This window comes from Streptomyces sp. NPDC107522, from assembly GCF_055657525.1.
In genome coordinates this window covers 1-56,231 of record NZ_JBVKAU010000008.1, presented here as the reverse complement: position 1 = coordinate 56,231, position 56,231 = coordinate 1, and the positions used below count along the sequence as shown (strand labels likewise).

The 56,231-nt window shown below is 70.3% G+C and carries 52 protein-coding genes and 1 pseudogene (1 of these 53 running past the window's edge); 36 read left to right on the top strand and 17 right to left on the bottom strand.

Annotation, left to right across the window (positions count from 1 at the left end; all coding sequences use genetic code 11):
- The 3 genes from ACZ7L6_RS25495 to ACZ7L6_RS25485 all read right to left on the bottom strand — a co-directional run.
- On the bottom strand, window positions 1–671 hold the start of the coding sequence (locus ACZ7L6_RS25495) for an ABC transporter permease (RefSeq protein ID WP_471927626.1). The gene continues 1,861 nt to the left of window position 1, outside the view; 671 of the gene's 2,532 nt are visible here — the first part of the coding sequence; its start codon is at window positions 669–671; its stop codon lies off the left edge, out of view.
- A 63-nt stretch (window positions 672–734) separates the two neighbouring features.
- On the bottom strand, window positions 735–1,517 hold the full coding sequence (locus tag ACZ7L6_RS25490; RefSeq protein ID WP_471928107.1) for an ABC transporter ATP-binding protein: 783 nt from the start codon (window positions 1,515–1,517) through the stop codon (window positions 735–737).
- 17 nt (window positions 1,518–1,534) lie between these two features.
- Window positions 1,535–2,050 (bottom strand): PadR family transcriptional regulator, encoded by a 516-nt coding sequence (locus ACZ7L6_RS25485; RefSeq protein ID WP_471927624.1) that lies wholly within the window; start codon window positions 2,048–2,050, stop codon window positions 1,535–1,537.
- Window positions 2,051–2,294: 244 nt separating this feature from the next.
- Between ACZ7L6_RS25485 and ACZ7L6_RS25480 the strand changes: the two genes are divergently transcribed.
- The 5 genes from ACZ7L6_RS25480 (at window position 2,295) to ACZ7L6_RS25460 (ending at window position 8,940) form a co-directional block, all read left to right on the top strand.
- Window positions 2,295–3,566 carry an ABC transporter substrate-binding protein gene (locus tag ACZ7L6_RS25480; protein WP_471927622.1) on the top strand — a complete coding sequence of 424 codons (1,272 nt, stop codon included), beginning with the start codon at window positions 2,295–2,297 and terminating at the stop codon, window positions 3,564–3,566.
- 134 nt (window positions 3,567–3,700) lie between these two features.
- On the top strand, window positions 3,701–5,344 hold the full coding sequence (locus ACZ7L6_RS25475) for a glycoside hydrolase family 13 protein (protein WP_471927620.1): 1,644 nt from the start codon (window positions 3,701–3,703) through the stop codon (window positions 5,342–5,344).
- A gap of 39 nt (window positions 5,345–5,383) precedes the next feature.
- A complete protein-coding gene (locus ACZ7L6_RS25470) occupies window positions 5,384–6,721 on the top strand; it encodes an ABC transporter substrate-binding protein (protein WP_471927618.1) in 1,338 nt (445 codons plus the stop codon).
- 6 nt (window positions 6,722–6,727) lie between these two features.
- Entirely contained in the window at window positions 6,728–8,092 is a 1,365-nt protein-coding gene (locus tag ACZ7L6_RS25465) for an ABC transporter permease (protein ID WP_471927616.1), read from the top strand.
- An 8-nt stretch (window positions 8,093–8,100) separates the two neighbouring features.
- Window positions 8,101–8,940, top strand: coding sequence for a carbohydrate ABC transporter permease (locus tag ACZ7L6_RS25460; protein WP_398821741.1), 840 nt, complete (start codon window positions 8,101–8,103; stop codon window positions 8,938–8,940).
- 246 nt (window positions 8,941–9,186) lie between these two features.
- Here ACZ7L6_RS25460 and pgl read toward each other — a convergent pair whose 3' ends face one another.
- The 5 genes from pgl to tkt are packed head-to-tail and all read right to left on the bottom strand — an operon-like array spanning window position 9,187 to window position 15,954.
- The gene (gene pgl / locus ACZ7L6_RS25455) at window positions 9,187–9,972 is read right to left on the bottom strand and encodes a 6-phosphogluconolactonase (protein ID WP_471927614.1); all 786 of its coding nucleotides are present in this window, start codon (window positions 9,970–9,972) and stop codon (window positions 9,187–9,189) included.
- Window positions 9,969–11,174: a glucose-6-phosphate dehydrogenase assembly protein OpcA gene (gene opcA, locus ACZ7L6_RS25450; protein ID WP_471927612.1), complete on the bottom strand. Its 1,206-nt coding sequence runs from the start codon at window positions 11,172–11,174 to the stop codon at window positions 9,969–9,971. Before opcA ends, pgl begins: the two co-directional genes overlap by 4 nt.
- On the bottom strand, window positions 11,171–12,709 hold the full coding sequence (gene zwf / locus ACZ7L6_RS25445; protein WP_471927610.1) for a glucose-6-phosphate dehydrogenase: 1,539 nt from the start codon (window positions 12,707–12,709) through the stop codon (window positions 11,171–11,173). The genes opcA and zwf overlap by 4 nt, the downstream gene beginning before the upstream one ends.
- Before the next feature lie 4 nt (window positions 12,710–12,713).
- Window positions 12,714–13,832: a transaldolase gene (gene tal / locus ACZ7L6_RS25440; protein ID WP_471927608.1), complete on the bottom strand. Its 1,119-nt coding sequence runs from the start codon at window positions 13,830–13,832 to the stop codon at window positions 12,714–12,716.
- A 34-nt stretch (window positions 13,833–13,866) separates the two neighbouring features.
- A complete protein-coding gene (gene tkt / locus ACZ7L6_RS25435) occupies window positions 13,867–15,954 on the bottom strand; it encodes a transketolase (RefSeq protein ID WP_471927606.1) in 2,088 nt (695 codons plus the stop codon).
- Between the two features lie 339 nt (window positions 15,955–16,293).
- Between tkt and ACZ7L6_RS25430 the strand changes: the two genes are divergently transcribed.
- The 3 genes from ACZ7L6_RS25430 to ACZ7L6_RS25420 all read left to right on the top strand — a co-directional run bounded on the left by ACZ7L6_RS25430 (window position 16,294) and on the right by ACZ7L6_RS25420 (window position 18,897).
- Window positions 16,294–17,262 (top strand): heme o synthase, encoded by a 969-nt coding sequence (locus ACZ7L6_RS25430; protein ID WP_433038717.1) that lies wholly within the window; start codon window positions 16,294–16,296, stop codon window positions 17,260–17,262.
- A 69-nt stretch (window positions 17,263–17,331) separates the two neighbouring features.
- Window positions 17,332–17,622 (top strand): hypothetical protein, encoded by a 291-nt coding sequence (locus ACZ7L6_RS25425; protein WP_471927604.1) that lies wholly within the window; start codon window positions 17,332–17,334, stop codon window positions 17,620–17,622.
- A 168-nt stretch (window positions 17,623–17,790) separates the two neighbouring features.
- Window positions 17,791–18,897, top strand: coding sequence for an amidohydrolase family protein (locus tag ACZ7L6_RS25420; protein ID WP_471927602.1), 1,107 nt, complete (start codon window positions 17,791–17,793; stop codon window positions 18,895–18,897).
- Window positions 18,898–18,985: 88 nt separating this feature from the next.
- Here the strand turns inward: ACZ7L6_RS25420 and ACZ7L6_RS25415 are convergent, their stop codons facing one another.
- Window positions 18,986–20,518: a hypothetical protein gene (locus ACZ7L6_RS25415; protein ID WP_471927600.1), complete on the bottom strand. Its 1,533-nt coding sequence runs from the start codon at window positions 20,516–20,518 to the stop codon at window positions 18,986–18,988.
- Between the two features lie 234 nt (window positions 20,519–20,752).
- On the opposite strand from ACZ7L6_RS25415, the gene ACZ7L6_RS25410 reads away from it, so the two are divergent.
- Window positions 20,753–22,282: an ROK family protein gene (locus ACZ7L6_RS25410; RefSeq protein ID WP_471927598.1), complete on the top strand. Its 1,530-nt coding sequence runs from the start codon at window positions 20,753–20,755 to the stop codon at window positions 22,280–22,282.
- A 9-nt stretch (window positions 22,283–22,291) separates the two neighbouring features.
- Window positions 22,292–22,945 carry a hypothetical protein gene (locus tag ACZ7L6_RS25405; RefSeq protein ID WP_471927596.1) on the top strand — a complete coding sequence of 218 codons (654 nt, stop codon included), beginning with the start codon at window positions 22,292–22,294 and terminating at the stop codon, window positions 22,943–22,945.
- Here ACZ7L6_RS25405 and ACZ7L6_RS25400 read toward each other — a convergent pair.
- The 3 genes from ACZ7L6_RS25400 to ACZ7L6_RS25390 all read right to left on the bottom strand — a co-directional run bounded on the left by ACZ7L6_RS25400 (window position 22,922) and on the right by ACZ7L6_RS25390 (window position 25,690).
- On the bottom strand, window positions 22,922–23,926 hold the full coding sequence (locus tag ACZ7L6_RS25400; protein WP_471927594.1) for a COX15/CtaA family protein: 1,005 nt from the start codon (window positions 23,924–23,926) through the stop codon (window positions 22,922–22,924). The two genes, ACZ7L6_RS25405 and ACZ7L6_RS25400, sit on opposite strands and share 24 nt — an antisense overlap.
- Window positions 23,927–23,993: 67 nt before the next feature.
- A complete protein-coding gene (locus ACZ7L6_RS25395) occupies window positions 23,994–24,710 on the bottom strand; it encodes an ABC transporter permease (protein ID WP_471928105.1) in 717 nt (238 codons plus the stop codon).
- 56 nt (window positions 24,711–24,766) lie between these two features.
- Entirely contained in the window at window positions 24,767–25,690 is a 924-nt protein-coding gene (locus ACZ7L6_RS25390) for an ABC transporter ATP-binding protein (RefSeq protein WP_471927592.1), read from the bottom strand.
- A gap of 422 nt (window positions 25,691–26,112) precedes the next feature.
- Between ACZ7L6_RS25390 and ACZ7L6_RS25385 the strand changes: the two genes are divergently transcribed.
- From ACZ7L6_RS25385 to ACZ7L6_RS25350, 8 genes are all read left to right on the top strand, one after another.
- Window positions 26,113–26,865, top strand: coding sequence for a helix-turn-helix transcriptional regulator (locus tag ACZ7L6_RS25385; RefSeq protein WP_471927590.1), 753 nt, complete (start codon window positions 26,113–26,115; stop codon window positions 26,863–26,865).
- On the top strand, window positions 26,862–28,286 hold the full coding sequence (gene sufB, locus ACZ7L6_RS25380) for a Fe-S cluster assembly protein SufB (protein ID WP_471927588.1): 1,425 nt from the start codon (window positions 26,862–26,864) through the stop codon (window positions 28,284–28,286). Before ACZ7L6_RS25385 ends, sufB begins: the two co-directional genes overlap by 4 nt.
- Window positions 28,287–28,373: 87 nt before the next feature.
- On the top strand, window positions 28,374–29,555 hold the full coding sequence (gene sufD, locus ACZ7L6_RS25375; RefSeq protein WP_471927586.1) for a Fe-S cluster assembly protein SufD: 1,182 nt from the start codon (window positions 28,374–28,376) through the stop codon (window positions 29,553–29,555).
- Window positions 29,552–29,872 (top strand): bifunctional 3-phenylpropionate/cinnamic acid dioxygenase ferredoxin subunit, encoded by a 321-nt coding sequence (locus ACZ7L6_RS25370; protein WP_053762338.1) that lies wholly within the window; start codon window positions 29,552–29,554, stop codon window positions 29,870–29,872. Before sufD ends, ACZ7L6_RS25370 begins: the two co-directional genes overlap by 4 nt.
- 7 nt (window positions 29,873–29,879) lie before the next feature.
- Window positions 29,880–30,644 (top strand): Fe-S cluster assembly ATPase SufC, encoded by a 765-nt coding sequence (sufC, locus tag ACZ7L6_RS25365; RefSeq protein ID WP_004002165.1) that lies wholly within the window; start codon window positions 29,880–29,882, stop codon window positions 30,642–30,644.
- A complete protein-coding gene (locus ACZ7L6_RS25360) occupies window positions 30,641–31,897 on the top strand; it encodes a cysteine desulfurase (protein WP_471927583.1) in 1,257 nt (418 codons plus the stop codon). Before sufC ends, ACZ7L6_RS25360 begins: the two co-directional genes overlap by 4 nt.
- A gap of 21 nt (window positions 31,898–31,918) precedes the next feature.
- Window positions 31,919–32,386, top strand: a complete 468-nt coding sequence (sufU, locus tag ACZ7L6_RS25355; RefSeq protein ID WP_471927581.1) for a Fe-S cluster assembly sulfur transfer protein SufU — start codon at window positions 31,919–31,921, stop codon at window positions 32,384–32,386.
- Window positions 32,383–32,715, top strand: coding sequence for a metal-sulfur cluster assembly factor (locus ACZ7L6_RS25350; RefSeq protein ID WP_062142589.1), 333 nt, complete (start codon window positions 32,383–32,385; stop codon window positions 32,713–32,715). Before sufU ends, ACZ7L6_RS25350 begins: the two co-directional genes overlap by 4 nt.
- Window positions 32,716–32,776: 61 nt before the next feature.
- Here the strand turns inward: ACZ7L6_RS25350 and ACZ7L6_RS25345 are convergent, their stop codons facing one another.
- Complete coding sequence (locus ACZ7L6_RS25345; RefSeq protein WP_471927579.1) at window positions 32,777–33,610, bottom strand: AbfB domain-containing protein; 834 nt, start codon at window positions 33,608–33,610, stop codon at window positions 32,777–32,779.
- A 197-nt stretch (window positions 33,611–33,807) separates the two neighbouring features.
- On the opposite strand from ACZ7L6_RS25345, the gene ACZ7L6_RS25340 reads away from it, so the two are divergent.
- From ACZ7L6_RS25340 to ACZ7L6_RS25310, 7 genes and pseudogenes are all read left to right on the top strand, one after another.
- The gene (locus tag ACZ7L6_RS25340) at window positions 33,808–34,737 is read left to right on the top strand and encodes an endo alpha-1,4 polygalactosaminidase (RefSeq protein ID WP_471927577.1); all 930 of its coding nucleotides are present in this window, start codon (window positions 33,808–33,810) and stop codon (window positions 34,735–34,737) included.
- Window positions 34,738–34,812: 75 nt separating this feature from the next.
- Window positions 34,813–35,133: a DMT family transporter gene (locus ACZ7L6_RS25335; protein ID WP_471927575.1), complete on the top strand. Its 321-nt coding sequence runs from the start codon at window positions 34,813–34,815 to the stop codon at window positions 35,131–35,133.
- Window positions 35,133–35,669, top strand: coding sequence for a TetR/AcrR family transcriptional regulator (locus ACZ7L6_RS25330; RefSeq protein ID WP_471927573.1), 537 nt, complete (start codon window positions 35,133–35,135; stop codon window positions 35,667–35,669). The genes ACZ7L6_RS25335 and ACZ7L6_RS25330 overlap by 1 nt, the downstream gene beginning before the upstream one ends.
- 323 nt (window positions 35,670–35,992) lie before the next feature.
- On the top strand, window positions 35,993–36,982 hold the full coding sequence (gene dapD, locus ACZ7L6_RS25325; protein WP_471927571.1) for a 2,3,4,5-tetrahydropyridine-2,6-dicarboxylate N-succinyltransferase: 990 nt from the start codon (window positions 35,993–35,995) through the stop codon (window positions 36,980–36,982).
- A 182-nt stretch (window positions 36,983–37,164) separates the two neighbouring features.
- On the top strand, window positions 37,165–38,031 hold the full coding sequence (locus ACZ7L6_RS25320) for a hypothetical protein (RefSeq protein WP_471927569.1): 867 nt from the start codon (window positions 37,165–37,167) through the stop codon (window positions 38,029–38,031).
- Window positions 38,032–38,170: 139 nt separating this feature from the next.
- Window positions 38,171–38,398 (top strand): hypothetical protein, encoded by a 228-nt coding sequence (locus tag ACZ7L6_RS25315; protein WP_471927567.1) that lies wholly within the window; start codon window positions 38,171–38,173, stop codon window positions 38,396–38,398.
- 182 nt (window positions 38,399–38,580) lie between these two features.
- Window positions 38,581–39,181: pseudogene (locus ACZ7L6_RS25310) on the top strand (SigE family RNA polymerase sigma factor).
- Window positions 39,182–40,403: 1,222 nt separating this feature from the next.
- On the opposite strand, the gene dapA reads toward ACZ7L6_RS25310, so the two are convergent.
- Window positions 40,404–41,306 carry a 4-hydroxy-tetrahydrodipicolinate synthase gene (gene dapA / locus ACZ7L6_RS25305; protein ID WP_471927565.1) on the bottom strand — a complete coding sequence of 301 codons (903 nt, stop codon included), beginning with the start codon at window positions 41,304–41,306 and terminating at the stop codon, window positions 40,404–40,406.
- Between the two features lie 185 nt (window positions 41,307–41,491).
- Between dapA and ACZ7L6_RS25300 the strand changes: the two genes are divergently transcribed.
- From ACZ7L6_RS25300 to ACZ7L6_RS25270, 7 genes are all read left to right on the top strand, one after another.
- Window positions 41,492–41,635, top strand: coding sequence for a hypothetical protein (locus tag ACZ7L6_RS25300; protein ID WP_471927563.1), 144 nt, complete (start codon window positions 41,492–41,494; stop codon window positions 41,633–41,635).
- Window positions 41,632–42,315, top strand: coding sequence for a hypothetical protein (locus ACZ7L6_RS25295; RefSeq protein ID WP_471927561.1), 684 nt, complete (start codon window positions 41,632–41,634; stop codon window positions 42,313–42,315). The genes ACZ7L6_RS25300 and ACZ7L6_RS25295 overlap by 4 nt, the downstream gene beginning before the upstream one ends.
- A gap of 182 nt (window positions 42,316–42,497) precedes the next feature.
- Window positions 42,498–42,920: a phage holin family protein gene (locus tag ACZ7L6_RS25290; RefSeq protein WP_471927559.1), complete on the top strand. Its 423-nt coding sequence runs from the start codon at window positions 42,498–42,500 to the stop codon at window positions 42,918–42,920.
- The gene (locus ACZ7L6_RS25285; protein ID WP_471927557.1) at window positions 42,917–43,486 is read left to right on the top strand and encodes a DUF3618 domain-containing protein; all 570 of its coding nucleotides are present in this window, start codon (window positions 42,917–42,919) and stop codon (window positions 43,484–43,486) included. Before ACZ7L6_RS25290 ends, ACZ7L6_RS25285 begins: the two co-directional genes overlap by 4 nt.
- Window positions 43,487–43,680: 194 nt before the next feature.
- The gene (locus ACZ7L6_RS25280) at window positions 43,681–44,385 is read left to right on the top strand and encodes an antibiotic biosynthesis monooxygenase (RefSeq protein ID WP_471927555.1); all 705 of its coding nucleotides are present in this window, start codon (window positions 43,681–43,683) and stop codon (window positions 44,383–44,385) included.
- Between the two features lie 70 nt (window positions 44,386–44,455).
- The gene (locus ACZ7L6_RS25275; RefSeq protein WP_471927553.1) at window positions 44,456–45,091 is read left to right on the top strand and encodes an ArsR/SmtB family transcription factor; all 636 of its coding nucleotides are present in this window, start codon (window positions 44,456–44,458) and stop codon (window positions 45,089–45,091) included.
- Between the two features lie 16 nt (window positions 45,092–45,107).
- Window positions 45,108–45,848: an SRPBCC family protein gene (locus tag ACZ7L6_RS25270; RefSeq protein WP_471927551.1), complete on the top strand. Its 741-nt coding sequence runs from the start codon at window positions 45,108–45,110 to the stop codon at window positions 45,846–45,848.
- A gap of 13 nt (window positions 45,849–45,861) precedes the next feature.
- Here the strand turns inward: ACZ7L6_RS25270 and ACZ7L6_RS25265 are convergent, their stop codons facing one another.
- Window positions 45,862–47,688 (bottom strand): endonuclease/exonuclease/phosphatase family protein, encoded by a 1,827-nt coding sequence (locus ACZ7L6_RS25265; RefSeq protein ID WP_471928103.1) that lies wholly within the window; start codon window positions 47,686–47,688, stop codon window positions 45,862–45,864.
- A 343-nt stretch (window positions 47,689–48,031) separates the two neighbouring features.
- Between ACZ7L6_RS25265 and ACZ7L6_RS25260 the strand changes: the two genes are divergently transcribed.
- The 4 genes from ACZ7L6_RS25260 (at window position 48,032) to ACZ7L6_RS25245 (ending at window position 54,329) form a co-directional block, all read left to right on the top strand.
- Window positions 48,032–49,474 (top strand): hypothetical protein, encoded by a 1,443-nt coding sequence (locus tag ACZ7L6_RS25260; protein ID WP_471927549.1) that lies wholly within the window; start codon window positions 48,032–48,034, stop codon window positions 49,472–49,474.
- A 230-nt stretch (window positions 49,475–49,704) separates the two neighbouring features.
- Window positions 49,705–51,156: an alkaline phosphatase PhoX gene (locus ACZ7L6_RS25255; protein WP_471927547.1), complete on the top strand. Its 1,452-nt coding sequence runs from the start codon at window positions 49,705–49,707 to the stop codon at window positions 51,154–51,156.
- A 355-nt stretch (window positions 51,157–51,511) separates the two neighbouring features.
- Complete coding sequence (locus tag ACZ7L6_RS25250; protein WP_471927545.1) at window positions 51,512–53,095, top strand: TROVE domain-containing protein; 1,584 nt, start codon at window positions 51,512–51,514, stop codon at window positions 53,093–53,095.
- A gap of 196 nt (window positions 53,096–53,291) precedes the next feature.
- Window positions 53,292–54,329: a LacI family DNA-binding transcriptional regulator gene (locus ACZ7L6_RS25245; RefSeq protein WP_471927543.1), complete on the top strand. Its 1,038-nt coding sequence runs from the start codon at window positions 53,292–53,294 to the stop codon at window positions 54,327–54,329.
- 159 nt (window positions 54,330–54,488) lie between these two features.
- Here ACZ7L6_RS25245 and ACZ7L6_RS25240 read toward each other — a convergent pair whose 3' ends face one another.
- Window positions 54,489–55,715 carry a TerD family protein gene (locus ACZ7L6_RS25240; protein ID WP_471928101.1) on the bottom strand — a complete coding sequence of 409 codons (1,227 nt, stop codon included), beginning with the start codon at window positions 55,713–55,715 and terminating at the stop codon, window positions 54,489–54,491.
- Between the two features lie 81 nt (window positions 55,716–55,796).
- Window positions 55,797–56,018, bottom strand: a complete 222-nt coding sequence (locus ACZ7L6_RS25235) for a hypothetical protein (RefSeq protein WP_471927541.1) — start codon at window positions 56,016–56,018, stop codon at window positions 55,797–55,799.
- Window positions 56,019–56,231: the final 213 nt, after the last annotated feature.

Sequence of the window (56,231 nt, the reverse complement as noted above, 5' to 3'; positions counted from 1 at the left end):
TCGCTGACCGCGCCGGCGCCCAGCACGGTCACGGCACGCTGGACGGCGTAGTCGGTGTCCTCGGGATCCGTCAGGCGCAGCCCGATCACCTGGCCGCCCGGGTTGCGTACGGCGGACGGCGGCGCCCAGACGAGTCCCGGCTGTTCGCCGGGCCGGTAGCGCGGCTCGGCGCTGTCGGCGATGCCGAGGACGGTCAGGGTCCGGCCGGTGCCGGGCAGGGTGAGGGTGTCGCCGGGGGCGGCCAGGAGGGCGCGGGCCAGGCGGCTCTCCAGGACGACGCCGTCGGGGTTCGCGGCGTCCAGCCAGTGGCCGGAGGTGAGGAGCGGGCGGTCGACGGAGGGGCGCTCGGGCGTGCCCCGCAGTTCGACGGAGGCGCGGGTGCCGCGGGAGGAGAGGGTCGTGGAGGCGGTGGGGTAGGGGCCCGCGACGGACTCGACGACGTCGTCGAGCTCGGTCAGCTTTCCGGTGTCGGCCGCCGAGCCGGTGTGCAGCCACACGTGCGCGCCGTGCGCCTGGGTGAAGACGCGCTGCCAGGGGTTGGTGGCGTAGCCGAAGAGCGCCGTGGCCAGCAGCAGCGACAGGACGATCCCGGCCGTGGCCAGCACGAGGAACAGGGCTTCGTCGCGGTGCGTGCGCAGATCGGAGTGCGCCCAGCGCAGGGTGGCTCGCATGGGCCTCACCCCCTGGGCCCGCATGCCCGACAGTGGTCGTACACCCGTATGTCCACGCGCATCTCAGTCCTTGAGCTCCAGCACACCGGATATCCCGGACCGGCGCGGCGGCGTGCCGCCGTCGAGCTCCGCGTCGTCCGCGATCCGGCCGTCGAAGAAGCTGATCACCCGGTCCGCGGCGCTCGCCAGCCGGGCGTCATGGGTGACCAGGACGATCGTCTGGCCCCGCTGGTGGAAGCGGGACAGCAGCCGCATCACCTCACGGGTGCCCTTGCTGTCCAGGCTGCCCGCGGGCTCGTCGGCCAGCAGCAGCGGCGGACGGTTGACCAGGGCCCGGGCCAGCGCGACCCGCTGCTGCTCGCCGCCGGACAGCTCGCCCGGCATGCTCCGCTCCTTGCCCGCGAGGCCCAGCTCGGCCAGCAGCTCCGCCCGCTCGGCGCGGGCCCGCTTCGGCGGGACGCCGGCCAGCAGGGCGGGCAGCTCGACGTTGTCGGCGACGGAGAGGTCGGAGACCAGGTTGAAGAACTGGAAGACGATCCCGATGCGCTTCCTGCGCTCCACCGCCCAGCGGGCCTCGCTCCACGCGTCCGCGCACTCGCCGTCCAGCCAGATGCTGCCGGTGTCGGGCCGCTGCAGCCCGCCCAGCAGATGCAGCAAGGTCGACTTACCGGCACCCGACGGGCCGGTGATCGCCAAGAACTCGCCCTGCCGCACGGAAAGATCGACCCCGCGCACGGCATGCGCCGGAGCGCCCTCGCCGTAATGCGTCTTGACCAGGCCCTCGGCGCGCAGCACAGGGGTCCCGGAACCTGCCTCAGGCGCCGCAGCGCCGTCAGCGCCCGGCACAGGAGTGGAATCGTTGCTCACTCCAGCTCCTCCAGCTCTTCCTGGCACCGTTCCAGCCAGTCGAGGTCGGCCTGCAGATGCAGCATCGCGCCCTCTATCAGCAGATGGGCGATGCGGTTGTCCCGGTCCTCGACGGCGGCCAGCTTCGACAGTTGACGCATGGTGTTCAGGTACTGGCGCCGCTGTTTGTTGATGAGGGCGATCTGGTCGGCGAGACCGGTCTGCGAGGCGAGGGCCAGCTTCATGAAGAACTCGTCCCGTACCCGTGGCTCGTCCTCGGGCTCCTCGAACCAGGCGCGCAGCGCCTCACGCCCGGCATCGGTGAGGTGGTAGACCTTTTTGTTGGGTCGGCTGGACTGCTCGACGTCCTCGCCCTCGATCAGTCCCTGCTTCTCGAGGCGGCCGAGGGTCACATAGATCTGGCCGACGTTCGGCTGAGGGTACGCGGAGCCCAGCATCTGCTCAAGGTCCTGCTTGAGCTCGTACCCGTGGGCCGGTCCGCGCGCCAGCAGGGCCAGGAGGGGCAGCCGCACTCGTGCTCTCCTCCTCGCATCTGGGTAATGTGCCCTGAGGCCCTAGGGCCTGGCGCCGATCTCCCGCCTGCCCGGCGACGCCTGGCACGCACGCTCGCCGCACGCACCAGACGCCGCCGGGCCCGCCCTACGGGCGGACGGCGGGAGATTGCCACCAGGCCCTAGTATCGCGCATACCTAACAGGTATACATGGCCTCTGGATCCGAGCGAAGATGCCCGGTGCCGGTGTGCAAGGAGGAACCTATGCGGTGGATACACGCCGCCGGTAGGGGCCTCCTCGTCCTCGTCGTGATCTTGGCGGGTTACGTCGCCTCAGGTGCGCGGGTTGACGAGAACACCGCGAGCGGCAGAGGGCCCCTGACTCTCGCCACCGCCGGCGATCTCACCGGCTATCTGGGCTCCGTCCTGGAGGGCTGGAACCGCACCCACCCCGGCGAGAAGGTCACCCTCGTCGAGTTGCCGGACTCCGCCGACGAGACCCGCGCGCAGATGATCACCGATCTGCGCGACAGCGACGGCGGCCGCTTCGACGTCCTCAACATCGACGTCAGCTGGACGTCGGAGTTCGCCGCGGCGGGATGGATCCGGCCACTGCCCCGAGACCGTTTCCCACTCGACAGCTTCCTGTCGCCGGTCGTCGACACGGCGACCTACGACGACCGGCTCTACGCCGTCCCGTACGTCACCAACGCCGGGCTGCTCCTCTACCGCAAGGACATCCTGGCCAAGGAGGGCGTCGACCCGCCGCGCACCTGGGCCGAACTGGAGAGGGCCGCGAAGACCATTGCGCCCGAGTACGGGCTCGACGGCTATGCGGGCCAGTTCCTGCCGTACGAAGGGCTCACCGTCAACGCCGCCGAAGCCGTCTACTCGGCGGGCGGCTCGATCCTCGGCGACGAGGGCGAGCGCGTCACCGTGAACTCGAAGGCGGCCCGCGAGGGCATCGGCTTCCTCGCGCGCGGCGTCCGGGAGGGCTGGATCCCGAAACGGGCACTGACGTACAAGGAGGAGGAGTCCAAGCAGGCCTTCCAGGACGGGCGCCTGCTGTTCCTCCGTAACTGGCCGTACGCCTATGCCGTCGCGTCGGCCAAGGGCTCGCCGGTCGCCGGGAAGATCGGCGCCGTACCGCTGCCGGGTCCCGACGGGCCGGGCAAGAGCGTCCTCGGCGGCTCCAATCTGGCCGTCAGCGCCCATGCCCGGCACCCCGACTCGGCCGCCCGTCTGATCGCGTACCTGACCAGCGAGCGTGTCCAGCGCCAGGTCCTCAAGCGCGGCGCGCTGCCACCCGTACGCGCCGACCTGTACCAGGACCCGGAGCTGGTGCGGGCGTTCCCGTACCTGCCGACCCTGCGCGAGAGCGTGCGCACGGCCCAGCCGCGCCCCAAGAGCCCGCGCTACGACCAGGTGAGCCTGGTGGTGCAGGCGATCGTGCACGACGCGCTGAGCGGGCGTGACACGCCCGAGGCGGCGGTGCGGCGGCTGGCGCGGGAGCTGGCGACCGTCTCCAGTCGCTAGTTACTTGTTAGGTAACGGCAGCGTCTCATCTGCCGCTCTGATGCCCTGGTAAGTCCATATTTGGCGGCCCAACTCGCCAGTACCTTTGTTTCTTTCATTGACACCCTCGCGATACGCCTACCTAACATGCATACATGTTGAGTAAGTACCACTGGTGGCGCGACGCGGTGATCTACCAGGTGTATGTCCGCAGCTTTCTGGACAGCACCGGTGACGGCGTCGGTGACCTGGCCGGGGTCCGGGCCGGACTGCCGTATCTGAAGAAGCTCGGGGTGGACGGGATCTGGCTGAGCCCCTTCTATCCCTCGCCGCAGCACGACCACGGCTACGACGTGGCCGACTACTGCGACGTCGACCCGCTCTTCGGCGACCTCGCCGAGTTCGATCTGCTGGTGGCGGGGGCCCGGCGGCTGGGCATCAAGGTGCTGCTGGACATCGTCCCGAACCACTGCTCAAGCGAGCACCCGTGGTTCGAGGAGGCGCTGGCCGCCGGGCCCGGCAGCGCGGCCCGTGCCCGCTTCCACTTCGCCGACGGGCGCGGCCCGGACGGCTCCGAGCCGCCCAACAACTGGCACGCGATGTTCGGCGGTCCGGCCTGGACCCGGGTCACGGAGACGGACGGCCGCCCCGGCCAGTGGTACCTGCACATGTTCACGCCGGAGCAGCCCGACTGGAACTGGCGCAACCCCGCGGTCGCCGCCGAGTTCGACCGCATCCTGCGCTTCTGGCTCGACCGCGGCGTGGACGGCTTCCGCATCGACGTCGCCGCCGGACTGTTCAAGCACCCCGAGCTGCCCGACTCGGACGACCCCGAGGCCGACGCCCGCACCCGCGACTCGGTCAACCCGCTCGCCTGGAACCAGCCCGAGGTGCACGAGGTGTGGCGTGGCTGGCGCTCCATATGCGAGGAGTACACCGCCCGCGACGGCCGCGAGCGGCTCCTGGTCGGCGAGGTGTCCGTCCCGACCGCGCGCGAGCACGCCCTGTACGTCCGCCACGACGAGCTCCACCAGGCCTTCTTCTTCGACCTGCTCAGCGCCCCCTGGGAAGCCGACGCCTTCCGCAAGGTCATCTCCGAGGCCATGCAGGACATAGCCGGCACGGGATCGACGGTCACCTGGGTGCTCAACAACCACGACCAGGTCCGCACCGTCACCCGCTACGGCGAACCGGCCACCGAGGGCAGCGGCCTCGGTGCCGCCCGCGCCCGCGCCGCCGCGCTGCTGATGCTGGCGCTGCCCGGAGCCGCGTACATCTACCAGGGCGAGGAGCTGGGCCTGCCCGAGGTCGTCGACCTGCCCGACGACGTGCTCACCGACCCGATCTTCCGCCGCACCGGCAGCCGGGCCCGCATCCGCGACGGCTGCCGGGTGCCGCTGCCCTGGTCGGGGCAGGCGTCGCCGTTCGGCTTCACCTCCGGCGTGGAGAGCGCCAAGCCCTGGCTGCCGCAGCCGGACTACTTCGCCGAGTACGCCACCGACCGGGCCCTCGCCGACACCCGCTCCTTCTGGCACCTGTACCGCGACGGCCTCCAACTGCGTGCCGCGCTGCCCCAGTTGGGCGAGGGCACGCTGCGCTGGCTGGACAGCCCGCCCGGCGTCCTGGCCTTCGTCCGCGGCGACGGCCTCGTCTGCGCCGTCAACTTCGGTACGGCGCCCACGTCGGCGCCCGTCTCCGGCACCCCGCTGCTGTCGAGCGGCCCCTGCCCGGCCGGCGTCCTGCCCGGCTCCACGGCGGCCTGGTGGATGAGCGACGGGACCGAGTCCACCACCGCCTGATTTTCCGTCAGTTCCCCCATCCCCGAAGGGACATCAACGATGATGCGACGACGTACCACCCTGCTCACCGGCTGCACCGCCCTCGTCCTGGCGCTCGGCGCGACCGCCTGCGGCGGCGGACCGGTCTCCGCGGGCGGCGGCGACAAGGCCCTCAGCGGTCAGACGGTCACCGTGGCCGGAGTCTGGACCGGCACCGAGCAGAAGAACTTCCAGAAGGTGCTGGACGCGTTCACCGAGAAGACCGGCGCCAAGACCGAGTTCGTGTCCACCGGGGACAACGTCTCCACCGTCGTCGGCAGCAAGATCGAGGGCGGCAACGCCCCCGACGTCGTGATGGTCCCGCAGCTCGGTGTGCTCCAGCAGTTCGCGAAGCAGGGCTGGCTCAAGCCGCTGTCCGGCGCGGCCCAGAAGTCGGTGGACACCAACTTCGCGCCCGTCTGGAAGAACTACGGCAGCGTCGACGGCACCCTCTACGGCCTCTACTTCAAGGCGGCCCACAAGTCGACCGTCTGGTACAGCCCCGACGCCCTCGCCCAGGCGGGAGTCGAGGCCCCGAAGACGTACGACGAGATGCTGAAGGCCGGACAGACCGTCTCCGACTCGGGCCTCGCCGCCTTCTCGGTCGCCGGGCAGGACGGCTGGACGCTGACCGACTGGTTCGAGAACGTCTACCTCTCCCAGGCCGGACCCGAGAAGTACGACGCCCTCGCCGCGCACAAGCTGAAGTGGACCGACGCGTCCGTGGTCGAGGCGCTCAGCACGCTCGGCAAGCTGTTCAAGGACAAGGAGCTGATAGCCGGCGGCCAGAAGGGGGCCCTCAACACCGACTTCCCGGGCTCGGTGGAGAAGGTGTTCGGGCCGAAGCCCGAGGCGGGCATGGTCTACGAGGGCGACTTCGTCGCGGGCGTCGCCAAGGACCAGTTCGGCAAGTCGATCGGCGAGGACGCGAACTTCTTCCCGTTCCCGGCGGTCGGCGGTGGCGAGGCGCCGGTGGTCAGCGGTGGTGACGCGGCCGTCGTCCTGAAGGACGGCAAGAACCAGAAGGCCGGCATGGCACTCCTGGAGTACCTGGCGACGCCGGAGGCCGCGGCCGTCTGGGCGGAGGCGGGCGGCTTCCTGTCCCCGAACAAGAACGTCGACCTCGCGTCGTACGGCGACGACGTCACTCGCGCGACCGCCAAGTCCCTTGTCGCGGCCGGGGATTCGGACTCGGTCCGCTTCGACATGTCCGACCAGGCCCCGGCGGCGTTCGGCGGCACCAAGGGTGCGGGTGAGTGGAAGCTGCTGCAGGACTTCCTGCGCGACCCGTCGGACCCGAAGGGGACCGCGGCGAAGCTGGAGGCCGCGGCGGCCAAGGCGTACCAGGGCCAGGGCTGACCGGTCATGACCGCCACACTCGTGCAAGAGACGAACCCGGCGCCCTCCGCGGGCGCCGGCAAGTCGCGTAAGCGGCACACCCGGCGGCGCGGACGGGTCATCGCCCTGCTCTTCGTCTTCCCCGCGCTGCTCCTGCTGGGCGCCCTGGTCGTCTACCCCGTCCTGTTCTCCGTCGGGCGCAGCTTCTTCGACGCCTCCGGCACCCGTTTCGTGGGCGGCGAGAACTACGCCGAGATGTTCCGGGACCCGGCCACCCTCAAGGCCATCCGCAACACCACGATCTGGGTCGTCGTGGCCCCGGCCCTGCTGACCGGCCTCGGTCTGATCCTGGCCGTGCTGGTGGAGAAGGTCCGCTGGGCGACCGCCTTCAAGCTGCTGCTGTTCATGCCGATGGCGGTGTCCTTCCTCGCGGCCGGCATCATCTTCCGGCTCGCGTACGACGAGGATCCCGACAAGGGTGTGCTGAACGCCGCCGCCGTGTCCGTGCACGACGCCTTCCAGGGCACGTCGACCTATCCGACGGCCCGGGCACGCGACGGGCAGGGGCTGACCAAGGAGGCGGACGGCTCGTACCGCACGAGCGCGAGCGCGTCTCCGGGTGAGGCCGTGACGCTGGGCCTGGTCGGCGTGCTGCCCGCCGACCTGCCCGGGGACGCTCGGCCGGCGTATGCGGCGGCCGAGCGGAAGGCGAGCCCCGGTGAGCTGCGAGGGGTCGTGTACCTCGACTTCACTCCCGGTGGGGGAGGGGAGCAGGGCAAGGTCGACCGGCGGGAGAGCGGGCTGCCGGAGATGAAGGTCGAGGCGGTGCGGGCCGGGGAGACGGTCGCTTCGACGACCACCGCGGCCGACGGTTCCTTCCGCTTCGAAGGGCTGGACGACGGGTCGTACACGGTCGAACTCCCGGCCTCGAACTTCGCCGCGCCCTACGAGGGCATCTCCTGGCTCGGGCCCACGCTCGTCACGCCGGCGATCATCGGGGCGTACCTGTGGATCTGGACGGGCTTCGCCATGGTCCTGATCGGCGCGGGTCTCGCGGCCCTTCCCCGGGACGCGCTGGAGGCGGCGCGGATGGACGGCGCGAACGAGTGGCAGATCTTCCGGCGGATCACGGTTCCGCTGCTGGCGCCCGTGCTCACGGTCGTGTTCGTCACCCTCGTCATCAACGTGATGAAGGTCTTCGACCTCGTCTACATCATCGCGCCCGGGCCGGTGCAGGAGGACGCGACGGTGCTCGCGACGCAGATGTGGCTGGTGTCGTTCGGCGGCGGCAACAACCAGGGCCTGGGCAGCGCGCTCGGCGTACTGCTTCTGCTGCTGGTCATCCCGGCCATGGTCTTCAACGTCCGTCGTTTCCGAGGGAGTCAGCGATGAACGCGGCCATGAACACGGTCAGGCGCGGCCTGGGCAACGGGCTGGTGCAGGCCTTTCTGGTGGTGATCGGTCTGGTGTGGCTGACGCCGCTGGCCGGACTGTTCCTGTCGTCCCTGCGGTCCGCCGAGGACACGGCGAACGGCGGCTGGTGGACGGTGTTCGCCAGCCCCGGCCAGCTGTCCTTCGACAACTACTCGGCGCTGCTGGGCAACGCCGGGATCACCCAGGCCTTCTGGAACACCGTGCTGATCTCCGTGCCGGCGACCCTGCTGGTGGTGGTCATCGCGGCGCTCGCCGGGTACGCCTTCGCGTGGCTGGACTTCCCCGGGCGGGAGGCGATCTTCCTGGTCGTGGTGGCGCTGCTCGTGGTGCCCGTGCAGATAGGTCTTCTCCCGGTCGCCAAACTCTTCGGCCAGCTGGGGCTGTTCGGCACGATTCCCGGTGTCGTCCTGTTCCATGTGGCGTACGGGCTGCCGTTCGCCGTGTTCCTGCTGCGGAACTACTTCGCCGAGATGCCGAAGGAGATGCTGGAGGCGGCGCGGATGGACGGGGGCAGCGAGTGGCGGATCTTCACGCGGCTGGTGCTTCCGGTGGGGCGGCCGGCGATCGCCTCACTGGCCATCTTCCAGTTCCTGTGGGTGTGGAACGACATGCTGGTGGCGCTGCTGTTCGCCGACAGTGCCTCCCAGCCGCTGACCGTGGAACTCCAGTCGCAGATACGGCAGTTCGGCAGCAACATCGATGTGCTGGCGCCGGGGGCGTTCGTGTCGCTGGTGGTGCCGGTGGTCGTGTTCTTCGCGTTTCAGCGGCACTTTGTGCAGGGGGTGATGGCGGGGTCGGTGAAGTAGGTTTTCTCGCCCCCGCCGCCCCTACCCGTCCCATCCCCCAGGGGCTCCGCCCCTTCGACCCCGCCAGGGGGCTCCGCCCCCTGGACCCCGCTCCTCAAACGCCGGAGGGGCTGACTTACCAGCCCGTCCGGCGTTTGAGGACGAGGCCCCTTCAGGGCCGAAGCGGGGGTCTGGGGGCGGCAGCCCCCAGGGACGGGAAGGGTAGGGGCGGCGGGGGCGAAATCCATCCCTCGCCGCACCCCCCTCTCACGGCGACGCAGGCGGATACAGCGACCGTGGCAACTGGGAAGCCGCCGCCGAGTCCAGCAGCCACAAGGTTCTCGAACGGCCGCGCGCTCCCGCCGCCGGTGCCTGGATCTCGCCCGCGCCCGACAGTGCGATCGCCGCGGCCTGCGCCTTGTCCTCGCCGGCCGCCAGGAGCCATACCTCGCGGGCCGAGCGGATCGCCGGGAGCGTGAGGGTCACCCGGGTCGGCGGCGGCTTCGGGGCGCCGTGGACGCCGACGACCGTGCGTTCCGTCTCGTAGAGCGCCGGGTGCTCCGGGAAAAGCGACGCCACGTGGGTGTCCGGCCCCACGCCGAGCATCAGGACGTCGAACGTCGGGACCGAGCCATGGTTCTCCGGGCCCGCCGCTCTCGCCAGTTCCTCCGCGTACGCGGCCGCCGCCGCATCCGCGTCCGTGCCGAACGGGCCGTCCGACGCCGGCATGGCATGCACCCGCTTCGGGTCCAGCGGCGCCGCGTCCAGCAGCGCCTCGCGCGCCTGCGTGACGTTGCGCTCCGGGTCGCCCTCGGGGAGGAAGCGCTCGTCGCCCCACCAGAGGTCGAGGCGGCCCCAGTCGATCGCGTCCCGGGCGGGGGCGGCCGCCAGCGCGGCCAGCAGGCCGTTGCCGTTGCGGCCGCCCGTGAGGACGACGGACGCGGAGCCCCGGGAGGCCTGCGCGTCCACGATCTTCGTGATCAGCCGGGCCGCCGCGGCCTGTGCCATCAGCTCCTTGTCGTGGTGCACGACGAGCTGCGGTGCCGTACTCACTTCGCCGCCGCCTTCTTCACCGGTTCCAACGCCGCCGCTTCCTTCGCGGGTGCTTTCGCAGCGGCTTCGACGGGAGTCTCGACCGCTGCTCCTTTGGCCGGCGATCCCCCTTTGTCCTGCGACTCCTCGGCCCGTGCGTCGTCGGTTCGTGACTCCTCGGCCCCTGAGTCCTCGGCCGGCGACTCCTCCGCCCTCGCCACCGCGGCCTCGGCCGGCGCCACGGCCTGCGCGGCCTTCGCCACGGCGGCCTCGGCGCCCCGAACCGCCGGAACCGGAGCGGAGTTCAGCCGCTCCACGCCGAACCGCAGCGCCGACGCGTACGTGTCGTCCGGGTCGAGCCGCCGCAGCTCCTCCGCGATCAGCTCGGCCGTCTCCCGCCGCTTCAGCGCCACGGCACGGTCCGGCTGGCCCTGGATGGAGAGGGTCGCCAGGGAGCCGTCCGCACGGTCGAGGGTGATCGGGCCGCAGTCGGTGGCCATACGGACCGCCGTCAGACCGGGGCCCGACGACAGCGACCGCTTCACGGGGACGTCCAGCCGGTCCGCGAGCCACATCGCCAGCAGCTCACAGCTCGGGTTGAACTCCTCGCCCTCCACCTCGACGGCCCGCACCTCGCAGACCACCTGGTCGAGAGCCGCCGCCAGCATCGAGCGCCACGGCGTGATCCGGGTCCAGGACAGATCCGTGTCGCCCGGAGTGTAGGCGTCGGCGCGGGCCGACAGCTCCCGCACCGGCTGCTCCGAGGCGTACGTGTCCGTCACCCGGCGCTGGGCCAGCGCACCCAGCGGGTCGTTCGCCGGGTCGAGCGGTGCGTTCACCGGCCACCAGACCACGACCGGGGCATCCGGCAGCAGCAGGGGAAGGACGACGGACTGCGCGTGTTCGGACACCTCGCCGTACAGCCGCAGGACCACCGTCTCGCCGGTGCCCGCGTCCGCGCCCACCCGCACCTCGGCGTCCAGCCGGGACTGCGTACGGTCGCGAGGGGAGCGTGAGACACGCTTGATGACGACCAACGTGCGCGACGGGTGCTCGTGCGAGGCGTCGTTCGCGGCCTTCAGGGCGTCGTACGCGTTCTCCTCGTCCGTCACGATGACCAGCGTGAGCACCATGCCGACGGCCGGCGTACCGATGGCCCGGCGGCCCTGCACCAGCGCCTTGTTGATCTTGCTGGCCGTGGTGTCGGTCAGGTCTATCTTCATGGGCGGCGCCAGCTCCGTCCGTCTCGCTCGAGCATTTCGTCCGCCTCGACGGGACCCCACGTACCGGCCGGGTACTGGGCCGGCCTGCCGTGCTTGTCCCAGTACTCCTCGATCGGGTCGAGGATCTTCCAGGACAGCTCGACCTCCTCGGTGCGCGGGAAGAGGTTGGCGTCGCCGAGCAGGACGTCCAGGATCAGACGCTCGTACGCCTCCGGACTGGTCTCGGTGAAGGACTCGCCGTAGGCGAAGTCCATCGACACGTCCCGGATCTCCATCGACGTGCCGGGCACCTTCGAACCGAAGCGGACCGTGACGCCCTCGTCGGGCTGGACGCGGATCACGATCGCGTTCTGGCCGAGTTCCTCGGTGGCCGTCGTGTCGAAGGGGGAGTGCGGCGCACGCTGGAAGACGACCGCGATCTCGGTGACCCGGCGGCCGAGCCGCTTGCCGGTGCGCAGATAGAAGGGGACGCCCGCCCAGCGGCGGTTGTCGATGCCCAGCTTGATCGCGGCGTACGTGTCGGTCTTCGACTTGGCGTCGATGCCCTCCTCCTGGAGGTACCCGACCGCCTTCTCGCCGCCCTGCCAGCCGGCCGCGTACTGCGCGAACACCGTGTCGCGGCCCAGGTCCTTCGGCAGTCGTACGGCACCGAGCACCTTGGTCTTCTCGGCGGCCAGCGCGTCCGCGTCGAAGGAGGCGGGCTCCTCCATGGCCGTCAGGGCCATGAGCTGGAGGAGGTGGTTCTGGATGACGTCACGGGCGGCGCCGATGCCGTCGTAGTAGCCGGCGCGGCCGCCGATGCCGATGTCCTCGGCCATGGTGATCTGCACATGGTCCACGAAGGACCGGTTCCAGATCGGCTCGAACATCGTGTTGGCGAAGCGCAGCGCCAGGATGTTCTGGACGGTCTCCTTGCCCAGATAGTGGTCGATGCGGAAGACCTGGTCCGGGGCGAAGACCTCGTGGACGACCTTGTTGAGCTCCTCGGCGGAGGCCAGGTCGTGGCCGAACGGCTTCTCGATCACCGCGCGCCGCCAGGAGCCGCCGGTCTGGTCGGCCAGCCCGTGCTTCTTCAGCTGCTGGATGACCACCGGGAAGGAGCGCGGCGGCACCGAGAGGTAGAAGGCGAAGTTGCCGCCCGTGCCCTGGGCCTTGTCCAGCTCCTCGATGGTGCCGCGCAGCCGCTCGAAGGCGTCGTCGTCGTCGAAGGTGCCCTGGACGAAGCGCATGCCCTGGATGAGCTGGTGCCAGACTTCCTCGCGGAAAGGGGTCCGGGCATGCTCCTTGACCGCGTCGTGGACCTCCTGCGCGAAGTCCTCGTTGGCCCACTCGCGGCGGGCGAAGCCGACCAGCGAGAAGCCCGGCGGCAGCAGACCCCGGTTGGCCAGGTCGTACACGGCGGGCATCAGCTTTTTACGTGACAAATCGCCCGTAACGCCGAAGATCACCAGGCCCGACGGCCCCGCGATACGCGGGAGCCGTCGGTCGGCGGCGTCACGAAGCGGGTTCGCTTCCGTGACGGTGAAGGGTGGCAAGGGATCAGCCCTCCGAGGGGGCGAGGCGCTCGAGCTCCGCCTCGGTCGACTTCAGCAGGTCGTTCCAGGACGCCTCGAACTTCTCGACGCCCTCGTCCTCGAGCAGCTGCACCACGTCCTCGTACGAGATCCCGAGCTTCTCGACGGCGTCCAGCTCGGCACGCGCCTGCTCGTAGGTGCCGGCGATGGTGTTGCCGGTGATCTCGCCCTTCTCCTCCGTGGCCTGAAGGGTGGCCTCGGGCATGGTGTTGACCGTGTTCGGCGCCACCAGCTCGTCGACGTACAGGGTCGGCTTGTACGCCGGGTCCTTCACGCCGGTCGAGGCCCACAGCGGACGCTGCTTGTTGGCGCCCGCGTTCTCCAGCGCGCTCCAGCGGTCGGAGGAGAAGACCTCCTCGTACGCCTGGTAGGCGAGGCGCGCGTTGGCCACGCCCGCCTTGCCGCGCGCGGCCTTGGCCTCGTCGGTGCCCAGCGCGTCGATCCGCTTGTCGATCTCGGTGTCCACACGGGACACGAAGAAGGAGGCGACCGAGTGGATCTTGGACAGGTCCAGGCCCTTGGCCTTGGCCTTCTCCAGGCCCGCCAGGTAGGCGTCCATGACCTCGCGGTAGCGGTCCAGCGAGAAGATCAGCGTGACGTTGACGCTGATGCCGTTGCCGATCGTGTCGGTGATCGCCGGCAGGCCCGCCTTGGTCGCCGGGATCTTGATCAGGGTGTTCGGGCGGTCGACCAGCCAGGCCAGCTGCCTGGCCTCGGCGACGGTCGCGCGCGTGTTGTGCGCGAGGCGCGGGTCGACCTCGATGGAGACCCGGCCGTCCTGGCCGCCGGTGGCGTCGAAGACCGGGCGCAGGATGTCGGCGGCGTCCCGGACGTCCGCCGTGGTGATCATGCGGATCGCCTCTTCGACCGTCACCTTGCGGGCGGCGAGGTCGGCGAGCTGCTGGTCGTAGCCGTCACCGCTGCTGATCGCCTTCTGGAAGATCGTCGGGTTGGTGGTGACACCGACGACGTGCTGCTGGTCGATCAGCTCGGAGAGGTTGCCGGACGTGATGCGCTGGCGCGACAGGTCGTCCAGCCAGATCGCGACGCCTTCCTCGGAGAGGCGCTTCAGTGCGTCTGTCATGGAAAATCAAACTCCTACGTCTCGTATATGAGCGTCAGCGCTGGGCCGCGGCGAGGGATTCCCGCGCGACGGCAGCCACGTTCTCGGCAGTGAAGCCGTACTCCCGGAAAAGGACCTTGCCGTCGGCCGAAGCACCGAAGTGCTCCAGGGAAACGATGCGACCCGCGTCCCCGACGTACTTGTGCCAGGTGAGACCCACTCCGGCCTCCACCGCGACACGCGCCCTGACGGACGGCGGCAGGACGCTGTCCCGGTACCCCTGGTCCTGCTCCTCGAACCACTCCACGGACGGCATGGACACGACCCGCGTCGGCACCCCGTCGGCCTGCAGCTGCTCGCGCGCCTCGACGGCGACGTGCACCTCGGAACCGGTCGCGATGAGGATGACCTGCGGCTCGCCACCGTCGGCCTCGAACATCACGTAACCACCGCGCGCGGCGTCCTCGTTGGCCTCGTAGGTCGGCACACCCTGACGGGTCAGCGCGAGCCCGTGCGGGGCGCCCTTGCCGAACTCCTTGGTGTAGCGCGAGAGGATCTCGCGCCAGGCGATCGCGGTCTCGTTGGCGTCGGCCGGGCGGACGATGTTCAGCCCCGGGATCGCACGCAGCGAGGCCAGGTGCTCGATCGGCTGGTGCGTCGGGCCGTCCTCGCCGAGGCCGATGGAGTCGTGCGTCCACACGTACGTCACCGGCAGGTGCATGAGCGCCGACAGACGCACGGCGTTGCGCATGTAGTCGGAGAACACCAGGAAGGTGCCGCCGTAGATGCGGGTGTTGCCGTGCAGCGCGATGCCGTTCATCTCCGCGGCCATGGAGTGCTCGCGGATACCGAAGTGGATCGTGCGGCCGTACGGCTGCGCCTCCGGGAGCGGGTTGTCCGCGGGGAGGAAGGAGCTGGTCTTGTCGATCGTCGTGTTGTTGGAGCCGGCCAGGTCGGCCGAGCCGCCCCACAGCTCCGGGATGACCGCGCCGAGCGCCTGGAGGATCTTGCCGGACGCGGCACGCGTCGCGACACCCTTGCCGGGCTCGAAGACCGGGACCTTCTCCTCCCAGCCGGTGGGCAGCTCGCCCTTGCTGATGCGGTCGAACTCGGCGGCGCGCTCCGGGTTGTTGTTGCGCCACTCCTGGAGCTGCTTCTCCCACTCGGCCTTGGCCTGACGGCCGCGCTCCAGCGCCTTGCGGGTGTGGCCGATGACCTCGTCGGAGACCTCGAAGGACTGCTCCGGGTCGAAGCCGAGGACGCGCTTGGTGGCCGCGACCTCCTCGTCGCCGAGCGCCGAGCCGTGGGCGGCCTCGGTGTTCTGCGCGTTCGGGGCGGGCCAGGCGATGATCGAGCGCATCGCGATGAAGGACGGCCTGTCGGTGACCGCCTTGGCCTTCTGGATCGCGTCGTAGATGGCGGCCGGGTCGAGGTCGCCGTTCTCCTGCGGCTCGACGCGCTGTACGTGCCAGCCGTAGGCCTCGTACCGCTTGGCCGTGTCCTCGGAGACGGCCGTCTCGGTGTCGCCCTCGATCGAGATGTGGTTGTCGTCCCACAGCAGGATCAGGTTGCCGAGCTTCTGGTGGCCGGCCAGCGAGGACGCCTCGGCGGAGATGCCCTCCTGGAGGCAGCCGTCACCGGCGATGCAGTAGATGTAGTGGTCGAAGGGGGAGGTGCCCTCGGGGGCCTCCGGGTCGAACAGACCACGCTCGTAGCGGGCGGCCATCGCCATGCCGACGGCGTTGGCGACACCCTGGCCCAGCGGACCGGTCGTCGTTTCGACGCCCACGGTGTGGCCGTACTCCGGGTGACCGGGGGTCTTCGAACCCCACGTCCGGAACGCCTTCAGATCGTCCAGCTCCAGGCCGAAGCCGGCCAGGTACAGCTGGGTGTAAAGGGTCAGGGACGAGTGGCCGGCGGACAGCACGAAGCGGTCGCGCCCGACCCAGTCGGCGTCCGCCGGGTCGTGCCGCATCACCTTCTGGAAGAGGGTGTAGGCGGCAGGCGCCAGGCTCATCGCCGTACCCGGATGGCCGTTGCCGACCTTCTGTACGGCATCGGCGGCCAGGACGCGGGCGGTGTCCACGGCCCGCTGGTCCAACTCGGTCCACTCGAGGTCTGTGGTGGTCGGCTTGGTGCTCACCCTGGGTCAGGGCTCCTCTCCACATGTCACGCATGTCGAATGCCGGTGCACGGGGCGCCCCGGCCGTGGTCGAGCCTACCCCCGTAAGTACGTGCGTCTTTTCGAGTCATTCCAGACTGCCGGGACTCTCGGGGATCCGCCTCCCCACTGGGCTGGATCGCATTCGGCAACTGAATACGCAGCCGCTCGTCCGAGTGCTCAACAGAGTGCCGCTCCGCTCTCCCGGCGGCACCGTTCAACACGACCCGACCCCCGCGAATGTCCGGGTCTGGGCAACGTCTACAGTGGCGTGGTACGCGCGAGCCTTTACCGGGACTTCACACGGGGAGGCTTGCTGGGATGTCTCTGTCAGGGGTGTGCGTGACGGCCGTTGAATCCCGTCCAGCGGGGATTATCGGGACGAGCCAGAGCCCGAGCCGGCGGCCGATCGGGGCCCGGGTCAAGGCGTTCGTGGCGCTGACCAAGCCGCGGATCATCGAGCTGCTGCTCATCACCACCGTTCCGGTGATGTTCCTCGCCGAGCAGGGCGTGCCCGACCTCGGTCTGGTGCTCCTGACCTGCATCGGCGGCTACCTCTCGGCCGGCGGTGCCAACGCGCTGAACATGTACATCGACCGTGACATCGACGCGCTCATGGACCGCACCTCGCAGCGTCCGCTGGTCACCGGAATGGTCAGCCCGCGCGAGTGCCTGGCCTTCGGCATCACCCTCGCGGTCGTCTCGACCCTCCTGTTCGGCCTCACCGTCAACTGGCTGTCGGCCTGGCTTTCCCTCGGCGCGCTCCTCTTCTACGTCGTCGTCTACACGATGATCCTCAAGCGCCGTACGTCGCAGAACATCGTGTGGGGCGGCATCGCGGGCTGCATGCCGGTACTGATCGGCTGGACGGCCGTCACGAACTCCCTCACCTGGGCGCCGCTCATCCTCTTCATGGTGATCTTCTTCTGGACGCCGCCGCACTACTGGCCGCTGTCCATGAAGGTGAAGGAGGACTACGCGCGCGTGGGCGTGCCGATGCTCCCGGTCATCGCCTCCAACAAGGTCGTCGCCAAGCAGATCGTCATCTACAGCTGGGTGATGGTGGCGGTGTCGCTTCTGCTCACGCCGCTGGGCTACACGGGCTGGTTCTACACCGCGGTCGCGCTGGGCGCGGGCGGCTGGTGGCTGTGGGAGGCGCACGCGCTGCAGAACCGCGCGAAGGCGGAGGTGACGGGCGCGAAGCTGAAGGAGATGCGCCTGTTCCACTGGTCGATCACGTACGTGTCGCTGCTGTTCGTGGCGGTCGCGGTGGACCCGTTCCTGCGGTAGGAGCTCTGAGGCGCGGGTCACTCACCCCGCCCGTCGCCATTCGATCTACTCGTCGGTAGCATCCTGGTCATGGCAGACAAGGTGGCCAAGCTGGCCAAGCAGATCAACACCTTCGCGAAGTCCCACGGCGGCGCCGAGGCCCAGGTCGCCTACATCGGACAGCGCGGCGCCCGCATCGTGCTCGTCGGCGAGGACGGCGGCTGGGGCGACCTGGTGGCACCGTCGTACGAGATCGCCGAGAAGGCGGTGGAGAAGGCCGGTGTGACGCGCCATGAGTCCTTCGACGGCGAGTTCGCGGCGAAGGTGACGACGGGCAAGTACGAGTGGAAGCGGATGGCGGGCATTCAGGTAGGCGGTTGAGCAACGCCCTGAAGGGGCGCGGGGAACTGCGCGATCAACCACACACGACCCGCAGTCGCCGACTTACCTGTATCACCCGAGCTCTCCTGCGCCACTTACTCACCGGTTCACCCGTTAGGACCTGTAGCGCAAGCCCAGCGCCCAGCGTCCAGCCACGGGGAGAACCGGATGATCGACACGCCATCCCTCGTGGACCAGTACTGCCACGGCGTACTGCGCACGGAACTGGGCCTCGGCACCTTCGAGGCCCAGCTGGCCCACACCGAAGGCCCACCCGCTCCCGGCACCACCCTCTTCGACACGCAGACGGGCTTCGCCGTACGGCGCTGGTGCCCCCCGTTACTCGGCCTGGAACCGCACTGCCCGCCCGCCCGCTATCTCGCCCGCCGACGTGAGCTGGGCGTACTGGAAGCGGGCCGCAGGCTGCTGCGCGGCAGCGGCATCACGACCTACCTGATCGACACCGGCGTACCCGGCGACCTGACCAGCCCTTCCGAGATGGCCTCCACGGGCGAGGCCGAAGCCCACGAAATCGTGCGGCTCGAGCTGCTCGCAGAGCAGGTCGCCGACACCTCCGGAACCGTCGAGTCCTTCCTCGCCAACCTCGCCGAGTCGGTGCACGGCGCGGCGGCGAACGCGGTGGCCTTCACGTCGGTCGCAGGCGTACGGCACGGACTCGCGCTCGCCCCGGAGCCCCCCGGGCCGGGAGAGGTACGGGGCGCGGCGGGCCGCTGGCTGGCGGGGCGCCGGGTGGGAGGGGAGCTGACCGACCCGGTGCTGCTACGGCACCTGCTGTGGATCGCGGTGGCGTCGGGACTGCCGCTGCAGCTGCACGCCGGGCTGGGGGAGCCGGGGCTGCGCATCGACCGTACGGACCCGGTGCTGCTCACGGACTTCGTCCGCGCCACGGCCGGCCTCGGCACCGATCTGATCCTGCTGCACGGCTATCCGTACCACCGTCACGCCGCCCACCTGGCGGGCGTCTTCCCGCATGTCTACGCCGACTCGGGCGCCGCACTCATCCGCACGGGCGCCCGCGCGGCCACGATCCTCGCCGAGATCCTGGAACTGGCCCCCTTCGGCAAGATCCTCTTCTCCAGCGGGGCCCAGGGCCTGCCCGAACTGCACGTGGTGGGCGCGGGGCTCTTCCGCGAGGCCCTCGCCAGGGTGCTCGGCGGCTGGGTCGCCGAGGGGGCGTGGTCGCCGGCGGACGCGCAGCGCGTGGCGGGGATGGTGGCGGCGGGGAACGCCCGGCGGGTGTACGGGCTGGAGTGAGGCGTACGCCGCCCCGGCCGCCGACGTACGCCGGCCGGCCGCCGACGACGGAGGCGGTACGGGACGTGCCCGCACCGCCTCAGGACTCTCACTCAGGTCGGCCGGCCCATATGACGGGCAGCGGCGGCAGGGCGCCCGGCGTGGGCTCGGGCGGGTTGCCGTCCTCGTCGCAGACGACCCGGGCGAGCTCCGTACCGCTCGACGAGCGGCAGAACTGCGTGGGGTACTTGCTGTACTTCGTCGGCGGGGCAGGCGCCGGACCGACGACGGCGCAGTTGAAGCAGTCCTCTGGATCAAGGGGCGGAGTGGTCCGCATCTCCTTTCCGACAGCCAGGCTGTTGGCGAGGACCACCCAGCTGCCCAGCTGCTCGACGCAGTGTTCGGCCGCGTCGCGCTCCCAGCGCTTGTGCTGCTTGCTGATCGGAGAGGCGAACAGCGGGAGGAAGATGTGGGAGACGCCGAAGGCCTGGCACTTGCCCAGCCAGGTGGCCGACTGCTTGATGTCCTCGCAGATGAGGATGGCGACGCGGCCCAGCGCCGTCTCCAGTACGGCCACCTTCTCGCCGTGGGTGATGTCCTCGGCGGCCGGTTCGTGCTTGGGCCGGCCCGGCAGCCGCCACTCGGCAGCTTGTCCCTCGCCCAGCGTGAAGCCGGCCATCTTGTCCTGCCACCACAGGACCCGGGCGGTCTGGCGATCGACCATCATGGCCCGGTTCGGCGGCGGATCGGAGCAGCCGAGCGGGCCGGTGCCGAGCGGGCCGGAGCCGACCGGGCCGGCGGCGACCGGACCCGTGCCGATGAGGATCCACTGCAGCTTGCTGTTCGGGGCGGGGGCGTTGTGCAGCAGCGTGTCCCAGTGCTTGATCAGGTCCTCGGACAGGGTGTACTCGGGCAGCACACCGATCTCGGCTCCCGAATCCTCCAGGTTCCGGAGCACGACGTCGATCCGAGGCAGCAGTTCGTCGTCGGCGGGCGAGATCCGGTAGAGACCGATATCCGCATCCTCCGGGAATTCGAACTTCAGATCGGTGTGCCTTTCCAATAGGGGCGCCGATCCTACGGCAATCGCTTTCCCCGGGAATCCTGGTTCATTCTCCAAGATCCCGCCGTGCCAGATTCCTTCGCGGTCCGCGGGAGTCACTCGATGCACGCAGAAGAAGTCGGCTTTCCTGGTCCATGCGGCGACCACCCGACTCGGGCGCGTGTAGCGGGGCAGTAGCAGTCCCATGTGCTTTGTGTTGGTGTTGAGACTGCTGGTCGACACGTACCGCCAGCCGATTTCTGCCATCGCCGGCGCCGCCGTCTCGCCGGCGTAGAGTCCGGCGACCTCGAAGGAGCGGTCGAGGCCCATGAGCACGGAGAAGACTCCCTCGTCGCCGTGTTCGGCGATGATGTCGCGGACCAGCCGGCCGCTCGCGAACCCGTCACTCAGCACGTCTTCGCACACCAGTTCCGCCCGCTTCCTCACCTTCTGGTCCTTGAACCACTTCCGCGCCGTGTGGTTGCTGAAGTGCTGGACCGGAAGCGCGTCGTAGAGCACGACGAAGAGATCGGCCGGATCGGCCGGTAATTCGATCTCGTCGGTCGAGCGGGCAGGGTCACGCGGCTCTTTGCTGTTCATGGTCCCCCCGGTGCGTGAGTGCGTAGCCCGGATGTTAACGGCGCGTCTCGCATATGCGTATTGGAATTGTCGAAAAATACGCAACGAAAACGATTCAGGTGATCGACTGGGGCATGGGAGGCCTCTTCTGTAAAGCCATCGTACGGATCATGGAATGTCACTTGACAGTCACTTGACACGCCTCCATGGTGGGATGGCACCCCCATGACCGAGGGCCAGGAAAGAGAGGGTGACATGAGTGAAGCAAAGGGACCCAAGCGTGACCGGTTAACCGCAGTTCAGGCGGTGCTGGAGGAAATGGCGGCGGAACAGCAGATTCCGCCCGCGGTGTTCAGCTCGCTGGCCATGCTCGTCACCGATGCGTCGCTGACCGCCGACGAACCGGCGATACGGGCGGCCCACGACGGGCTGCGGAGGCTGTACGGGCACCATGTCCGGGCCGACCGCGACCAGGACGCGCACGCCGAGCTGCGCGGACATCTGCTCGGGCTGATCGACATGACGACCTGGGCGCTGCGCAGGCTGCCCTCAGGACTCCAGCTGAGCCTCGATCCGCAGGGGCACGCCGCCCGTTTCCTGGTGGCCATCACCCAGCGACCCGGCCTGAGCAACGAACAGCTGGCCGAACTGCTGGACGTCGACATCACCGAAGTCAGTCGCATCGGCCGGAAGATGGTTGCGGCGGGCGTGGCCTGTAAGAGCCGTCAGTGGCGCCGCAACTCCTGGGGCATCACGCCCCGGGGCGCGCAGTACCTGGAGGAGTCGGGGCTCATATCCGGGGAGCCGGACGCGCTCGACCACTGCGTGGGTGTGAAGGTGCGCCCGTCCGGCCTGACCGGCGTGGTGACCGACGCCAACGGGGATGTCCAGGTCAGCATGGGCGTCGAGGTGCGACTGGGCAGCAGCCACGAGGAGCTGACCGAGGCCCTCGCCCACTTCGTGCACGACCTGCTCGACAAGGTGCCGCCCGCCGCCGAGGGCGCGAAGGCCGGGCGGACAGGGCTGGGCGTGGAGCTGGGCGGCCATGTGGCGACGGGCCGTGGTGACATCGTCACCGCGCCCAACTACGCGGGAGCGGAGTGGTCGGGTCTCTCGCTGGCGGGACCCCTCCAGGAGGCGACCGGTCTGCCGACGGTCCTGGAGAACGACGCCAACGCCCTGGCCCAGCTGACGCTGAACCTGGGGGACGCCGGCGACAGCGGCGACTTCGCCGTCGTCCTGCTCGACCGGGGTGTGGGCGCCGGACTGATGGTCGGTGGCCGGATCCTGCACGGGGCGGCGGGGGCCGCGGGCGAGATCGGCCATGTGGTGGTCGACGGTTATCGCGAACACCGGTGCAGTTGCGGCAACATCGGCTGTCTGGAGAGCGTCGCGGGTACCGGCGCCATCGCCCGCCGCGTCCATGAGCTGACCGGGCACGAAGTACCGGATCTCGGCGCGGCGCTGGCCCTGTTCGGAGGCGAACGCAAGAGCGTCGACGACTCCCTGGGAATGGCCGGCCGGGCCCTGGGCCTCGGCATCGCCGATCTGCTCAACCTCACGAACCCGGCACGCGTCGTGGTGTACGGCCCGGAGGCGCTGGTGACGGAGGGACGGGACGAGTTCCCCGCCGCGCAGGTCTTCATGGCGGCCGTGCGCAGGACGTACACGGAGCATGCGTTCTCCACGGCGCGCGACGTGGAGCTGGTGACCAGGGCCTACGACGACGAACTCGGCGCCCGGGCGGCGGCCGCGGTCGCCCTGGACAGGCTCGGCCGACGTTAGGAGCGTGCGGTGGGGGAACGGGGGACGGCGCAGGGCATGACCACCGGCTCCGAGTATGCGACGACGCGCGATGTAGTCCTGCTCATCGCCGTCCTGCTCGTCCTCACCGCCACGCTGGCCACTGTGCTGGTCCAGTCCTGGCCACCGCCCCCGGCACCGGGCGGCGGCACGGCGGCGTCCGACCGCGCACAGATCCTGTTCTGGACGCCCGACGTGTCGCTGGACACCCGGCTCTTCCTGGTGGTCATGGCGGCGGGCGGCCTGGGCGCCCTGATCCACGTGCTCCGCTCGGCGTACGAGTACGTCGGCAACCGGCGGCTGCGGCGCAGCTGGCTGTCGATGTACCTGCTCGAGCCGTTCGTCGGGGCGGCCTTGGCGCTCGTCGCGTACTGCGTTCTGCGCGGCGGGCTCACGACCAGCGTCGCCTCGTCCGGCGACATCAACCCCTATGGGACGGCCGCGGTGGCCGCGCTGGTCGGGATGTTCTCCCGGCAGACCGTGGACAAGCTGCGCGCCGTGTTCAACACGCTGCTGGCACCACCGCAGGACAGCCCCGGGGAAGGGCTCCCCAGGTCGTCGTCCCCCGGGAGCCCGGCTGCGAGTGGTTCAGCCGAACCCCAGGCAGGCCCTACCGGTCCGTCAGACCCTGGCCCCCACCGCTGACCCCGACTGCGCCGGCCCCGGCACCTGCACGTCCAGTGCAGGCCGTTCCCGCAGCGCCAGCAGCACGCGCAGCACCGCGATCCACACCACGGCCGAGCCCAGCATGTGCAGGCCGACCAGGAGTTCCGGGAGGTCCGTGAAGTACTGGACGTAGCCGATGACGCCCTGGGCGAGCAGGATCAGGAAGAGGTCGCGGGTGCGGTTCAGGGGGCCCTTCGGGGCGTCCACCGCCTTGAGGACGAACCACAGGGCGAACGTCAGCGTGACCACGATCCAGGCCAGCACGGCGTGCAGCTTGGTGACGTTCTCCCAGTCCAGCGGCATCCGCTCGACCTCGCTGGAGTCGCCCGCGTGCGGACCGGCACCGGTGACCACGGTGCCGACCAGGATCAGCAGCACCGAGGCCCCGACCAGGAACCACACCAGCTGCTGCACAGCCTTGCCGACCAGAGGGCGCGGCGCGGCGTCGCCCTCGCGGGTGCGCTGCCACATCACCGTGGCGACCGCGATCAGGGCGGACGTCGCCACGAAGTGCGCAGCGACCGTGTACGGGTTGAGGCCGACCAGGACGACGATGCCGCCGAGGACCGCGTTGCTCATCACGATCCAGAACTGCGCCCAACCCAGCCGGGTCAGGCCGCGCCGGTACGGCTTCTCGGAGCGCGCCGCGATGATCGCCCAGCCGACGGCGGCGCACAGCACGTAGGTGAGCATGCGGTTGCCGAACTCGATGGCACCGTGGAAGCCCATCTCACGCGTCGCGGTCAGCGAGTCGTCCGTGCACTTGGGCCAGGTCGGGCAGCCGAGCCCGGAACCGGTCAGTCGCACCGCACCGCCGGTGACCACGATGACCACCGACATCACGAGCGCGGCGAGAGCCGCCCGCTGGACCGTCCTCGGGGTCGGGGTCCAGCGTGCGGCGATGAAGGCAAGGGGGTTGCGCACGGCCGCTACGGCGTCGGCGCGGGTCAGCTTTGGCACGCGCCCTATCGTAGGCGGCCGCTTGTGCACGCTTTCACGAGGGTCCGCGCCGGTGCCGTGACAGTCCTCACTCCCAGCGGAAGAACTTCCCGGCCGCCGCCAGCCCCACGACCGCCCACACGGCCAGAATCCCCAGGTCGCCCCAAGGCATCCCGGCCCCGTGCTGGAGCACGTCCCGCAGTCCGTCCGACAGCGCCGAGATGGGCAGCAGCCCGAGGACGTCCTGGGCGGCGTCCGGGAACTTGTCCAGCGGCACGATCACCCCGCCGCCGACGAGCAGCAGCAGGAAGACCAGGTTGGCGGCCGCCAGGGTGGCTTCGGCCTTGAGGGTGCCGGCCATCAGCAGGCCCAGACCCGAGAAGGCCGCCGTCCCGAGGATCACCAGGAGGACGACCGCTGCGGGGTTTCCGTGCGGGGACCAGCCCAGCGCGAAGGCGATCACCGTGAGCAGCGCGATCTGGAGGACCTCCGTGACCAGCACCGACGCCGTCTTCGCCGTCATCAGGGCCCACCGTGGCAGCGGCGAGGACGCCAGCCGCTTCAGCACGCCGTACCGGCGCTCGAAGCCCGTGGCGATCGCCTGCCCGGTGAACGCCGTCGACATCACGGCGAGCGCGAGGATGCCGGGGGTGAGGAAGTCGACGGCCTCGCCCGCGCCGGTGTCGACGATGTCCACCGAGCTGAACAGGACCAGCAGGAGGGTGGGGATCACCACGGTCAGCAGCAGCTGCTCGCCGTTGCGCAGCAGCATCTTCGTCTCGAGTGCCGCCTGGGCCGCGATCATGCGGGGGAGGGGGGCGGCGCCCGGCTTCGGGGTGTACGTACCCGGACCGACGGTGGTCACGAACGCAGCTCCTTGCCAGTGAGTTCCAGGAAGACGTCCTCCAGGGTGTGCCGCTCGACCGAGATCTTCTCCGGCATCACCCCGTGCTGCGCGCACCAGGACGTCACCGTCGCGAGCAGCTGGGGGTCGACCTTGCCGACGACACGGTACGAGCCCGGCGTCAGCTCCGCGGCCGTGCAGTCGGCGGGCAGGGCCTTGAGCAGCGAGCCCACGTCCAGGCCGGGGCGGCCGGTGAAGCGGAGGGTGTTCTCGGCGCCGCCGCGGCACAGCTCCTCGGGAGAGCCCTGGGCGATGACCCGGCCCGCGTCGATGATCGCGACGTCGTCGGCGAGCTGCTCCGCCTCGTCCATGTAGTGGGTGGTGAGGATGACCGAGACGCCGTCGGCGCGCAGGTCGCGGATGAGGTCCCAGGTGGCGCGGCGGGCCTGCGGATCGAGTCCGGCCGTCGGCTCGTCCAGGAACACCAGCTCCGGGCGGCCGACCACGGCCATGGCGAGCGCGAGCCGCTGCTGCTGGCCGCCGGACAGGCGGCGGTAGGTGGTCCTGCCACAGCTGCCGAGCCCGAGGCGCTCGATGAGGGCGCCGACGTCCAGCGGATGCGCGTGCAGCTTGGCGACATGGCGCAGCATCTCGTCGGCCCGCGCGCCCGAGTAGACGCCGCCGGACTGCAGCATCACGCCGATGCGGGGCCGTAGCTCGCCGGACTGTCTCACCGGGTCGAGGCCCAGGACGCGCACCGTGCCGGAGTCCGGCTTCCGGTAGCCCTCGCAGGTCTCGACCGTCGTGGTCTTGCCCGCGCCGTTGGGTCCGAGTACGGCGGTCACGCCCGCCCGGGCCACCAGGTCGAGGCCGTTCACCGCGGTCTTCGTGCCGTACCGCTTCACCAGGGCCTGGACCTGGACCACGGGCTCAGTTCGCATGGCTCCAGAGTCTAGGTACGGGGGCCGGGCCCGCGGCGGGCGGGTTCAGATCTCCTCCTCACGGGACCGGTGCACGGCCGGCCACCGCCCCGCGTACGCCACCGCGTCGGCCAGCGGGAACAGTCGTGCGCCGGCTCTCCCGACCTCCCCGCTGGGGGTGCCGCCCCCAGACCCCGCTTCGGCCCGGAGGATGCGCTCGGGTTGGCTCGCCGCCGAAGGCCTCTGCGCGACAAGAGGGCCGGTGGGAGGGGGTGTCGGCATGCTTCGGGAGTGTCCCGGAGAGGGGCGGCGATGCCCCCCGGTTTGATCGATCAAAGATCATTTCCGCAGGTCAGATTAGGTATGCCTAAGTGACGCAGCGCACCGTCGAGGCGCCCGGACGCCGCTTGCCCGGTCTTGAGGAATTACGCAACAATGGCGTTGTGAAAAACGTCGGCGAGGCTCGGGAGACCCCCATGGGAACCCTTCAGGAGGAGCTCGCGACCGGGGAGCGCTCGACGCGCAACCGGGTCGCGCGATCCATCCTGGACCACGGGCCGTCGACCGTCGCCGAGCTGGCCGGCCGGCTGGGACTCACCCAGGCCGCCGTGCGCAGGCATCTGGACGCGCTGGTCGCGGACGATGTCGTGGAGGCGCGGGAGCAGCGGGTGTACGGCACGCGCACGCGTGGCCGCCCCGCCAAGGTCTTCGCGCTCACCGACTGCGGCCGCGACGCCTTCGACCAGTCGTACGACAAGCTCGCCGCGGACGCCCTGAAGTGGATCGCCGAGCGCGAGGGCGGGAGCGAGGCGGTCGCCGCCTTCGCCCGGGCCCGGATCGCCGCCCAGGCGAGCGCGTACCGCAAGGCGATCGAGGCCGTCAGCCCGGACGAGCGCACCGAAGCCCTGGCCAAGGCCCTGAGCGCCGACGGGTACGCTGCAACGGCGCGCAGCGCGCCCCTCCCTCAAAAGGGCGAGCAGCTCTGCCAGCACCACTGCCCGGTCGCCCACGTCGCGGAGCAGTTCCCGCAGCTGTGCGAGGCGGAGACGGAGATCTTCGCCGAGCTGCTCGGAACGCACGTGCAACGGCTGGCGACCATCGCGCACGGCGACGGCGTCTGCACGACGTTCATCCCGAAGATTTCCCACAGTCCACACAACGCATCTGCAAGCACGGCCGGGAGGAACCCCGCATGACTCTCCCCATCGAGGAGACTGCCCACCCTGAGCTCGAGGGCCTGGGCAAGTACGAATACGGCTGGGCGGACTCCGACGAGGCCGGTGCCGCTGCGAAGCGCGGTCTGAGCGAGGCTGTCGTCCGCGACATCTCCGGCAAGAAGTCGGAGCCGGAGTGGATGACCAAGCTGCGCCTCAAGGGCCTGAAGCTCTTCGAGAAGAAGCCCATGCCGAACTGGGGATCGGACCTGTCGGGCATCGACTTCGACAACATCAAGTACTTCGTGCGCTCCACGGAGAAGCAGGCGGAGTCCTGGGAGGACCTGCCCGAGGACATCAAGAACACCTACGACAAGCTCGGCATCCCGGAGGCGGAGAAGCAGCGCCTCGTCGCCGGTGTCGCGGCCCAGTACGAGTCGGAGGTCGTCTACCACCAGATCCGCGAGGACCTGGAGGAGCAGGGCGTCATCTTCCTCGACACCGACACCGCGCTGAAGGAGCACCCGGAGCTCTTCAAGGAGTACTTCGGGACCGTCATCCCGGCCGGTGACAACAAGTTCGCCGCGCTGAACACCGCCGTGTGGTCCGGTGGCTCCTTCATCTACGTCCCGCCGGGCGTCCACGTGGAGATCCCGCTCCAGGCCTACTTCCGTATCAACACGGAGAACATGGGCCAGTTCGAGCGGACCCTGATCATCGTCGACGAGGGTGCCTACGTGCACTACGTCGAGGGTTGTACGGCCCCGATCTACAAGTCGGACTCGCTGCACTCCGCGGTCGTCGAGATCATCGTCAAGAAGAACGCCCGCTGCCGCTACACGACCATCCAGAACTGGTCGAACAACGTCTACAACCTGGTCACCAAGCGCGCCGTCGCCTATGAGGGCGCGACCATGGAGTGGATCGACGGCAACATCGGCTCCAAGGTGACGATGAAGTACCCGGCCGTCTACCTGATGGGCGAGCACGCCAAGGGCGAGACGCTGTCCATCGCCTTCGCGGGCGAGGGCCAGCACCAGGACGCCGGCGCGAAGATGGTCCACATGGCGCCGAACACGTCGTCCAACATCGTCTCGAAGTCCGTGGCGCGTGGCGGTGGCCGTACCTCCTACCGCGGTCTGATCGAGATCGGCGAGGGCGCTCCGGGTGCGAAGTCCAACGTGCTCTGTGACGCTCTGCTCGTCGACACCATCTCGCGGTCGGACACCTACCCGTACGTCGACGTCCGCGAGGACGACGTCTCCATGGGCCACGAGGCGACCGTCTCCAAGGTCTCCGAGGACCAGCTCTTCTACCTGATGAGCCGCGGTCTGAGCGAGGACGAGGCGATGGCGATGATCGTGCGCGGCTTCGTCGAGCCGATCGCCAAGGAGCTGCCGATGGAGTACGCGCTGGAGCTCAACCGGCTGATCGAGCTGCAGATGGAAGGCGCGGTCGGCTAAGGCCCGCCATCCGGTTCAGCAGCAGGCGGCCCGCCCCGGTGGCGGGCCGAAGATCGCAAACGTAGGAAAGAGAGCAGACCGACAGCCATGGCTGAGGCTCAGAACATCCCGGTGGGCTCCACCACCGCCGGCTCGATCGCGGTGGCCGCCGAGTCGACCGTCGTCTCGCGCATGAGCGCGCCCCCTTCCTTCGACGTGGCGGACTTCCCGGTCCCGCACGGCCGTGAGGAGGAGTGGCGGTTCACCCCGCTGGAGCGCCTGCGCGGGCTGCACGACGGCACCGCCGTCGCCACCGAGGGCCTGAAGGTCGACGTCCAGGCCCCCGAGGGCGTCACCGTCGAGACCGTCGGCCGCGACGACGCGCGGCTCGGCAAGGCGGGCACCCCGGTGGACCGCGTCGCCGCCCAGGCGTACTCCGCGTTCGAGAAGGCCGGCGTGATCACCGTCCCCAAGGAGACGGTGCTCACCGAGCCGATCCGTATCGCCGTGCACGGCGAGGGCGGCACCGCCTTCGCCCACCAGGTGATCGAGCTGGGCGCCTTCGCCGAGGCCGTCGTCGTCATCGACCACACCGGTGACGCCGTGCTCGCCGCCAACGTCGACTACATCCTGGGCGACGGCGCCAAGCTCACCGTCGTCTCCGTCCAGGACTGGGACGACAAGGCCGTGCACGTGGCGCAGCACAACGCCCTCGTCGGCCGGGACGCGTCCTTGAAGTCCGTGGTCGTCACCTTCGGCGGCGACGTCGTACGGCTCCACCCGCGCGTCACCTACGCCGGCACCGGCGGTGAGGCCGAGCTGTTCGGCCTGTACTTCACCGACGCCGGGCAGCACCAGGAGCACCGCCTGCTGGTCACCCACAACACCCCGCACTGCAAGTCGAACGTCGTCTACAAGGGCGCGCTCCAGGGCGACGACGCGCACGCCGTGTGGATCGGTGACGTGCTGATCGAGGCCAAGGCCGAGGGCACGGACACGTACGAGATGAACCGCAACCTCGTCCTCACGGACGGCGCCCGGGTCGACTCGGTGCCGAACCTGGAGATCGAGACCGGCGAGATCGTCGGCGCGGGTCACGCGAGCGCGACCGGCCGCTTCGACGACGAGCAGCTCTTCTACCTGATGGCCCGCGGCATCCCGGAGCACGAGGCCCGCCGTCTCGTCGTCCGTGGCTTCTTCGCCGAGCTGGTCCAGCAGATCGGTGTCCCGGACATCGAGGAGCGCCTCATCGCCAAGATCGAAGAGGAGCTGGAGGCGTCGGTCGCATGACCACCTTCGTACGCGCCTGTGCGCTGAGCGAGCTGGAGGAGGACACCCCGAAGCGGGTGGAACTCGACGGCACGCCGGTGTCCATCGTGCACACCGAGGGCGAGGTCTTCGCGATCCACGACATCTGCTCGCACGCGAACGTCTCGCTTTCCGAGGGCGAGGTGGAGGACTGCCAGATCGAGTGCTGGCTGCACGGCTCCAGCTTCGACCTCCGCACCGGCAAGCCGTCCGGCCTTCCCGCGACGCGCCCCGTCCCCGTATACCCCGTAAAGATCGAAGGGGACGACGTTCTCGTCTCCCTCACCCAGGAGTCCTGAGGCACCCATGGCAACGCTTGAAATCCGAGACCTGCACGTCACCGTCGAGGCCGACAACGCCACGAAGGAGATCCTCAAGGGCGTCGACCTCACCGTGAAGCAGGGCGAGACGCACGCCATCATGGGCCCCAACGGCTCGGGCAAGTCGACCCTCGCCTACTCCCTCGCGGGTCACCCGAAGTACACGATCACCGGCGGCACCGTCACCCTCGACGGCGAGGACGTCCTGGAGATGTCCGTCGACGAGCGCGCCCGCGCGGGCCTCTTCCTCGCGATGCAGTACCCGGTCGAGGTCCCCGGCGTCTCGGTCTCCAACTTCCTGCGCACCTCCGCCACCGCCATCCGCGGCGAGGCCCCCAAGCTGCGCACCTGGGTGAAGGAGGTCAAGGAGGCCATGGAGCGCCTCAACATGGACCCGTCCTTCGCCGAGCGCAACGTCAACGAGGGCTTCTCCGGCGGTGAGAAGAAGCGCCACGAGATCCTCCAGCTGGAGCTGCTCAAGCCGAAGGTCGCAATCCTCGACGAGACGGACTCCGGTCTGGACGTCGACGCGCTCCGCATCGTGTCGGAGGGTGTGAACCGCGTCCGTGAGACCGGCGAGGTCGGCACCCTGCTGATCACGCACTACACGCGCATCCTGCGCTACATCAAGCCCGACCACGTCCACGTCTTCTCCGGTGGCCGCATCGTCGAGTCCGGCGGCCCCGAGCTCGCCGACAAGCTGGAGAACGAGGGCTACGAGGCCTACACGAAGGGTGGCGCATCCGCGTGACACAGCTGCCGGGCCTCCTCGACACCGAGGCGCTGCGCAAGGACTTCCCGATCCTGGACCGCGTCGTCCACGACGGCAGGAAGCTCGTGTACCTGGACAACGCGGCGACCTCGCAGACGCCGCGCCAGGTGCTCGACGTGCTCTCCGAGTACTACGAGCAGCACAACGCCAACGTCCACCGTGGCGTGCACGTCCTCGCCGAGGAGGCCACGGCGCTGTACGAGGGCGCGCGCGACAAGGTCGCGGAGTTCATCAACGCGCCTTCGCGTGACGAGGTGATCTTCACCAAGAACGCCTCCGAATCGCTCAACCTCGTGGCGAACATGCTCGGCTGGGCCGACGAGCCCTACCGGGTGGACCACGAGACCGAGATCGTCATCACGGAGATGGAGCACCACTCCAACATCGTGCCGTGGCAGCTGCTCGCGCAGCGCACGGGCGCGAAGCTGAAGTGGTTCGGCCTCACCGACGACGGCCGCCTCGACCTGTCCAACATCGACGAGATCATCACGGAGAAGACGAAGATCGTCTCCTTCGTGCTGGTGTCGAACATCCTGGGCACGCTCAACCCGGTCGAGGCGATAGTGCGCCGTGCGCAGGAGGTCGGCGCGCTGGTGTGCGTCGACGCCTCGCAGGCGGCGCCCCACATGCCGCTGGACGTGCAGTCGCTGCAGGCCGACTTCGTGGCCTTCACCGGCCACAAGATGTGCGGCCCGACCGGCATCGGCGTCCTGTGGGGCCGCCAGGAGCTGCTGGAGGACCTGCCTCCGTTCCTGGGCGGCGGCGAGATGATCGAGACGGTGTCGATGCACTCGTCGACCTACGCTCCCGCCCCGCACAAGTTCGAGGCGGGCACGCCCCCGATCTCGCAGGCGATCGGGCTGGGCGCGGCGATCGACTACCTCAACTCGATCGGCATGGACAAGATCCTCGCCCATGAGCACGCGCTCACCGAGTACGCGGTCAAGCGGCTGGCGGAGGTCCCCGACCTGCGGATCATCGGCCCGACGACGGCCGAGGACCGCGGCGCCGCGATCTCCTTCACCCTCGGCGACATCCACCCGCACGACGTGGGCCAGGTCCTCGACGAGCTGGGCATCGCGGTCCGCGTCGGCCACCACTGCGCGCGGCCCGTGTGCCTGCGGTACGGAATTCCTGCGACCACGCGAGCGTCGTTCTATCTGTACTCCACGCCGGCCGAGATCGACGCTCTGGTGGACGGCCTGGAGCACGTACGGAACTTCTTCGGCTGACGGGACGGGACGAGCGATCGCATGAAGCTGGACTCGATGTACCAGGAAGTCATCCTGGACCACTACAAGAACCCGCACGGGCGTGGTCTGAGGGATGGCGACGCCGAGGTGCACCACGTGAACCCGACGTGCGGCGACGAGATCACCCTGCGCGTGAAGTACGCCGGCACGAAGATCGAGGACGTCTCGTACGAGGGCCAGGGCTGCTCCATCAGCCAGGCGAGCGCGTCTGTACTGAACGAGCTCCTCGTCGGCAAGGACCTCTCCGACGCGCAGAAGATCCAGGAGACCTTCCTGGAGCTGATGCAGTCCAAGGGGAAGATCGAACCCGACGACGCCATGGAGGACGTCCTGGAGGACGCGGTCGCGTTCGCCGGAGTCTCCAAGTACCCGGCCCGGGTCAAGTGCGCCCTCCTCAGCTGGATGGCGTGGAAGGACGCGACGGCCCAGGCCCTGGGCGGAGCCGACGCCGAAAGGAAGACGGCATGAGTGACACCGTGGAGATGAAGCCGGCCTCGGAGGAGGAGCTCCGCGAGGCCCTGATGGACGTCGTCGACCCCGAGCTGGGCATCGACGTCGTCAACCTCGGCCTGATCTACGGCATCCACATCGACGACTCCAACGTGGCCACGGTCGACATGACCCTGACCTCGGCGGCCTGCCCGCTCACGGACGTCATCGAGGACCAGGCCAAGTCCGCCACGGACGGCCTCGTCAGCGAGCTGCGCATCAACTGGGTCTGGATGCCGCCGTGGGGCCCGGACAAGATCACCGACGATGGTCGGGAGCAGCTTCGGGCGCTGGGGTTCAACGTCTGACGCCGGCAGACCGCACGAACAGACGGCGAGGTCCGATGGACGGACCTCGCCGTCTGTCGTCTCAGGCCAGCCCTGCCACCAGCCGGAACGCGGAGTCCGACAGGTAGAGGGAGCTGTTCTGGAAGGGGTCCAGCTTCAGCTGGAAGTTCTGGTGCCGCAGGAAACGGCCGGGGTAGTTGACCGACTCCAGCATGATCGCGCCCGAGTACGCCGCCGATCGGGGGCAGAACGTGGCGTCCTGCCGGAACAGGGTGGAGCCGTCGTTGCGCTCGGAGCGCAGGACGAAGTCGCGGTGGCGGAGGTATGTGCCGTCGGCCGTGGCGACGGAGTAGCAGGAGGCGTCGGCCAAGCCCTTCACCAGCTTGAAGGTGGAGTCCTCGCGGCTCTCCGAGCCCCCGACGGAGTCCAGCTTCACGTAGCCGCCGCTCACATGCCAGTAGCGGTCGGGGTAGTTGACCGAGCGGACGGATCGCCAGGTGGTCGTGGCGGACGGGGGCTTCGGCGCGCTGGTCGGTGAACCGGCCCCGTGGGAAGGCGACTTGGACGGCTCCGGCGCCGGCTTGGGTGTGGTGGCGTGCTGTTGGCCGGGTGCCCCGGTCGTCGCCTGCGGGGTGGCCAGGCCGCTCTTGCCCTTCGCGGGAGTCGTCTGCGACGGGGTGGCGAAGGAGATCAGGCCGGGGGCCGTGGTGTCCGAGGCGGAGGACGAAGCTGCGGCTGATGTGTTGTCAGCTGCTCTGTCCGATACGACGATTGCCGTGACGCAGGCGACGATCGTCGCCACCGCCATCCCGCCCGCCAGCCAGAGGCGGCGCGTCCCCGGAGTCCGGGAGGTGTCCGGGGCCCAGCCGTTCTCCCAAGGTCGGTCCTGAGGTGGCCGGGTCTTGTCTTGTGGCATGCGCTGTTCCTCCAGCGGCGTCATGAGGCGACGGCCGCGGCTGCGAAGGCCCGGTATGTGAACGGTGAAACACTAGTGGACCCTGTGGCTCGGGAGCAGCCCTTTGCGAGAGCCGTATCCACATCGATTTCTCAGGGCCCGCCGCTGACGACCGGCCAAATGTCCTGCCCGGCGCGCGAATTGCTGAGCAGGGCATCATGAGCGGCAGCAACGGAGATCACGTACTGGAGGAGTCCCGCATCATGGTGCACCGCGTCCGCCGGGCCCTCCGCCGAGCGGCGGCGGCCGCAGTCCTGTGCGGTGCGCTCGCCATGGCCGCGGGGGGATGCACGGCGTCCGGCGGGGGCGACGCCGACGCGCCGGGCCGCCCGACCGCCTCGCCGTCCGCGGGACCGGGCGGCGGTGGGAAGGTGGTGCTGCCCGAGCCGGGGGTCGCCTTCGACTACCAGATCGGCGGTCCCTACCGGCCGCCCGCGGGCGTACGCGCCGTCTCCCGCGACCGCACCGCGAAACCGGCGCCGGGGATCTACAGCATCTGCTACGTCAATGCCTTCCAGGCCCAGCCGGACGCCGACGGCTGGTGGCAGGCCCACCATCCCGACCTGCTGCTCCGTGACGCCGACGGCACGCCGGTCGTCGACCGGGACTGGGACGAGGCCCTGCTGGACATCTCGACGGCCGCCAAGCGTGAACGGCTGGCCGGGATCGTGGGGAAGTGGATCGACGGCTGTGCCGCGGCCGGATTCCAGGCGGTCGAGGCCGACAACCTCGACTCGCACGAGCGGTCCGACGGACTGCTGACCGCCGAGGACGACATGGCCTTCGGCAAGCTGCTCGCCGCCCGGGCGCATGCCGCCGGTCTGGCGATCGGCCAGAAGAACGCCGCCGACCTGGCGCGGCAAGGGCGCGGTCTCGGCTTCGACTTCGCGGTCGCCGAGGAGTGCGGGCAGTACGACGAGTGCGGCGCCTACGCGGACGCCTACGACGACCGGGTCTTCGTCATCGAGTACCGGTCGGACGGCCTCGCCGCCGCGTGCGCGGAGTGGGGCGACAGGCTGTCGGTGGTGCTGCGGGACCTGGATGTCGTACCGGCGGGGGAAGCCGGGTATCGCCGCCGCACCTGCTGACCCGGTCCGGCGGCCGCCCACCTGTTGCCGTGTCGTTGTGTACGGTCGTACGCAACGTTGTGTACGCTCGTACACATGGGATACCTGTTGCTCGCGGCAGCCATCGCGGCCGAGGTGGGCGGTACGACCGCCTTGAAGTACAGCGACGGCTTCAGCCGGTTGTGGCCGTCCGTGCTGACGGTGCTCGGGTACGCCGTCTCCTTCGTGTTGCTCGCCCAGACCCTGAAGACGGTGTCGGTCGGCACGGCGTACGCGATCTGGTCCGGCGTCGGTACCGCGGCCATCGCCACCATCGGAATCCTCTTCCTGGGGGAGGGGATGACGGTCGCCAAGGCCACCGGAATAGCGCTGATCATCGTCGGTGTGGTGGTGCTGAATCTGGGGGGCGCGCACTGATGCCTCGGCGTTACGACCCCGAGCGGCGGCAGCGGATCATCGATGCGGCGATTCGGGTCGTCGGGGAGAAGGGGATCGGAGGGCTGAGTCATCGCACCGTCGCCGCCGAGGCGGATGTGCCGCTCGGTTCCACGACGTATCACTTCAAGACGCTTGACGATCTGCTGGTCGCCGCTCTGCGCAAGGCCAATGAGGGCTTTGCCAAGGTGATCGCCTCGCGGGGTGGGCTGGAGGATCCGGGGGCCGATCTGGCCGCCGAGCTCGCGGGGTGGATGGGAGAGTGGCTTGCGGGGGAGCGGACGGGGGTCGAGCTGGAGTACGAGCTCTATCTCGCCGCTCTGCGTCGGCCTGCGCTGCGGCCGGTTGCGGCGGAGTGGGCGCAGGAGCTTGCCGATCGGTTGGCGCGGCGTACGGACGCGGTGACGGCTCGGGCGCTGGTGGCGTTGATGGACGGGATCTGTCTGCAGGTGCTGCTTGCCGGGGGTACGTATGACGAGGAGTACGCGCGGGAGGTGCTGGCGCGGGTCATTCCGTGACCGCGGTTTGTTCTTCGCCCCCGCCGGCCCTACCCGTCCCATCCCCAGGGGCGCTGCCCCTTCGACCCCGGCTCCTGGGGGCTGCCGCCCCCAGACCCCCGCTCCGGCCCTGAACGGGCCTCGTCCTCAAACGCCGGACGGGCTGAGATATGCGGGCCGGCGTTGAGAGGTGGAGAGTGTCCTCGGTCTCGAACGCCGGACGGGCTGGAATGCCGTGACCGGCGTCGCCAGGCCCGGACCCGCGTCTTCGCCGTACCGCCCGGCACGTGAGACGCACCCCCGTCGGTTCGCCCCCGCGGTGGGGGTCACGTTAGGTTGCCCTTATGACCGACACGACTGCTCCTCGCACCACCGGCGCCGTGGCCGCCGGCCTTGCCACGATCGCTGCTGACGGCACTGTTCTCGACACCTGGTTCCCCGCGCCCGAGCTCGTCGCCGAGCCCGGTCCCGCCGGCAGTGAGCGGCTGTCCGCCGAGCGCGCCGCGGAGCTGCTCGGTGGTGGCGCCACCGCGGCGATCGGGCCGGACGCGCGCAGGGGCGTCGAGGTCGTCGCGGTCCGCACGGTCATCGCCTCGCTCGACGAGAAGCCGATCGACGCCCACGACGTGTACCTGCGCCTGCACCTGCTGTCGCACCGGCTGGTCAAGCCGCACGGCCTGAGCCTGGAGGGCCAGTTCGGCTTCCTCGCCAACGTCGCCTGGACCTCTCTCGGCCCGGTCGCCGTCGACGACATCGAGAAGGTCCGGCTCAATGCTCGGGCCGAGGGGCTGCACCTTCAGGTGACCTCCATCGACAAGTTCCCGCGCATGACGGACTACGTGACGCCCAAGGGCGTGCGCATCGCCGACGCCGACCGGGTGCGGCTCGGTGCCCACCTCGCCGCGGGTACCACCGTCATGCACGAGGGCTTCGTGAACTTCAACGCGGGCACCCTCGGTACGTCCATGGTCGAGGGCCGTATCTCCGCGGGTGTCGTGGTCGGTGACGGTTCCGACATCGGTGGCGGTGCGTCGACGATGGGCACGCTGTCCGGCGGCGGCAACGTGATCATCTCCATCGGTGAGCGCTGCCTGATCGGCGCCGAGGCGGGCGTCGGCATCGCGCTCGGCGACGAGTGCGTCGTCGAGGCCGGTCTGTACGTCACGGCCGGTACCCGGGTCACCATGCCCGACGGGCAGATCGTCAAGGCCCGCGAGCTCTCCGGCGCCTCCAACATCCTCTTCCGCCGCAACTCGGTCACCGGCACCGTCGAGGCCCGCCCGAACAACGCGGTCTGGGGCGGCCTGAACGACATCCTGCACAGCCACAACTGACGGCGATCGGCCCCTTCCGGCCGCCTTCGACCAGCGCCCTCTCACGGCCGGGCCCGGCTTGTGGGAGGGCGTCCGTCGTATGGCGGCGCACCCCCTTGCGACCCCCCTGCCACTCTTGACGCCGCCGTCCGGCCCTCAAGAACCTTGACCTTCCACGGCAACGGTCGCAAGGGGGCAAGGCGATGCCGATACGGGAGATTCTTGGTGACAGGCCGTCGACACGGCAGTACAGATGGGCACTGGGCGGTGTGGTCCTGCTGGTGCTGATCTCCGTGATCGCGTACCAGAACCTGCGGAACATCTTCAACGAGGAGAAGGACTTCGTCATCGGCACGCTCTTCTCGCTGGCCGGGTTCTGCTTCGCCAAGGCGCTGACCCGGGACCGTGGTGAGCAGGCGCTGGAGATCCTGCGGGACACGGGGGCGTTCGAGCAGATCGCGCTGATCGACCGGAACGTCAAGGCGGCGGCCGAGCGGCTCGCCGGCTACCACGACCTGCAGTGCCGGGATCCGGAGTTCTACCGGAACGTGGCGCTGCTGCGCGTCTGCCTGGACGATCTGGACAAGACCGTCACCAACATCGCCGACCTGCGCACGACCCTCGGGATCGACCCCGGACAGGTGTATCCCATCGCCCCGGACATCCGGCTCAGCCTGCTGTCGGTGCGGCGGTGCGTGCACGAGGGGCTGGTCAGGAGGGATCAGGCGTACGAGTGGCTGCTGCCGCGCCTGTCCTCCGAGGACCGGGAGGCCTGGGACCTGTTCTCGGTGATGACGGCCGACGTGCAGAAGGCCTCGCTCACCCTGGACTCGCTGCTCAGCCAGTACGTCGCCTTCCCGCCCACCGAGTACATCCGCACCGTCCTCGGCTATCTGCGGGCGGCACTGCGCCGCTGCGAGCTGTTCCGGGAGTCGACCGCGACGCCGAGGATCTTCACGGTGCTGGAGGAGGACCTCCAGCACGCCATCGAGGACCTGGAGGACGTGGAGGCACGGCTGCGCACCGACACCCTTCCGGTGCCCGCGCCCCTGCCGAGCCCGACGTCGTGACCGAGAGGCACGGCGGCGCGCTCACGTACGGGTTACTCCACGTGACCTCAGCGCGGTCCACGCAGATGAACGGGTGGACGCAGTGTCCGATCACACGCCGAACCGACGAGATGAGGACCGAGGGCCGATGAGGGGTCGAGTGAAGAGGAACGAGCGGACGAGGACCGTACTGCGCCTGGTGGTCGGCGCGTTGACCGTGGCGGGCGCGTGCTGGCTCCCGGTCGGGACCGCGTACGCCGACGAGACCAACACGGGCTCGCACAACGGTCCCCGCATCGGGCTGGTCAACGTCGGCCAGGTCGACGATCCGATGGAGGATGTGCTGGAGCACTTCCTGCTCCTCGGCGACGGGTACCGCTGGGGCTGAGGGGCTGAGCGCGCACCGGGCAGGGCGCCCGGCCGGGGCCCGTACCGCACACGGATGCGGTACGGGCCCCGCCCTGTGCCGCGAATTGTTCCGGCGCGGCGGCATAGCGGCCGCACCCCGCACGCGTCACAAGGGGTAGGAGAGGCGGGCACCGGGCCCGCCCGGGGGAAGAGAAGGTGGCGATGGATGCCGAAGCGCAGGACAGCTTCCGCCAGTTCGTGGAGAACCGGTCGTCCGCGCTGCTGAAGACCGCCGTCCTGCTGGCCGGCGGCGACCGGCACGCCGCGGAGGACCTCCTGCAGAACGCCCTGATCAAGGCGGCCGGCCGCTGGCACCGCATCGACGAACCGGAGGCGTACGTACGCCGGATCCTGTACCGGCAGCAGATCAGCCGCTGGCGGCTGAAGTGGCGGAGAGGCGAGCTGACCGTCGCCGAGCCGCCCGAGACCGGAGCGAACCCGGACACCGCGCCCGCCGCCGAGTTGCGGCTGCTGATGCGCGGCGCGCTCGCCCGGCTGACCGCACGGCAGCGCACCGTGCTGGTGCTCCTCCCCCAGCCTCTCGGCTTCGCTCGAGCCCGGGGGCACCCCCATCTTCGAGGACCTGCCGGAGGCCGACGTGGCCCGCATCCTCTGCTGTTCCGTGGGCACCGTACGGTCCACCACCCACCGCTCGCTCGCCCGGCTGCGGGTCCTCGCGCCCGAACTGGCCGCCCTCGACCCGCCGGACGGGGCTCCGCGCCGGCCGTCCCCTGACTTCTCGCCCATGGAGGTGCGTCCGTGAACGTCGAGGAACTCGTACGTGACTCCCTGCGGGAGCTGGCCGTCGAACAGCCGTCGGCGGGGCCGGGGTTCGCCGACCGGGTGCTCGCGGTGCGCCGGCGCCGCCGGACCCGCAGGCTCGCCTCCGCCGCCGCAGCCTCCGTCGCCGTGGTCGCCGTCGCGGTGGCCGTGCCGACGCTGGACACGGGCAAGGACGACGTACGTCCCGCGAGTGTCCTGGAGCAGGGTGGGGTCAGCGCCCACCCCGACCAGTCGCCGCCGCGGGACATGATCGCGGCGGGGCGGTCGGTGCTCGCCGCGTACGGCACGGGCGAGCCCGTACAGCAGACGAAGGACGAGGGAACCTTCGTACGGACGTACTGGCTGCTCGATCCCGGGACCGGCAAGTACGAGAAGGACACCCGGTGGTCCCATGTCGCCGTGGCACCCGGTCTCAGGACGGCCGCCGTGCTGGAGCGGAGCCTGCCCGCCCACCGCATCGGGCTGCTCGACCTCGCGACGGGGGAGGTCGAGCGGTGGATCCCGGTCCAGCAAGGGGTCGGCGGGCTCGCGTTCTCGAGCGACGGCAGCCGACTCGTCGCGACGACATACGCCGAGAATCCGGATGCGCTCGACAAGCTCGGGAGTCTTGTCGGCGGCGGGGACGCGTGGGCGACGCCGCCCAGGTCGAGCCGCACCGGATTCCTCCTGATCGACCTGGTCGGTGGCGGGGTCTCCTGGTCGAAGGTCTCGCACGGCCGCGAGGTCGTCGGCCGCGCGGACTTCGCCTTCAGCCGCGACGACCGACTGGTGTACGCGGCAGTCCTCGGGCCGCAGGACGGCCTGGAGCAGTTCTACGACCTCTCGGGCGACAAGGTCGCCCCGCCCGCGGACGAGAAGCACCTGCGCTGGGACGTCGGCGCGCGGCTGTCCCCGAACGGCAGGCTCGCCGCCCTCGGCCAGACGAAGAAGGCCGGCGCCACCCCCGGCAAGTCGTACTCCTCGATCCGTGATTCCCGCACGGGCAAGGAGATCACGAAGGTCCGCGGCACCACCCTGCTCGCCTGGGCCGACGACAAGCGGCTGATCGCCTGGGATCGGACCACGGGCCCGGAGGAGCCGTACCGCGACCGGCTGGTGCTGGTCACGATCGGCAGCGACAAGGTCGTACCGCTCAGTGGCACACGGGTCATGGACGACGACCTCCAGACCTGGAGTGGCAGCCCGTGTTCGCCGAGCGCTGATCAGCCGTCCGTCAGCTCCGCGTACACCGCCAGCAGCCCGTCGACCGCCTCGCGGCCGGCGGGCCGCAGCGGTGCGCGGACCGGGCCCGCGGGCAGGCCGAGCTCGTTGAGCAGGGCCTTGGCGGTGACGGTGCCGGGCAGGCCCGCCGCCATCATCGACTCGATGAGCGGCGTGGCGCGTTGCTGGAGGCGGGCGGCCGCGGGGGTGTCGCCCGCCTCGAAGGCGTCCAGCACGGAACGAAGGTGACGGGGGATCACATTGGCGACCGTGCTGACATACCCCGCGCCGCCCACCGCGTACAGCGCGAGGTTGTGTTCGTCGCAGCCCGCGTAGTACGCCAACTCCGTGCGGTCGAGCACCTTCTGGGCGGCGAGGAAGTCGTAGGAGCAGTCCTTCACCGCGACGATCCGCGGGTGCTCGGCGAGCCGGATCAGCGTCTCCGGCTCGATACGGGTGCCGGTGCGGCCCGGGATGTCGTACAGCGCGAGCGGCAGTCCGGCCGCGTCGGCGACCTCGCGGAAGTGGGCCTCGACGGCGTCCTGCGGGGGCTTGCTGTAGTACGGCGCGACCACCAGCAGGCCGTCCGCGCCCGCCTTCTCGGCCGCCAGGGCCAGCTCGACCGTGTGCCGGGTGTCGGAGGTGCCCACCCCCGCGACGACCGACGCCCGGTCGCCCACCGCCTCCCGGACGGCCCTGACCAGCTCCGACTTCTCGGCATCCGTCGTGGTCGGCGACTCGCCCGTCGTACCGGAGAGCACCAGCCCGTCGCAGCCCTCGCCCACCAGCCGGTCGGCGAGCCGCTGCGCGCCGTCGAGGTCGAGCGATCCCGCCTGCGTGAAAGGCGTGATCATGGCGCACAGGGCGCGGCCGAAGGGAGGCACGGAGGCGGTGGTCGTCGTCATGGGAGTAGTGTCGGCGGGGCGATTGATTAGCTCCACTTAATTCTTCTACGAGGTGCTGGTAAGCAATGCTGAGGAGTTGAGGCTGTCGCGGGCGCCCTTGGCCGTTGTAGGCCCTATGTCCAAAGTCGGCCGTGATGGGTCACCATGGCCGGGACGGTCAACGACCCCTGGTCATGGGAGGCGTCATGAAGCTCGGCAAGGCACTCGCCACCGGAGTCGCGCAAGAGCGGCCGCAGACCCACGACGAAGAACGCGAACTGGCTGAAGAGATCGCGGAGATCACGGCCGTCGAGGCGTCCGCGCCCGAAGAGGCCCCGGCCGCCCGATGAGGCTGCGGCTTCCGGAGGAACGCCCGACGGAGCCGCCGACCGGATACAAGATCGCCCACCCGATGCTGTCCCAGGACGGCACCCGGGCCGCCTTCACCGGTGTGTCGCTGGGCGGCGCGCTGCCGTACGGAGTCCTGGCCGAGGCGTCCTGCGTCTACGGCCTGCGGCACCGGGCGCCGAGCCGCCGCTGCGACTGCGGCTTCCACTGTGTGCACGACCGTGCGGCGGCCGAGGCGCTGCTGTGCACGGCCGAGCACCGGACGGCCGTCCTGCTCGACGTCACCGTGCTGGGCCGGTACATCCGCTTCGAGCGCGGCTTCCGCTACGCCCGCCAGCGGGTACGCACCGTCACGGTCGGCCCGTGCGCCTGCGGTACGGTCGCCGCCGCCCTGGCCGACGCCGGCTGGGGCCGCCCCGGCTGGCGGGCGCTCGCCCCTTCCTGCGCGGGCTGCCTGCGCGGCCGTACGCCCGTCTCGCTCGCGGGGTTCGCCCGGCTGGCGGGGGAGGGGCTGCGGGTGGTGGCCGGGAAGGCGGCCTCCGTGGCAGCGGCCGGCCTGGGCGACGCCGACGAGCTGGGCGTGCCCGAACTCGCCGCCGAGGCCGCCTTGTTGCAGGCCCGCCTCGACTGGTTCCAGACCCAGCTGGCCCGGCTGGGGGAGGGGAGAGCCGACGGGGCGTGAAGCGCCCCTCGAGGGGCGCGGGGCTGTATCGATGTGCGGCTCCACCGCGTGGGTGCGACTGGCCACGACGCACCCGCAGGCCGCGTACGGCAGCTGCCTGGCAGATGCGTCCCGGTGTCCGGCGTAGCGGGGGCCCCGCCGGGTACCCGGAGTGTTCCGAAACCGAGAGGAGGCGGAGCACCGTGACCGGGACCACGGACACCGCGCGGCCCCTGCGCGAGGAACACCACTCCGTGGGAGAACTCGTCAGCCAGGCCACCGAGCAGGTTTCCCAGCTCGTACGACAGGAGGTCGCCCTCGCGAAGGAGGAGCTGGCCGCCAAGGGCCGGCGCGCCGGACGTGGTGGCGGACTGCTGGGCGCGGCGGGCGCCGTCGCCTACGCCGGTCTGCTGGCCCTGGCCGGCACGGCCACCGCCGCCCTCTCGCTGACGCTGTCCGTCTGGGCCGCGGCACTGATCGTCACCGGGGCGCTGTTCCTGATCGCCGGCCTGCTGGCCGCGGCGGGCCGCGCCCAGCTGCGGCGGGCGGTACCCCCGAAGCCCGAGGAGGCACTCGGCAGCGTCAGGGCCGATGTCGAGGAGATCAGGGAAAGGGCGCATCGATGACGCACAGGAAGGCGGGAGACAAGGGCGGCAAGGCCCACTCCGCGGCGAAGGCGGCCGTCGGCAAGGCGACCGGCGGCGCCAAGGGACCCGACGAGCTGCGCCGCCAGATCGAGCGGACCAGGAAGCAACTCGGCGACACCGTCGAGGAGCTGGCGGGCAAGGCGGACGTGAAGGGCCGCGCGCGCGCACGCGCCGCCGACCTGCGCGACAAGGCCGGCGCGATGACCGTACAGCTGCGCAGCACCGCGGCCATGGCGGGCCACACGGTGCAGGACCGGGCGACGCGCGCGGGGCACACCCTGCAGGACCGGGCGAGCCATGCGGGCCACGCCGTCCAGGGCCGGGCGAGCCATGCCGGTCATGCCGTCCAGGGCCGGGCGGGCCAGGCCGGACACACCGTGCAGGACCGGGCGACCCGGGCGGGTCACACCGTGGAGAAGAACGTGCCGTATCCGCTCCGGACCGCCGTCCGGTTCGGGCTGCGGCATCGGGGTCCGGTGGTGGCCACGGTCGTCCTGGCGGTGATCGTGGTGGAGGTGATGCGCAAGCAGCGCCAGTACCCGTGAGACGGGCGGCCGCCTTCATGCGGGTCCCGTCCCCCATGGGGGTCCCGTCCCACATGCGGGTCCCATCCGAACGCGGGTCCTGTCGTCGAGTGCGGGTCTCACCTCAACGCGCTTGACCTGAAGCTAGGTTGAGGTTGAAGGGTAGTCGGTGCAGAGATCACCGATCACCCCTCACCGAGCCACGGGAGCCCGCCATGACCCGCCGTACCGACACCCGCCCCGACCTCACCCGTCCCGAGGTCGGGGCGCCCTTCTTCAGCACCTGGCGTGTCGGCACCCCCGAACGGCAGAAGCAGGCCGTCGAGGCCATAGCCGGCACCTGGGAGCGCCGCCCCTGGCCCGCCGCCGGCCTCTTGGGCTACCACGTCTACGCCGGCCACGACGGCTCCACCCTCCTGCACTACTCGCAGTGGAGGGACGAGCAGGCCTACGACGCCTTCGTCAAGATCCACCGCCAGGAGCGCAACGACGAGATCGACACCGCCGTCCCCGGAATCGAGCGGCTGAGGCTCGACCGGTACCGGCACTACCGCAGCGGCACCCGGGACGACCACGGCGCTCTGGTGCCGGGCTGCATCGTGATCGTCGACGTCGAGTTCGAGGGGCCCGACCCCGACCGGCAGCGAGCCTGGGTCGACGCCGTCTTCGAGGCCCTGGACAGCGAGCCGAACCCGCGTCCCGGCGGAATCGCGGCCCACTTCCACCTGAGCACCGACGGCACGCGCGTCCTCAACTACGCCGAGTGGGAGACCGCCCAGCACCACATCGACGCCCTGGCCGAGCCCGGTGAGGGCGTCGGCTCTGGGTCCGCCCTGTGGGAGCGCGTGCAGAACTGGCCCGGGCTGAAGGGCAGCACGGTCACCCGGTACGACCACGCCCTGGGCCTCGTCCCGGACTGAAGCCCGGCGCCACCCCACCGAACACTGCAACCGTCTGGACAAAAAAAGTTTTCGGTGAGACGGTGGACCCATGCTGGACGTCACCGTGATCGAGGACCCCGAGGCCGCAGCCGTCTCCCTGGACCCCATAAGGGCCCGGCTGCTCGCCGAGCTGGCGGCCGGACCGGCGTCGGCCGCCATGCTGGCCGGCAAGGTCGGACTGCCCCGGCAGAAGGTGAACTACCACCTCAAGGCGCTGGAGCGGCACGGCCTGGTCGAGCTGGCCGGCGAGCGCCGCAAGGGCAACGTCACCGAGCGGCTGATGCGGGCGACCGCCGCGTCGTACGTGATCTCGCCGCTCGCCCTCGCCTCGGTGCAACCGGACCCGGACCGCTTCCGCGACCAGCTCTCCGCCCGCTGGCTGCTGGCGCTCGGCGCCCGGCTCGTCCGGGACGTCGGCTCGCTGATCACCGGTGCGGCCAAGGCCCGCAAGCGGCTGGCGACGTATGCGCTGGACGGCGAGGTCCGCTTCGCCTCGGCGGCCGAACGGGCCGCGTTCATCGAGGAGTTGACGGCCGGCGTGAGCGCGCTGATCCGCAAGTACGACGCGCCCGGCGCCGAGGGCGGCCGGGACCACCGGATCGTCGTCGCCGTACATCCGACGGTCAAACCCACGGCCGATCCCACGGTCGAGGACCATCAGCCCACCCAGGAACTCGAGCAGTAGGCCCCAGGAGCCCGCCATGTCAGAGAAGAAGGAATTCGAGATCGCCCGCGAGTTCGAGGTCGACGCCACCCCCGAGGAGGTGTGGGAGGCGATCACCACCGGGACCGGTGGCTATCTGTGGCCGATGGAGCCGCCGGAGCCCAAGGTCGGCGGCAAGGGGCCCTTCGGGTCCACCGTCACCGCCTGGGACCCGCCGCATCGCTACACCAACCGCGTCGAGGACGTCGAGGGCATCGCCGAGCAGACCGCCAACCAGCTCGACTACACCATCGAACCGCGCGACGAGGGCCGGCGTGCCTGGGTGCGGTACGTGCACAGCGGGATCTTCGTCGACGACTGGGACAACCAGTACGACGGGGCCGCCAAGCACACCGACTTCTATCTGCACACCCTGCGGGAGTACCTGGCCCACTTCGCGCCCCGGCCGGCCGCCTTCGCCACCTTCGACGGCCCCGAGGCGTCGAAGGCCGCCGACGCCCTCGCCGCCGTCGGGCGGGCGCTGGGCGTCGGGGAGGACGTGGCCCCCGGGACGCGGTTGACGGTCCACGGGCCCGACGAGTTCGAGGCCGTGGTCGACTTCCGCAACCCGTACTTCATCGGGCTGCGCACGGACCGGGGCCTCACCCGCGTCTTCGGACGCAACCACTGGGGCTACCGGGTCGGCATCTCCCTGCACGACTTCACGCCGGGCGCCGACATCAAGGAGTGCGAAGCCGCCTGGCAGGGCTGGCTGAACGGCGTGTTCAGCCAGCCCTGACAGGCACCGGACGCTACGGCCGGAACCGCAGCACCTGCGGGTCGTGGTCGCTGATCTGGTCGTTGAACTCCGAGTTGATGTGCACGCTGTCGTACTCGAAGTCGCAGGCGCGCCGGATCGACGGGCTGACCAGGATCTGGTCCAGCGTCTGGGCGTTGCCCTGGTAGACGTACGAGTAACGCTCGCTCCTGGGCAGCGACTTGATCGCCGACCACAGCTCGCCGTCACCCTCGAGGATGTCCACGGTCCCGGAGAACTCGAAGTCGTTGATGTCGCCGAGGGCGATGACGTCCGCGTTCTTCTGCGTGCCGAGGATGTCCTTGACGAAGGAGTGGATCGCCGTCGCCTGCGCGTGCCGCTGGACCTCGGAGGACCGGGCCGGCGGCTGGTACTGCGAGGTCAGGCCCTGGTCGCCGCCCTTGGAGTTGAGGTGGTTGGCGATCACGAAGACCGTCTTGCCGCGGAAGAGGAACTCGCCCACCAGCGGCTTGCGGCTGTTGGCGAAGGCCGCGTTCGCCGGGTCGATCCGGCCGGGGGAGACCGTCAGGGCGGCCTTGCCGCGCTCCTTGGTCACGCCGACGGCGGTGGTGGCGTCGCCGCCCGCGCGGTCGGTGAAGGAGACCCGCTCCGGGTTGAACAGGAACACCTGACGGATGTTGCCGCCCGGCTCGCCGCCGTCGGCCTTGTCGACCGGGTCGATCGAGCGCCAGTCGTACGTCGGGCCACCCGCCGCGACGATCGCGTCGATCAGCTTCTGCATCGTCTGGTCGGCGGCCACCGTACCGTCGTTCTTGGCGCCGTTGTTGTCCTGGATCTCCTCCAGGGACACGATGTCGGGCGACTGGAGATTGTTCACGATCGCGGAGGCATGCTCGGCGAACGTGGCGTCGGACGGGTCGAGGTTCTCCACGTTGTACGTGGCGACCGCGAGCTCGCCGCGCGCCTGCTTCTGCGTGGTCTCCCGCTCCAGACCGGCGCTCTTGAGGGTGCCGAGCTGGTTGGCGACCAGGGTGTAACCACCGAACTGGTTGTAGTCCAGCGGGCCGGCCGTGGTGCCCGCCAGGACGTCACCGACGTTCGCGACGGGGAAGTCGGCGGTCTTGCCGAGCGACTGGATCTGGAGCCGGCCGGTGTTCTGGGCGTCGTAGGAGCCGTAGACCGTGCCGCCGCGGCGGTTGCGGTGCTCCCACGGCTTCACCGTGACCCACAGCTCGGTGTACGGGTCGGTGGCGCCGACCACGCGGGTGTCGGCGACCTGGACGCTCTCGCCCTCAAGGGACTCGTAGTAGTCCAGGGCGTAGTTCGCGGGCTCCAGGGGCAGGCCGTTGACCGAGCCGCCCGCGGCGGTGTCGCCCTCGGGGCTGTAGGCGGCCGGGACCGACTTCGCATCGATCACCTTGGCGGCCGGGACCGCGTTGCCGCCGGAGACGACGGTGATCGTCGGCTTGGTGATCTCGGTCAGCGACTGGTTGCCGGAGGACGCGCCGCCCGGGACGTACTCCGCGACCGTGCCGGAGACCAGGACCGAGTCGCCGACGGCGACCTTCGGGGCGGAGCTGGTGAAGACGAAGACGCCCTCGCTGGTGGCCGGGTCGGCGTCGGGGTTCGGATCCTGGATCCAGAAGCCCTTGGACGAGCCGTAGGTGCGCACGCCGGTGACGATTCCGGCCACGTCCGTGACCTGCTTGCCGGCGTACGGGGATATTCGGGTGCTGCCCTGGATGTCGTGGATGCGCACGGAGTCGGCGTGCGCCGGCACGGTCAGAACGACAGTGGACGCCGCGGAACAGACGGCGGCGACGGTGAGCGCGGCGAGACGCGCGGACTTCTTGCTCGGCAACGGGATCCCTCCGGGGACATACATGGGTGCCGGGACGAGGGTGGTGCGTGGAACGTGGGGGGGTGCGACCGGTGGGGCGGCGGCAACGCGCGTAGAAAATACAGTGAACAGATGTCCGCCAGATTTCTACGCGCGTAATCTCCTGCCTGCTCAGGCCACTTGTCAAGGTTTCGGCCATGTACGCAGCCTGACGGGTACATGAACCGGGCGGCATGGGTGGAAATCCGTCTAGGCTGAGCGGCTGAGCCGTGTTGTGCAGCGGCTGAGCCGTGATGTGCCACGGCTGAGCCGTGATGCGTCGTGATGTGTACGGCCATGCAGAGCGCCCTAGGAGAACCAGCCGATGTCAGACAGCTCCCGCTCCCCCCTGCCGCCGGTGCGGCTGCACCCCGAGGCGGAGCTGGCGCGGGACGCGCTGTCCACGCCGCTGCTCTCCCGGGCCGCCCGGCTGGCCCGCTGGGCCGGGCCCGACACCCGGGTCGACGCCGGGGGCGGGCTCGTCGACGAGCAGCTGCCCGCCGCCGCCGAGGTGCTCGGGCTGAGCGGGGACGACGCCGCCGCGTACGCGAGCGAGGCGTGGCGGGTGGCCGTGGACACCGGGCTGGTCGAGGTCGTCGACGAGGACGCGGGCACGGTCGCGGCCGGCGCCGAACTGGTGGTGCTGACCGGCGGTTCCCCGCAGGACGTCCTCGGGGTGTGGCTGGGCGCGCTGGAGACGGTCCTCGCGGACGCGAGCGTGCCCGACCTCGACGACCTGGTCGACGCCATGGACGCCGGTGGCGAGGTCGACTTCTCCTCGCTGGACTGGGATCCGGAGGCCGAGGCCGAGTTCCTCGACGGGGTGCTCGGCAACCTGTATCTGCTGACGGTCAGCGAGGACGGCCCGGACGACGGGCCCGTACCGCTGCCCGCCCTCGCCGCGTCGATGATCGTGCCCAGCGACATGGGCGAGCCCACGAACGACGTGCTGGAGCAGGTGTCCGACGCGATGATGCGCCTCGACGACCAGTTCCGGCTGCTGCAACCGGTCGGTCTCGTGGAGTACCAGCCGGTGGACGAGGCGCTGATGGCGGACGCCGAGGCCGCCGCCGAGGAGCCGCCGGCCGGACTCGACGACACCGACGTGTCGCGCTACGGCATGGTCCGGCTGACCCCGCTCGGGCGGTACGGGCTGCGGTCCCGGCTGCTGGAGGCCGGGTTCGAGGCACCGGCGGTCGGGGACCTCGCCGACAAGGGCGCCGACGCGCTCCTCGACGGCACGGCCACCTACCCGCAGGCCGCCGCGCAGGCCGAGACCGAGCAGTGGCTGGCCCGGCGTGAACCGCTCGCCGCCGCACGGGAGTTGCTGGCCGCGGCACGGGGCCTGGACGCGGGGGCGCCGCTGCGGCGGCTGCGCTGTCAGCAGGCGCTGTCCCTGGTGGGTGCGGAGGCCGAGCCGGCGCTGCGGGAGGTCCTGGACGATCCGGAGCTCGGTGGGCTGGCCCGGGTCTGGCTGAGCGAGGCCGGGTTCTCCGACGTTCCCGCGCCGTCCCAGGACCTGGTGTTCTGGCTGACCGTCGACACGGTGGCCGCGCAGCTGGCGGCCGAGGGGAACTCCGACGAGCTGAGGGCGCTGGTGCAGGGGCTTGCCGCGCAGCACAGCGGGTTCTTCGCGGCGGCCTGGCGGGTGGATCATCCGGCCACGGCGGATGTGCTGGAGGCGATGGGGCGGTTGCATCCGGACAAGAAGATCGCGAAGGAAGCGCGGAAGGCCGCGTTCAAGGCGCGGTCGCAACAGGGTGGTTGAGCTTGTTGTGCGGGTGCCGGTTGAGGGTGGCTGGTCGCGCTCACGCGGCGGAGCCGCATATGGATACAGCCCCGCGCCCCTGAGGGCGTTGCTGCGCCCGGCGTTGATTCATGGAAGCGAGTGCCCTGAGGACGTCTGGTGTTCAACCAGCGTTCAGGGGTGAGCGGGACTGTGGCGCCGATCCGAAGTCCGCCACCCTCCACGGCGCACTCACTGTCACAGGAGACACCATGTCGCTCACCCGCAGGGACTTCGCCAGAAATTCCGCGATCACCGGGGCCGGGGTCGCGCTGGCGGGCAGTGCCGGCGTTCTCGGCACCGCGCCCAACGCGCTCGCGTCCACGGAGTCCGAGACCGCGAGCGAGGAGTCCGCGGACGCCTACGGTGGCGGCGTCGGATACGGACCGCTGATCCCGGACCCGGAGGGCATCCTGGCACTGCCCGCCGGATTCAAGTACCGCGTCATCACCTACAGCGGCAGGACCAGGCTGGAGTCGGGCGAGTTCACCCCCTCCAACCACGACGGCACGGCCACCTTCGACGGCCCGCGCGGCACCACCCTCCTCGTCAACAACCACGAGCTGAAGGGCCCGCGCGCCAACTGGAAGTACCCCGTCCCGCTCACCGAGGGCCTGGTCTACGACCCCGCCGCGTCCGGCGGCTGCACGGTCGTCGAGGTCCGCCCCGACGGCCAGGTCGCGGAGTGGGTCGGCATCGCCGGCACCTCCACCAACTGCGCGGGCGGCCGCACCCCTTGGGGCACCTGGCTCACCTGCGAGGAGAACTCCGACAAGGCCGGCACCAACGGCATGACCAAGGACCACGGCTATGTCTTCGAGGTCGACCCCGTCGACCGGCGCGCCAACAAGAACCCCAAGCCCCTGAAGTTCTTCGGCCGCTACGACCACGAGGCCGTCGTCATCGACCCCAAGCGCGGCCACGCCTACCTCACCGAGGACGCCGCCTCCCCCAACGGCCTCTTCTTCCGCTGGACCCCGCCGAAGGGCTTCGAGTACGGCCGCGGCAAGTTCCGCACGCTCGCCGACGACGCGGGCGTCCTGCAGGCCCCCAAGTGCTTCGACTCCGGCGGCAAGTTCGTCGACGACCTGTCCCGCGCCACGAAGATCGGCACCGTCTACGGCGTCGACTGGGTCGACGTCCCCGACCGCGACGCCAAGACCACCCCGGTGCGCAAGCAGTTCGCCGACGGCGAGGTCACCCGCGCCCGCAAGCTGGAGGGCATGTGGTGGGGCGACGGCGGCGCCTACGTCGTCTCCTCCTACGCCCGTGCGGAGAGCCCTGTCCAGCACGACGGCCAGGTCTGGTTCTACGACCCCAAGCGCCGCACGCTGACGTTGAAGGTCCTCCTCGGCGTCAACCCCGACCCCTCGAAGGACGGCGCCTTCGACGGCCCGGACAACATCACCGTCTCCCCGTACGGCGGCCTCGTCATCGCCGAGGACGGCGAGGGCGTCCAGCACCTCTTCGGCGCCACCGACAGCGGCCGCACCTACCCCATCGCCCGCAACGAACTGAACATCGGCACCGAACAGGAGCCGGAATACAGCGAGTTCACGGGCGTGACCTTCTCGTGCGACGGCCGGACCCTGTACGCCAACATCCAGTCGCCCGGCATCATGCTGGCCATCACCGGGCCATGGAAGCGCCAGAAGCGCGGCTGAACTTAATTGGTTCGCTCCACCCGAGTTGCGCCTCCTACAGTGAGATCACTACATCGCACCTCCCGGTGCGAAGGCAGCGGCTACTTCTTTTGCAAAGAGAATCCAGTGCCGCGGCCGACTTGATCTCGGGAGGCGCAGCTCATGGTGGGTGCCCGGTGCGCAGGCAGCGGATACTTCAGGGATCTGGTCCGTAAGACCACGGGTGCGGGTTCGAATCCCGTCACCGGTTCGCGACCGGTGTGGCGGAAAGGGAAGACGCGCCAGGTGAGCAAGGCCGTCGCCGAACCTGATCTCGGGCACCCACCTTTTGCCGCGCCTCCTCCGAAAACATCCATGAATTCGGGGGGAATTCACCATGGCGCGATTCAACAGGCGTGCCGCCAAGGCGCAGCCGATATCGCGGGTCACTTCCACGGGCCGGATACTCCGCACGTTCGAGGGCGGCCGCGGTCGCGAGCGCGACGCGCGCTCCGAGCTCTTCCTGCTCGCGGTCGCCAACTTCGTCACACAGAAGACCTTCTACGAGACCGGCGCCGACCGCGACGACAGGTTCGCGCGTCTTGTCGCCGAGCTCGCCGTCACCGACTCGACCTGGACCGCCGGCCTGCTCGGCTGGCTGCGCGGCGAGGGCAATCTGCGTACGGCCTCGATCGTGGGCGCCGCCGAGTACGTGAAGGCCCGCCTCGACGCGGGCGTCACCGACGGCCCCTCGAACCGGCAGGTCGTCGCCTCCGTGCTCCAGCGGCCGGACGAGCCGGGCGAGCTGCTCGCGTACTGGACGGCGACGTACGGTCGCAACGTGCCCAAGCCGGTCAAGCGCGGCATCGCCGACGCCGTACGGCGTCTCTACAGCGGCAAGGCGCTGCTGAAGTACGACACCGCGTCCAAGGGCTACCGCTTCGGCGACGTCCTGAACCTGGTGCACGCGGCCCCGGACCCGGACAGGCCGTGGCAGGGCGAGCTGTTCCGGTACGCCCTCGACCGGCGGCACAACCCGGACACCGCGCTGCCACCGGCTTCGAGCCGGACTCTGGTCGCGCACCGCGAGCTGATGACGCTGCCCGTCGGGGAGCGGCGTGCGGTGGTGACGTCGGAAGGTGGTGCCGAGCGGCTCGCGGCGGCCGGGATGACGTGGGAGGCACTGGCCGGCTGGCTGCAGGGGCCGATGGACAAGGCGGCTTGGGAGGCCGTGATTCCGTCCATGGGCGCGATGGCGCTCGTGCGCAACCTGCGGAACTTCGACGAGGCCGGTGTCTCGGACGAGGTGGCCGCCCGGGTCGCGGCACGGATCAGCGACCCGGCCGAGGTCGCGCGCTCGCGGCAGTTCCCCTTCCGGTACCTCGCCGCGTACCAGCACGCGCCCTCGCTGCGCTGGGCGTACCCGCTGGAGCAGGCGCTCGGCCACTCGCTGGCCAACGTGCCCGGGCTGCCCGGTCGCACGCTGGTGCTCGTCGACCGCTCGGGCTCGATGTTCTGGTCGCGGCTGTCCGACCGCTCGCAGCTCAACCGGGCCGACGCGGCGGCGATCTTCGGCACGGCGCTCGCGCTGCGGGCGGCGGACGCGGACCTGGTCCAGTTCGGCACGGACAGCCGTGAGGTCGCCTTCCGGCGCGGCCAGTCGGTGCTGAAGGTGCTGGAGCGGTTCGGGGACCTCGGCGGCACGAACACCACCGAGGCGGTGCGCCGGCACTACCGCAAGCACGACCGGGTGCTGATCGTCACCGACGAGCAGTACGCGCCCAGCCACCACGGCGACCCGACCGAACAGGTCCCGGCCCACGTGCCGGTCTACACCTGGAACCTCGCCGGGTACCGGGCGGGCCACGGCCCGTCGGGGAAGGGCAACCGGCACACCTTCGGCGGCCTGTCGGACGCGGCCTTCAGGATGGTGCCCCTGCTCGAGGCCGCTCGGGATGCCGACTGGCCCTGGGTTGCCTGAGCCGAGCCGTGGTACGGCGCGCTGTTCCGAAGAGGGGGATCAGGCGCGAAGCGCCGATCCCCAGGGGCGCGGGGCTGTGTCGATATGCGGCTCCGCCGCGTGGGCGCGACCAGCCCCGACGAGGGCCGCAGACGACCGACGTCCTATCGCGGCACTTCTTGTCGCGGCTTCTCCAGCGGAGCGTACAGTGCACAGCGTGTGGGCGGACGATCAGGGGCGGGAGCCGAGTCTCGTACGGCCGGACGGCCCTCGCCGCCGGGCCACGATCCACGATGTCGCGAAGCTGGCCGGAGTGTCCCGGCAGACGGTCTCCCGCGCGGTCAACGACCAGGGCGAGATCGACCCGGCCACGAAGGAGCGCGTGCTGGAGGCGGCACGGCTGCTGGACTACCGGCCGAGCCGTTTCGCGCGGGGCCTCGTGCAGAAGGGGACCGTGACGGCGGGTCTGGTGATACCGGACCTGATGAACCCCTTCTTCCCCGAGGTGGCCGCGGGAGTGCTGGAGGCGGCCGAGCAGCGCGGCTGGCAGGTGGTCGTGTGGGACTCCCGCATCGACGAGGCCCGGGAGCGGGACGCGCTCGATGTGCTGTCCCATCAGGCGGACGCGGTCGTGGGCTACTTCAAGAGCCCGGACGACGTGCTCGCGCGGCACCTCGGCGGCGTACCGCTGGTGCTGCTGGAGCGTGGCCCGCAGCAGACCCGGTTCGCGGCCGTGGGCATCGACGCCGCCGCGGGGCTCGAACAGGGCATGGCGCACCTGGTGGCGGCGGGTCACCGCAGGATCGGCATGCTGGACGGCGTGCACGGCCCCGGCCCGCGCAGGCAGGCCTTCCTGGCGGAGGCCCGGCGGCACGGACTGCCCGTCGACGAGGAGTGGACCGAGCTGTGCGACGAGCACAGTGTGGCCGGGGGCGAGGCCGGCATGGAGCGACTGCTCGACGCACGGCCCGAGATCACCGCGGTGTTCGCCTTCAACGACCTCATCGCCGTCGGCGCGATGCGCGCCGCCCGGCGCCGCGGGCGGCGGGTCCCGGACGACCTGGCCGTGCTGGGCTTCGACGGACTGTCGCTGGGCGAGCTGGTGGAGCCAGGCCTGACCACGCTGCACATAGACAAGCGGCGGCTCGGCCGGCTGGCCGTCGAGCAGGTGGCCCGGCTGCGGGCGGGGGAGGAACCCATGACCGGCCCGGACGCGTGGGTCATCCCCGAGCTGGTGGTGCGGGCCTCGGCATGATCGGCGCCTGAGTGTTCGTAGGCCGTCATCGGTCGTCAACCCTGGCCGTTCGTAGGCCCTCCCTGTTCGTCGGCGTGCCCGGCGGTCCCAACTCGCCGGGCGCCCCTGTGGGGTGGGGGCGCCCTGGACGTCGTACGGCGAACGCGGCAGGCGGTGGGACTACAGGGCCTGTGCCGCCGGCTTCACCATGTTCCGTACGGTGCGGGCCTTCACGAAGTCGCCCATGGCCGTCATCTCCCACTCGCCGGAGAACTGCTTGATCAACTTCGCCATCATCACGCCCGTCTGCGCTTCGGCGTTGGTGAGGTCGAAGCGGACGAGTTCCTCGCCGGTCGCGGCGTCGAGGAGGCGGCAGTAGGCCTTGGCGACCTCGGTGAACTTCTGCCCCGAGAAGGAGTTGACGGTGAAGACCAGTCCGGTGACCTCCTGCGGCAGCCGCCCGAGGTCCACGGTGATGACCTCGTCGTCGCCTCCGCCCTCGCCGGTGAGGTTGTCGCCGGAGTGGCGGATCGCGCCGCCCACGATCTGGAGCTTGCCGAAGTAGCAGCTGTCGATGTGGTTGCGCTGCGGGCCGTAGGCGATGACCGAGGCGTCCAGGTCGATGTCCTTGCCGCGGTACGCCGGCTCCCAGCCGAGGCCCATCTTGACCTGGGAGAGCAGGGGGCGGCCGCCCTTGACGAGGGAGACGGTCTGGTTCTTCTGGAGGCTGACCCGGCCCTTGTCGAGGTTGATCTTTCCGGCGCCCGGGGCGGGAGGCGCGGGCGGGGCCGGGGGAGCGGCGGGCGCCGGGGGAGTCGACAGGGGTGGGGCCGGCGGGGCGACCGGGGGCTGCATGACGGGCGGCGGTGGGGCGGCCGGCTGCGGCGGGGCCACGGGCGTGGGGGCCGGGGCCGGTTCCTCGACCGTGACGCCGAAGTCCGTCGCGATGCCCGCCAGTCCGTTGGCGTATCCCTGGCCGACCGCGCGGGCCTTCCACTGGCCGTTGCGCAGGTAGACCTCGACGATCACCAGGGCCGTCTCGGTACCGAGCTGCGGGGGCGTGAACGTCGCCAGGACGCTGTTGTCGTCCGCGTTGCGGATGGTGGCCGTCGGTTCGATGCCCTGGAAGGTCTGGCCGGCGGCGTCCGGGCTGGCGGTGACGACGATCTTCTCGATGCCGGGGGGTACGGCCGCCGTGTCGACCGTGATCGCGTCGGGGCTGGTGCCGCCGCCCGAGCGGTACGTCACGCCCGGGCCGCTGGGCTGGTTGTAGAAGATGAAGTCGTCGTCGGAGCGCACCTTGCCGTCGGCGGTGAGCAGCAGGCCCGATACGTCGAGCCGCACCGGGGCGGCGACGTCCACCGTCACGCGCGTGGCGGAGAGAGGGATGTTCGAGCCGGGGGTCATAGCTGTCATGCCCGGTGAACGAGCGGAGGCGTTTTACCGTTCCCTTACTCAGGGGCCATTTGGTGGAAGGTGGCGGCGGGGTCAGCGGCGATTGCGGGGGTGGTTGCGGGCGGTGCGTTCGTTGCCGCGTTTGTAGTTTCCGGTCCAGCGGGCCATGACGAGCTGGGGGTCGCCCGTTTCGACCTCTGCGCGGAACTCGTCGGCTCGGTGGCCGCGGAGGGTTGTGGCGGGGTGGCCGTGGTGGGTGATGCGGATGGTGCCGTCTGGGTGGGCCTCGTAGAGGAAGCCGTGTGGGCTTGGCATGGGGCGGATCGTACGGGCGTGCGGTGCGGCGGCCCAGTGGTTTTTCGCCCCCGCCGCCCCTACCCATTCCCATCCCCCAGGGGCTCCGCCCCTTCGACCCCGCTGGGGGCTGCCGCCTCCAGACCCCCGCTTCGGCCCTGAAGGGGCCTCGTCCTCAAACGCCGGACGGGCTGAATGACGCGGACCGGCGTCGAGAGGTGGCCGACCCCGGCT

Bases quoted from the DNA above. Each gene is read 5' to 3' on its own strand.
- ACZ7L6_RS25475 (WP_471927620.1), top strand. From the start codon at position 3,701: ATGTTGAGTAAGTACCACTGGTGGCGCGACGCGGTGATCTACCAGGTG.
- ACZ7L6_RS25330 (WP_471927573.1), top strand. From the start codon at position 35,133: ATGCCTCGGCGTTACGACCCCGAGCGGCGGCAGCGGATCATCGATGCG.
- ACZ7L6_RS25470 (WP_471927618.1), top strand. From the start codon at position 5,384: ATGATGCGACGACGTACCACCCTGCTCACCGGCTGCACCGCCCTCGTC.
- ACZ7L6_RS25345 (WP_471927579.1), bottom strand. From the start codon at position 33,610: ATGCCACAAGACAAGACCCGGCCACCTCAGGACCGACCTTGGGAGAAC.
- ACZ7L6_RS25235 (WP_471927541.1), bottom strand. From the start codon at position 56,018: ATGCCAAGCCCACACGGCTTCCTCTACGAGGCCCACCCAGACGGCACC.
- sufD (WP_471927586.1), top strand. From the start codon at position 28,374: ATGGCTGAGGCTCAGAACATCCCGGTGGGCTCCACCACCGCCGGCTCG.
- ACZ7L6_RS25295 (WP_471927561.1), top strand. From the start codon at position 41,632: ATGAGGCTGCGGCTTCCGGAGGAACGCCCGACGGAGCCGCCGACCGGA.
- ACZ7L6_RS25390 (WP_471927592.1), bottom strand. From the start codon at position 25,690: ATGCGAACTGAGCCCGTGGTCCAGGTCCAGGCCCTGGTGAAGCGGTAC.
- ACZ7L6_RS25480 (WP_471927622.1), top strand. From the start codon at position 2,295: ATGCGGTGGATACACGCCGCCGGTAGGGGCCTCCTCGTCCTCGTCGTG.
- ACZ7L6_RS25465 (WP_471927616.1), top strand. From the start codon at position 6,728: ATGACCGCCACACTCGTGCAAGAGACGAACCCGGCGCCCTCCGCGGGC.
- ACZ7L6_RS25395 (WP_471928105.1), bottom strand. From the start codon at position 24,710: ATGATCGCGGCCCAGGCGGCACTCGAGACGAAGATGCTGCTGCGCAAC.
- ACZ7L6_RS25410 (WP_471927598.1), top strand. From the start codon at position 20,753: ATGAGTGAAGCAAAGGGACCCAAGCGTGACCGGTTAACCGCAGTTCAG.
- ACZ7L6_RS25415 (WP_471927600.1), bottom strand. From the start codon at position 20,518: ATGAACAGCAAAGAGCCGCGTGACCCTGCCCGCTCGACCGACGAGATC.
- dapD (WP_471927571.1), top strand. From the start codon at position 35,993: ATGACCGACACGACTGCTCCTCGCACCACCGGCGCCGTGGCCGCCGGC.
- ACZ7L6_RS25430 (WP_433038717.1), top strand. From the start codon at position 16,294: ATGTCTCTGTCAGGGGTGTGCGTGACGGCCGTTGAATCCCGTCCAGCG.
- ACZ7L6_RS25425 (WP_471927604.1), top strand. From the start codon at position 17,332: ATGGCAGACAAGGTGGCCAAGCTGGCCAAGCAGATCAACACCTTCGCG.
- ACZ7L6_RS25320 (WP_471927569.1), top strand. From the start codon at position 37,165: ATGCCGATACGGGAGATTCTTGGTGACAGGCCGTCGACACGGCAGTAC.
- ACZ7L6_RS25300 (WP_471927563.1), top strand. From the start codon at position 41,492: ATGAAGCTCGGCAAGGCACTCGCCACCGGAGTCGCGCAAGAGCGGCCG.
- ACZ7L6_RS25420 (WP_471927602.1), top strand. From the start codon at position 17,791: ATGATCGACACGCCATCCCTCGTGGACCAGTACTGCCACGGCGTACTG.
- ACZ7L6_RS25240 (WP_471928101.1), bottom strand. From the start codon at position 55,715: ATGACCCCCGGCTCGAACATCCCTCTCTCCGCCACGCGCGTGACGGTG.
- ACZ7L6_RS25255 (WP_471927547.1), top strand. From the start codon at position 49,705: ATGTCGCTCACCCGCAGGGACTTCGCCAGAAATTCCGCGATCACCGGG.
- ACZ7L6_RS25260 (WP_471927549.1), top strand. From the start codon at position 48,032: ATGTCAGACAGCTCCCGCTCCCCCCTGCCGCCGGTGCGGCTGCACCCC.
- sufB (WP_471927588.1), top strand. From the start codon at position 26,862: ATGACTCTCCCCATCGAGGAGACTGCCCACCCTGAGCTCGAGGGCCTG.
- dapA (WP_471927565.1), bottom strand. From the start codon at position 41,306: ATGACGACGACCACCGCCTCCGTGCCTCCCTTCGGCCGCGCCCTGTGC.
- ACZ7L6_RS25335 (WP_471927575.1), top strand. From the start codon at position 34,813: ATGGGATACCTGTTGCTCGCGGCAGCCATCGCGGCCGAGGTGGGCGGT.
- ACZ7L6_RS25340 (WP_471927577.1), top strand. From the start codon at position 33,808: ATGAGCGGCAGCAACGGAGATCACGTACTGGAGGAGTCCCGCATCATG.
- ACZ7L6_RS25250 (WP_471927545.1), top strand. From the start codon at position 51,512: ATGGCGCGATTCAACAGGCGTGCCGCCAAGGCGCAGCCGATATCGCGG.
- ACZ7L6_RS25370 (WP_053762338.1), top strand. From the start codon at position 29,552: ATGACCACCTTCGTACGCGCCTGTGCGCTGAGCGAGCTGGAGGAGGAC.
- ACZ7L6_RS25350 (WP_062142589.1), top strand. From the start codon at position 32,383: ATGAGTGACACCGTGGAGATGAAGCCGGCCTCGGAGGAGGAGCTCCGC.
- tal (WP_471927608.1), bottom strand. From the start codon at position 13,832: ATGACAGACGCACTGAAGCGCCTCTCCGAGGAAGGCGTCGCGATCTGG.
- sufU (WP_471927581.1), top strand. From the start codon at position 31,919: ATGAAGCTGGACTCGATGTACCAGGAAGTCATCCTGGACCACTACAAG.
- sufC (WP_004002165.1), top strand. From the start codon at position 29,880: ATGGCAACGCTTGAAATCCGAGACCTGCACGTCACCGTCGAGGCCGAC.
- ACZ7L6_RS25280 (WP_471927555.1), top strand. From the start codon at position 43,681: ATGACCCGCCGTACCGACACCCGCCCCGACCTCACCCGTCCCGAGGTC.
- opcA (WP_471927612.1), bottom strand. From the start codon at position 11,174: ATGAAGATAGACCTGACCGACACCACGGCCAGCAAGATCAACAAGGCG.
- ACZ7L6_RS25460 (WP_398821741.1), top strand. From the start codon at position 8,101: ATGAACACGGTCAGGCGCGGCCTGGGCAACGGGCTGGTGCAGGCCTTT.
- ACZ7L6_RS25275 (WP_471927553.1), top strand. From the start codon at position 44,456: ATGCTGGACGTCACCGTGATCGAGGACCCCGAGGCCGCAGCCGTCTCC.
- ACZ7L6_RS25270 (WP_471927551.1), top strand. From the start codon at position 45,108: ATGTCAGAGAAGAAGGAATTCGAGATCGCCCGCGAGTTCGAGGTCGAC.
- ACZ7L6_RS25285 (WP_471927557.1), top strand. From the start codon at position 42,917: ATGACGCACAGGAAGGCGGGAGACAAGGGCGGCAAGGCCCACTCCGCG.